47 protein-coding genes and 10 tRNA genes (1 of these 57 cut by a window edge) are annotated in these 57,671 nt (G+C 44.7%); 22 read left to right on the forward strand and 35 right to left on the reverse strand.

Going from position 1 to position 57,671, the window contains the following annotated elements:
* From ACFOEE_RS00750 to ACFOEE_RS00760, 3 genes are all read left to right on the forward strand, one after another.
* On the forward strand, positions 1-263 hold the end of the coding sequence (locus tag ACFOEE_RS00750; RefSeq protein ID WP_377119917.1) for an Lcl C-terminal domain-containing protein. 604 nt of this gene lie to the left of the window's left edge; 263 of the gene's 867 nt are visible here — the last part of the coding sequence; its start codon lies beyond the left edge, outside the window; its stop codon occupies positions 261-263.
* 114 nt (positions 264-377) lie between these two features.
* The gene (locus ACFOEE_RS00755; RefSeq protein ID WP_377119919.1) at positions 378-1,346 is read left to right on the forward strand and encodes a hypothetical protein; all 969 of its coding nucleotides are present in this window, start codon (positions 378-380) and stop codon (positions 1,344-1,346) included.
* A gap of 36 nt (positions 1,347-1,382) precedes the next feature.
* On the forward strand, positions 1,383-2,135 hold the full coding sequence (locus ACFOEE_RS00760) for a hypothetical protein (RefSeq protein WP_377119921.1): 753 nt from the start codon (positions 1,383-1,385) through the stop codon (positions 2,133-2,135).
* 1 nt (position 2,136) lies between these two features.
* On the opposite strand, the gene ACFOEE_RS00765 is transcribed toward ACFOEE_RS00760, so the two are convergent.
* From ACFOEE_RS00765 to ACFOEE_RS00775, 3 genes are read right to left on the reverse strand one after another with little or no spacing between them, the layout of a single operon-like run.
* The gene (locus ACFOEE_RS00765) at positions 2,137-2,655 is read right to left on the reverse strand and encodes a hypothetical protein (RefSeq protein ID WP_377119923.1); all 519 of its coding nucleotides are present in this window, start codon (positions 2,653-2,655) and stop codon (positions 2,137-2,139) included.
* Positions 2,652-5,072: a protein kinase domain-containing protein gene (locus tag ACFOEE_RS00770; protein WP_377119925.1), complete on the reverse strand. Its 2,421-nt coding sequence runs from the start codon at positions 5,070-5,072 to the stop codon at positions 2,652-2,654. The genes ACFOEE_RS00765 and ACFOEE_RS00770 overlap by 4 nt, the downstream gene beginning before the upstream one ends.
* Positions 5,073-5,099: 27 nt before the next feature.
* Complete coding sequence (locus tag ACFOEE_RS00775) at positions 5,100-5,651, reverse strand: ECF-type sigma factor (RefSeq protein ID WP_377119927.1); 552 nt, start codon at positions 5,649-5,651, stop codon at positions 5,100-5,102.
* 235 nt (positions 5,652-5,886) lie between these two features.
* Between ACFOEE_RS00775 and ACFOEE_RS00780 the strand changes: the two genes are divergently transcribed.
* Together ACFOEE_RS00780 and ACFOEE_RS00785 are read left to right on the forward strand one after the other, a co-directional pair.
* Positions 5,887-7,470, forward strand: a complete 1,584-nt coding sequence (locus ACFOEE_RS00780; protein ID WP_377119929.1) for a UbiA family prenyltransferase — start codon at positions 5,887-5,889, stop codon at positions 7,468-7,470.
* 14 nt (positions 7,471-7,484) lie between these two features.
* On the forward strand, positions 7,485-10,544 hold the full coding sequence (locus tag ACFOEE_RS00785; protein WP_377119931.1) for an Lcl C-terminal domain-containing protein: 3,060 nt from the start codon (positions 7,485-7,487) through the stop codon (positions 10,542-10,544).
* A gap of 249 nt (positions 10,545-10,793) precedes the next feature.
* On the opposite strand, the gene ACFOEE_RS00790 is transcribed toward ACFOEE_RS00785, so the two are convergent.
* The 7 genes from ACFOEE_RS00790 to ACFOEE_RS00820 all read right to left on the reverse strand — a co-directional run bounded on the left by ACFOEE_RS00790 (position 10,794) and on the right by ACFOEE_RS00820 (position 13,089).
* The gene (locus tag ACFOEE_RS00790) at positions 10,794-11,027 is read right to left on the reverse strand and encodes a hypothetical protein (RefSeq protein ID WP_377119933.1); all 234 of its coding nucleotides are present in this window, start codon (positions 11,025-11,027) and stop codon (positions 10,794-10,796) included.
* Between the two features lie 365 nt (positions 11,028-11,392).
* Positions 11,393-12,136, reverse strand: coding sequence for a hypothetical protein (locus tag ACFOEE_RS00795; RefSeq protein ID WP_377119935.1), 744 nt, complete (start codon positions 12,134-12,136; stop codon positions 11,393-11,395).
* Positions 12,137-12,456: 320 nt separating this feature from the next.
* Positions 12,457-12,532 (reverse strand) — tRNA-Phe (locus ACFOEE_RS00800).
* 37 nt (positions 12,533-12,569) lie between these two features.
* A tRNA-Thr gene (locus tag ACFOEE_RS00805) sits at positions 12,570-12,645 on the reverse strand.
* 29 nt (positions 12,646-12,674) lie between these two features.
* Positions 12,675-12,750: transfer RNA gene (locus ACFOEE_RS00810), tRNA-Phe, on the reverse strand.
* A 159-nt stretch (positions 12,751-12,909) separates the two neighbouring features.
* Positions 12,910-12,985 (reverse strand) — tRNA-Thr (locus tag ACFOEE_RS00815).
* Positions 12,986-13,013: 28 nt separating this feature from the next.
* A tRNA-Phe gene (locus ACFOEE_RS00820) sits at positions 13,014-13,089 on the reverse strand.
* Positions 13,090-13,558: 469 nt separating this feature from the next.
* Here ACFOEE_RS00820 and ACFOEE_RS00825 point away from each other — a divergent pair.
* Complete coding sequence (locus tag ACFOEE_RS00825; protein WP_377119937.1) at positions 13,559-16,363, forward strand: hybrid sensor histidine kinase/response regulator; 2,805 nt, start codon at positions 13,559-13,561, stop codon at positions 16,361-16,363.
* A gap of 89 nt (positions 16,364-16,452) precedes the next feature.
* On the opposite strand, the gene ACFOEE_RS00830 is transcribed toward ACFOEE_RS00825, so the two are convergent.
* Together ACFOEE_RS00830 and mutY are read right to left on the reverse strand one after the other, a co-directional pair.
* A complete protein-coding gene (locus tag ACFOEE_RS00830) occupies positions 16,453-16,722 on the reverse strand; it encodes an oxidative damage protection protein (protein ID WP_377119939.1) in 270 nt (89 codons plus the stop codon).
* A 33-nt stretch (positions 16,723-16,755) separates the two neighbouring features.
* Positions 16,756-17,814 carry an A/G-specific adenine glycosylase gene (gene mutY / locus ACFOEE_RS00835; RefSeq protein ID WP_377119941.1) on the reverse strand — a complete coding sequence of 353 codons (1,059 nt, stop codon included), beginning with the start codon at positions 17,812-17,814 and terminating at the stop codon, positions 16,756-16,758.
* Positions 17,815-17,938: 124 nt separating this feature from the next.
* Here mutY and trmB point away from each other — a divergent pair, with 124 nt between their 5' ends.
* The 5 genes from trmB (at position 17,939) to arcA (ending at position 22,812) form a co-directional block, all read left to right on the forward strand.
* Positions 17,939-18,664 carry a tRNA (guanosine(46)-N7)-methyltransferase TrmB gene (gene trmB / locus ACFOEE_RS00840; RefSeq protein WP_377119943.1) on the forward strand — a complete coding sequence of 242 codons (726 nt, stop codon included), beginning with the start codon at positions 17,939-17,941 and terminating at the stop codon, positions 18,662-18,664.
* 23 nt (positions 18,665-18,687) lie between these two features.
* Positions 18,688-19,722, forward strand: coding sequence for a methyltransferase (locus tag ACFOEE_RS00845; RefSeq protein ID WP_377119945.1), 1,035 nt, complete (start codon positions 18,688-18,690; stop codon positions 19,720-19,722).
* 122 nt (positions 19,723-19,844) lie between these two features.
* Positions 19,845-21,464, forward strand: coding sequence for a sensor histidine kinase (locus tag ACFOEE_RS00850; RefSeq protein ID WP_377119947.1), 1,620 nt, complete (start codon positions 19,845-19,847; stop codon positions 21,462-21,464).
* Positions 21,464-21,988, forward strand: a complete 525-nt coding sequence (locus ACFOEE_RS00855; protein ID WP_377119949.1) for a YfiR family protein — start codon at positions 21,464-21,466, stop codon at positions 21,986-21,988. The genes ACFOEE_RS00850 and ACFOEE_RS00855 overlap by 1 nt, the downstream gene beginning before the upstream one ends.
* A gap of 107 nt (positions 21,989-22,095) precedes the next feature.
* Positions 22,096-22,812: a two-component system response regulator ArcA gene (gene arcA / locus ACFOEE_RS00860; protein ID WP_377119951.1), complete on the forward strand. Its 717-nt coding sequence runs from the start codon at positions 22,096-22,098 to the stop codon at positions 22,810-22,812.
* A gap of 4 nt (positions 22,813-22,816) precedes the next feature.
* Here arcA and ACFOEE_RS00865 read toward each other — a convergent pair whose 3' ends face one another.
* Positions 22,817-24,769, reverse strand: coding sequence for an ATP-binding protein (locus ACFOEE_RS00865; RefSeq protein WP_377119953.1), 1,953 nt, complete (start codon positions 24,767-24,769; stop codon positions 22,817-22,819).
* A gap of 367 nt (positions 24,770-25,136) precedes the next feature.
* On the opposite strand from ACFOEE_RS00865, the gene folE2 reads away from it, so the two are divergent.
* The 4 genes from folE2 (at position 25,137) to ACFOEE_RS00885 (ending at position 28,584) form a co-directional block, all read left to right on the forward strand.
* Positions 25,137-26,060, forward strand: a complete 924-nt coding sequence (gene folE2 / locus ACFOEE_RS00870) for a GTP cyclohydrolase FolE2 (protein ID WP_377119955.1) — start codon at positions 25,137-25,139, stop codon at positions 26,058-26,060.
* 139 nt (positions 26,061-26,199) lie between these two features.
* Positions 26,200-26,793 (forward strand): DUF2726 domain-containing protein, encoded by a 594-nt coding sequence (locus ACFOEE_RS00875; protein WP_377119957.1) that lies wholly within the window; start codon positions 26,200-26,202, stop codon positions 26,791-26,793.
* A 113-nt stretch (positions 26,794-26,906) separates the two neighbouring features.
* Entirely contained in the window at positions 26,907-27,614 is a 708-nt protein-coding gene (gene mtnN / locus ACFOEE_RS00880; protein ID WP_377119959.1) for a 5'-methylthioadenosine/S-adenosylhomocysteine nucleosidase, read from the forward strand.
* A gap of 1 nt (position 27,615) precedes the next feature.
* Entirely contained in the window at positions 27,616-28,584 is a 969-nt protein-coding gene (locus ACFOEE_RS00885; RefSeq protein ID WP_377119961.1) for a cobalamin biosynthesis protein CobD/CbiB, read from the forward strand.
* Between the two features lie 69 nt (positions 28,585-28,653).
* On the opposite strand, the gene tyrS is transcribed toward ACFOEE_RS00885, so the two are convergent.
* Entirely contained in the window at positions 28,654-29,853 is a 1,200-nt protein-coding gene (gene tyrS / locus ACFOEE_RS00890; protein ID WP_377120122.1) for a tyrosine--tRNA ligase, read from the reverse strand.
* Positions 29,854-30,005: 152 nt separating this feature from the next.
* Between tyrS and ACFOEE_RS00895 the strand changes: the two genes are divergently transcribed.
* Positions 30,006-31,364 carry a peptidoglycan DD-metalloendopeptidase family protein gene (locus tag ACFOEE_RS00895; protein ID WP_377119963.1) on the forward strand — a complete coding sequence of 453 codons (1,359 nt, stop codon included), beginning with the start codon at positions 30,006-30,008 and terminating at the stop codon, positions 31,362-31,364.
* A gap of 13 nt (positions 31,365-31,377) precedes the next feature.
* Here ACFOEE_RS00895 and ACFOEE_RS00900 read toward each other — a convergent pair whose 3' ends face one another.
* The 4 genes from ACFOEE_RS00900 to ACFOEE_RS00915 form a co-directional block, all read right to left on the reverse strand.
* Entirely contained in the window at positions 31,378-31,560 is a 183-nt protein-coding gene (locus tag ACFOEE_RS00900; RefSeq protein WP_377119965.1) for a hypothetical protein, read from the reverse strand.
* 234 nt (positions 31,561-31,794) lie between these two features.
* Complete coding sequence (locus ACFOEE_RS00905; RefSeq protein WP_377119967.1) at positions 31,795-32,925, reverse strand: sodium ion-translocating decarboxylase subunit beta; 1,131 nt, start codon at positions 32,923-32,925, stop codon at positions 31,795-31,797.
* An 8-nt stretch (positions 32,926-32,933) separates the two neighbouring features.
* Entirely contained in the window at positions 32,934-34,709 is a 1,776-nt protein-coding gene (gene oadA / locus ACFOEE_RS00910) for a sodium-extruding oxaloacetate decarboxylase subunit alpha (RefSeq protein ID WP_377119969.1), read from the reverse strand.
* Between the two features lie 3 nt (positions 34,710-34,712).
* A complete protein-coding gene (locus ACFOEE_RS00915) occupies positions 34,713-34,961 on the reverse strand; it encodes an OadG family protein (protein WP_377119971.1) in 249 nt (82 codons plus the stop codon).
* Positions 34,962-35,461: 500 nt separating this feature from the next.
* Between ACFOEE_RS00915 and ACFOEE_RS00920 the strand changes: the two genes are divergently transcribed.
* On the forward strand, positions 35,462-35,929 hold the full coding sequence (locus ACFOEE_RS00920; RefSeq protein ID WP_377119972.1) for a YcxB family protein: 468 nt from the start codon (positions 35,462-35,464) through the stop codon (positions 35,927-35,929).
* Positions 35,930-36,105: 176 nt separating this feature from the next.
* On the opposite strand, the gene csrA is transcribed toward ACFOEE_RS00920, so the two are convergent.
* The 5 genes from csrA to ACFOEE_RS00945 form a co-directional block, all read right to left on the reverse strand.
* The gene (gene csrA, locus ACFOEE_RS00925) at positions 36,106-36,297 is read right to left on the reverse strand and encodes a carbon storage regulator CsrA (protein WP_377119974.1); all 192 of its coding nucleotides are present in this window, start codon (positions 36,295-36,297) and stop codon (positions 36,106-36,108) included.
* 562 nt (positions 36,298-36,859) lie between these two features.
* Positions 36,860-39,463 carry an alanine--tRNA ligase gene (alaS, locus tag ACFOEE_RS00930; protein WP_377119976.1) on the reverse strand — a complete coding sequence of 868 codons (2,604 nt, stop codon included), beginning with the start codon at positions 39,461-39,463 and terminating at the stop codon, positions 36,860-36,862.
* Positions 39,464-39,467: 4 nt separating this feature from the next.
* Positions 39,468-39,932, reverse strand: a complete 465-nt coding sequence (locus ACFOEE_RS00935) for a regulatory protein RecX (protein ID WP_377119978.1) — start codon at positions 39,930-39,932, stop codon at positions 39,468-39,470.
* A complete protein-coding gene (locus ACFOEE_RS00940) occupies positions 39,932-40,714 on the reverse strand; it encodes a BPSS1780 family membrane protein (protein WP_377119980.1) in 783 nt (260 codons plus the stop codon). Before ACFOEE_RS00940 ends, ACFOEE_RS00935 begins: the two co-directional genes overlap by 1 nt.
* A 44-nt stretch (positions 40,715-40,758) precedes the next feature.
* Complete coding sequence (locus tag ACFOEE_RS00945) at positions 40,759-41,382, reverse strand: GTP cyclohydrolase II (RefSeq protein ID WP_377119982.1); 624 nt, start codon at positions 41,380-41,382, stop codon at positions 40,759-40,761.
* Between the two features lie 194 nt (positions 41,383-41,576).
* Here ACFOEE_RS00945 and ACFOEE_RS00950 point away from each other — a divergent pair, with 194 nt between their 5' ends.
* Genes ACFOEE_RS00950 through ACFOEE_RS00960 form a run of 3 tightly spaced genes read left to right on the forward strand, consistent with a single transcriptional unit; the run spans position 41,577 to position 44,723 of the window.
* The gene (locus ACFOEE_RS00950) at positions 41,577-42,755 is read left to right on the forward strand and encodes a hypothetical protein (protein WP_377119984.1); all 1,179 of its coding nucleotides are present in this window, start codon (positions 41,577-41,579) and stop codon (positions 42,753-42,755) included.
* Positions 42,752-43,177 (forward strand): hypothetical protein, encoded by a 426-nt coding sequence (locus ACFOEE_RS00955; RefSeq protein WP_377119986.1) that lies wholly within the window; start codon positions 42,752-42,754, stop codon positions 43,175-43,177. The genes ACFOEE_RS00950 and ACFOEE_RS00955 overlap by 4 nt, the downstream gene beginning before the upstream one ends.
* Positions 43,167-44,723, forward strand: coding sequence for a sensor domain-containing diguanylate cyclase (locus tag ACFOEE_RS00960; protein WP_377119988.1), 1,557 nt, complete (start codon positions 43,167-43,169; stop codon positions 44,721-44,723). Before ACFOEE_RS00955 ends, ACFOEE_RS00960 begins: the two co-directional genes overlap by 11 nt.
* Before the next feature lie 11 nt (positions 44,724-44,734).
* Here the strand turns inward: ACFOEE_RS00960 and ACFOEE_RS00965 are convergent, their stop codons facing one another.
* Together ACFOEE_RS00965 and ACFOEE_RS00970 are read right to left on the reverse strand one after the other, a co-directional pair.
* Positions 44,735-45,241 (reverse strand): DUF3087 domain-containing protein, encoded by a 507-nt coding sequence (locus ACFOEE_RS00965; protein ID WP_377119990.1) that lies wholly within the window; start codon positions 45,239-45,241, stop codon positions 44,735-44,737.
* Positions 45,242-45,813: 572 nt separating this feature from the next.
* Positions 45,814-47,190 (reverse strand): Na+/H+ antiporter NhaC family protein, encoded by a 1,377-nt coding sequence (locus ACFOEE_RS00970; protein ID WP_377119992.1) that lies wholly within the window; start codon positions 47,188-47,190, stop codon positions 45,814-45,816.
* A gap of 218 nt (positions 47,191-47,408) precedes the next feature.
* On the opposite strand from ACFOEE_RS00970, the gene ACFOEE_RS00975 reads away from it, so the two are divergent.
* Complete coding sequence (locus ACFOEE_RS00975; RefSeq protein WP_377119994.1) at positions 47,409-48,254, forward strand: MurR/RpiR family transcriptional regulator; 846 nt, start codon at positions 47,409-47,411, stop codon at positions 48,252-48,254.
* Here the strand turns inward: ACFOEE_RS00975 and ACFOEE_RS00980 are convergent.
* From ACFOEE_RS00980 to ACFOEE_RS01005, 6 genes are all read right to left on the reverse strand, one after another.
* The gene (locus ACFOEE_RS00980) at positions 48,239-49,423 is read right to left on the reverse strand and encodes an exo-beta-N-acetylmuramidase NamZ family protein (protein ID WP_377119996.1); all 1,185 of its coding nucleotides are present in this window, start codon (positions 49,421-49,423) and stop codon (positions 48,239-48,241) included. The two genes, ACFOEE_RS00975 and ACFOEE_RS00980, sit on opposite strands and share 16 nt — an antisense overlap.
* Before the next feature lie 183 nt (positions 49,424-49,606).
* Positions 49,607-49,683, reverse strand: a tRNA-Arg gene (locus ACFOEE_RS00985).
* Between the two features lie 37 nt (positions 49,684-49,720).
* A tRNA-Arg gene (locus tag ACFOEE_RS00990) sits at positions 49,721-49,797 on the reverse strand.
* 163 nt (positions 49,798-49,960) lie between these two features.
* Positions 49,961-50,037: transfer RNA gene (locus tag ACFOEE_RS00995), tRNA-Arg, on the reverse strand.
* A 161-nt stretch (positions 50,038-50,198) separates the two neighbouring features.
* A tRNA-Arg gene (locus ACFOEE_RS01000) sits at positions 50,199-50,275 on the reverse strand.
* 12 nt (positions 50,276-50,287) lie between these two features.
* Positions 50,288-50,380: transfer RNA gene (locus ACFOEE_RS01005), tRNA-Ser, on the reverse strand.
* A gap of 705 nt (positions 50,381-51,085) precedes the next feature.
* On the opposite strand from ACFOEE_RS01005, the gene ACFOEE_RS01010 reads away from it, so the two are divergent.
* A complete protein-coding gene (locus ACFOEE_RS01010; protein WP_377119998.1) occupies positions 51,086-52,171 on the forward strand; it encodes a hypothetical protein in 1,086 nt (361 codons plus the stop codon).
* A 146-nt stretch (positions 52,172-52,317) separates the two neighbouring features.
* Here ACFOEE_RS01010 and lysS read toward each other — a convergent pair whose 3' ends face one another.
* The 4 genes from lysS to dsbC all read right to left on the reverse strand — a co-directional run bounded on the left by lysS (position 52,318) and on the right by dsbC (position 57,663).
* Entirely contained in the window at positions 52,318-53,853 is a 1,536-nt protein-coding gene (gene lysS / locus ACFOEE_RS01015) for a lysine--tRNA ligase (protein WP_377120000.1), read from the reverse strand.
* Between the two features lie 26 nt (positions 53,854-53,879).
* Positions 53,880-54,978 (reverse strand): peptide chain release factor 2 gene (gene prfB, locus ACFOEE_RS01020; protein ID WP_377120002.1). Its coding sequence is split into 2 segments (ribosomal slippage): positions 53,880-54,902 and positions 54,904-54,978, totalling 1,098 coding nucleotides; the frame shifts between segments, so codons are not numbered across the junction.
* A 132-nt stretch (positions 54,979-55,110) separates the two neighbouring features.
* Positions 55,111-56,829 (reverse strand): single-stranded-DNA-specific exonuclease RecJ, encoded by a 1,719-nt coding sequence (gene recJ / locus ACFOEE_RS01025; RefSeq protein ID WP_377120004.1) that lies wholly within the window; start codon positions 56,827-56,829, stop codon positions 55,111-55,113.
* A 96-nt stretch (positions 56,830-56,925) separates the two neighbouring features.
* The gene (gene dsbC, locus ACFOEE_RS01030) at positions 56,926-57,663 is read right to left on the reverse strand and encodes a bifunctional protein-disulfide isomerase/oxidoreductase DsbC (protein WP_377120006.1); all 738 of its coding nucleotides are present in this window, start codon (positions 57,661-57,663) and stop codon (positions 56,926-56,928) included.
* Positions 57,664-57,671 lie beyond the last annotated feature (8 nt).

The raw sequence follows: 57,671 nt of genomic DNA on the forward strand, positions 1-57,671 counted from the left end.
GCCCGGCAGGGCGCAAGCCGTCAGCGCGGCCAGGTGGGCGTTATGTTGGGGATACAACTGGAGAGTGCCTTGGTAGCGAATATTACAATCCCAAAATCAATATCAATGCATTCCCTGATTCTCCTGCTAGTTTTGTCTGGTCATCAACACCTTATATTGACCGACCCAATCGAGCTTGGGGTACTGGTTTTCAATTAGGAAGTGTCTACTTTGAACACGAAGATAATCCTGGGATGATTCGTTTAGTACGTAATGGGCAATAGCGCCCATAGATGCTATTGTGGCGTCAGCATCCAGCTAAAAACTGTGGGGACTTGACCAGTGATTTGAGCCGCGTAGCGGCATTTGTGCGAGGTTGGGGTTAACCAAGGTGCGTGATGATTAAAGCAAAACCGGCTGCAGCCTTTAAAGCATTCGCCTTAACGCCACTGCTTATTAGCGCAGTTTGGTGTTTACCAAAAGCCCATGCTGCAGAAGCTCAGCCAGCAAACACCACACCCACAGCAGTTGCCTTGCCTGCGGTGGGGAGCTGTACCAAGGTAGCGTTTAACAGCGTAAGCTCACTGAAATGGCCGCTGCCCTTGTATTTATGCCATTACAGTGCCGCAGAATTTAACACCCTCAAAGCCCAGCCTGCGCTGGACAAAAGCTGGCTACCGAACAAACAAAGTTATCAGGGTTTAGCATGTAACGTATTGGATTCTCGCTTGCCGTCTATCGCCTTAGCGCACGGGCAGCACTGGTATCGCCAGTTTGCAAATAACAGCGAAGCAACAAGTGCAGTGGTGCAGTTAACCGAGTTAATCTCACCCTATTTTGGTTGTGAGCTGCAGCTAACCGATACAGGCTTTACCGACCCTTGTGTTAGTGCCCGCTGGGATAAATTGGGCCGGTTATTAGCGCCTGTGTCTGACTTGCCCAACCAATCGCTACGCCAGTTCCCTTTTAGGCTAGATAACGGCAAGGTGGTGTTGGGCGAAGCCGATGCCAAGCTAAGCTGGCAGTTGCACGACTTTGAACCCAATTTACAAGATGTCACCGTGCCGCTTTTAGATCGCATCGGTAAAGGCTTGTTTTGGGGTAAGGTAAACGAGGTTGCCGCACTTTGGCCGCAGCTCAGCGCGCAGGGCGAGTTAACCCAAAGCGAGCAAGCGCGGCTGTTTATTATGGCGGTGTCGAAACAGCAAGCCGCAGCGGTGCGCTTTTTAGTAGCGCAAGGGCTAAACCCGCAAGCGAGGACCGAGTTTGGCGATACTGCACTGAGTGTGGCTAAAATGATTGAAAGCGAGGCGATGCTGCAATTACTTAGCGAGCTGGGTGCCAACTCTGATAGCCAGGAACAATAACAGGTGCTGTAACAAGTGAGGCAATACGGCGGCTAATTGAAAATTACCAAAGAAGCTATTTATGCTGAGCTGGGGCTGCTGATTATTCTAGCAATGAGCCTTACGGCACTGCTGATGATTTACCATCACTACCGCCATGACTTTCAATGGGCGCAGCCCCTAAATAATAGTGAGCTTAACGCCGGTCAGGTAAGGTATTGGCACTACGATACACTGCATAGCGTAAAGCAACTGCACAAAACCTCTCGTCGCCCGTCACGACGCTTAAGTGAATTCGAACATGGCCGCTATATTACCTCTAGCCGGATAAACGAAACCTGGGCATTGGTGCAAAAAGACGATACGCTCTATGTGGTTCAGCGCTTTCCATCAACCAATATTCCTTATGGCACCCCCTTACAACGGTTTTTAGACGCCTTTATTGAGCCTGAACACGCCAAATACTTGGCCAAACCCATAACGCCAGCGCAGCGAAGTTGGCTTAAGCAGCAGCTTGCCGAATATCGAGAGTTAAGTGTGCAGCAGAATTTGGTTCTGCAGGTGATAGAATATCCGCGCACCACGGTGCTACTGAGTTTGCCGTTTATCGTAATGGCCTGTTTTGGCTTGGCGCTAACATGCGCGTATTACGCCTGCCGGTTAGTGCACCTTGCAAAGTGGTTAACAGACCGGCACAACCATGCAGATAATTCAGCAAGCACAGCAAGTTGCCAACAACACCTTAAGCCCATCGCGATGGTTGCCATCCTATTACAGCTGGCGTATTTGCTATTGCTGCAAGTGGGCTAGTTTAAACTTTTGCTTTGGTTACCCATCTGATAGCAGCCTGCTCTAGCTGTTGCAAGAGCGGTTGCACGTTTTGGCCGTCATCGGGCTGCACGCTTTTAGCTACCGCTAACTTGTGCCAAATGGCCTGATAAGGCCGCACAATAATGCGCTTGGCAAAAGCGTCAGGTTGCTCCGCCGTTAGGGCTAGCACTGCTTGCTCGATAGCCTGCAGCAACCGGACGCTCTCTGCTGGCACCGCGATATCCAGTTGCCCTGTAGCTGGGCTATTGGTTAAGTGCAGGCCATCGGCGGCCAAGCGTTCAATATCGACTTGCGTTTGGTTGGTAAGCCGTACCCATACCGGCAGCTGGTGTTTGCTAAAAGTGAGTAGGGTGCTGTAGCTGTTTAGCGTTTCGCTGTGCACCAGGCTAAAGTCTTCTGCAACTAAGCACGTGGTAATGCTTCCGGCATCAAATAACTGCCAAACACGGATCAGGTGAATGGCATTGGTTTGGGTTTCATCAAACAGTTGGGTTGTCATGTGCCTTTTTTCGTATCCTCACCTGCTAACTCCTGTAAGCGGCGCTGGACATTTTGATAACGAATATGACTTTCGCCCAGCGTTTGCCCTAAAACTAACAACGCTTTCTCAAGCAATTCCGTTGCAGTCTGTATTTGATCGAGATCTATCAGTACTCCAGCATAAACAATATTTAATAATGCCATGCGTAAACTATCGGCATCATAAAGCTGTGATGCGTCGGATAGCGCTTTTTCAATAAGAGGAAGCGCTAATAAAGCCTGCTTGCTTTCCTGATAAGCCCCTGCCAAGTTTGTTCGTGCATTTATTGTCACTAGGTTAGTATCACCATAAAGTTGTTCGCTTGCTGCAAGCGAACGGCGATAAGCGGCGATAGCAAGCTCATAGTTGTTTAGATAAGCGTATGCATTCCCTAAATACGCATTCCCGTAAATGTAATCAATATGCCGTTGACCAAAACGCTTTTCAATAAGAGCTAGCGCTTTACTATGATAATCAATAGCTTTGTCGTATTGCTGCATGCTACTGTAATTATGACCTAAGTCATTAAATGTTAATGCGATGTCTGGGTGCTCTTCTGGTAAAAGCTGTAGTTGTAAATTAAGAATCTGCTCCAAGATATTTTTACCTTGTTGGTAATCCTCCACAGCACCGTAGGCGTTTTGTAAGGTCCTAAGTGCCATCACCCGATCGTTGCTAAGATACTGGCTAAACTTCTCAGCTTTCGCCAGGCCTTTTAGAGCAATTTCCAGTTGTGCCGCTGTATTACCTTGCAGCTGCATATTATACGATTGTACGTTATAAATATTTTGTAATAATGAGTGTTTGCTAAGCTTAAGCGCAATAAATTCAGCCTGTTGAAGTGCGTCAGTTGCTTTTTGATGTTGTGATAATTGCACCAAAGCACGACCCGTATAGTAAAAGAGTAACAGTTGTTGCCCTTCACTGAGTTCATCTGCAGCTAAGTTGGTAAGCAAATCTAAACCTGCCTGATCCTGACCATCATTTAGCAGTGATATACTTTTTTCTAGTATAAAATCGGCATTTAATTTGGCTAAGGGCCTAAATTGCAGGATCTCTAAGGCTTTATCCGGCGCGCCAATGCCTCTTAAACTTGCTGCTAATTGCAGCTTTAAACGCTGTGTTACTTCAGCTTCAGCTGGTAAGGCATTAAGTTTGGTGGTGGCATCTTGCAATAATTCGCCGGCGCTTATTGGGTTACCGTCATACAGCATAGGATCTGCAGCGTTAAATACCTCGACCATGAATTGGCTAACCTGCTCGGCAATGGCGCGCTCAGTGATTAGTGCCTGGTTCTTTTGTTGCAAACTAATACTAAAACCTGCCATTGTTATAAATAACACCGTAATAGAACCCAGTAATAGCGGTTGGCGTTGCATCAGCTTTTTAAGCGAGTATAACGGGCCACCCTTAAAGGCTTGCACTGGCCTGTTGCTCATGTAAGCAAGCAGATCTTGTTGCAAGGCTAGGATTGCAGAGTAGCGTTGTGCGGTATCAGGTTCACTAGCTTTGTTGCTAACCGCAATTAACTCCCTTGTTGGTTTTTTCGTGGTGTGCTTGAACAGCTGTTGCAGTACCTTTCCTAAACTAAACACATCCGACAGTGTTGTCAGTGGCTCGCCGCTTAATTGCTCTGGGCTCGCGTACTGGCGCGACAAGGCCTTAACGTAATGCTGCACAAAGGCAGGCGCTTGTTCGCTTTGCTGTTGTAGCCGGGCAATGCCAAAATCAATTAGTTTTGGCTTACCGTGTTCATCCACCAGAATATTCTCTGGCTTTAGATCGGCATGAATAATCTGGTGGGTGTGGGCATAGTGCAGGGCATCACATAATTCGATAAACAGCTGCACCAAGGTTGAGAGGTTAGGGTTGTGCCTTTTTAGCCAGCAGTCCAGGTTTTGGCCTTCTATATACTCCATCACAATATAATGCGCTTGCTGGCCATTGTGTCCAGTAATACCCGCATCAAACACTTTGGTAATACCGGGGTGGTTAAGTTTGGCGGCGACATTGGCTTCGGCAAAAGCTTGGCTGTTGGGCGTAACAGGGTAAATCAGCGGGTTTAATACTTTAATGGCCACTTGCTGCTCAAACTGGCCATCTTGCCGACTGGCCAAATACACGGTACTCATACCGCCATGCGCAATAATGCTATCGAGCTGCCAATAGCCCAGCCGTTTGCCGGTTAACTCGCCACTGATATCAAGTTGTTGCAACCGGCTGGCGGCATGACGAATATCGTCGGCTAAATGCAGGGTGTGGTTAGTGTCAGCCAATAAGGCTTTTAACTTTTCGGCCAACTGGGCGGATTTTTCTGCCAGAGTATCAATAAAACGCTTCTGGGCATCAGCACTTGGAAGGGCTGCGGCATCTAAATAAAGTTGAAATAAATTCATAGTAGAATTCTTTTTATTATTGTCGTATTAAGCACTTAACAGCTCGGCTTTTACCGCAGCGCGGATAAAGTTTAAGTAGTTATCCACCGTGCGCGGAGAGATTTGCTGTACCTTGGCAATATCGTCGCGATTCAGCTTGCCAAAATAATACAGTAAAGCCGCCTGGGTTTGCTCCGGGTAGCTTTGCTCTAACTCGGTAAGCACTTTGTCTAATTGCAGTAGTTTCATATCAAGTAGCGCAGCGGGCTCGACATCATCTTGCTGCTGGCGTTTCTCTGCCTGTTGTTTGCGCACTAAGTCCACTATTACACAGCGGCATACCTGACTTAGCTGCCTTAGCAGCGCCCGCTCGTCGTCGGTTATTAACGCAACCCTATTTTGCTGCAGTTTTAAATACACCTCATGCACTAAGGCGGTGGTGCTGTGCCAGTCGAGCTCTGCATCGCACACTACTGCTTTATGGCTTTGTGCCAGTTGTTTTACCAAAAAGTAAATGTCGGGCGAGTTAAATAAGTGAGCTGCATTAGCAGCCGAAAAAGCAGCACTTGTTACAACGGGCATACCAGCAATCCATAACATTAACCTTGCCTTAATCTATTGCTTTTATGCGATAGGTCAACAATTTTTTGCTTCAAAATTCATATGAAAAATTATTTTTCTTCAAATTTTGCGAAAAACTTACGGAAATACGTGGCTGTGAAACATAGAGAATCCCTGATAAGTTAATTAAGTTAATAGTTAATCTTTGAACGCTTCAAATTTTGATTAAAGACCATGCGGATGTTCTTGTAGCTAAAATGGATAACAACCTTAGATGATAGAAAAAACTACTAAGTCGTTGGTTGAGACTTTAAAAGTCACATTAACAAAAATACACCTTGAACCGTTATCACCGGGCAGTTTTTTTGCAGCTTTGCTGGCGGTTATAGTGGTACGTACCTGGCTTGAGCTGTTATTAGAGCCCTCTGCTGCCATCAGTTACTTTCCAGAGTTTTATCTATCACTGGTCGATTATTTGCACGTTATTTTTTCTTGGTTGACGCTATTTGTGGCAATTGCCTTGTGGTTGAGCATTAGCCTAAAAATTGATTTTAATTTTGTTAGCCGGGCGACTTTGATAGTTTTTCCGGTTATTTGTATTGTGCCATGGATAGATTATGTTTTTCCAAGTGGCATTAGCATTAGTTACAGCCATACCTTTGACAGTTTTTGGCATACCTGGCGCGCCTTATTTAATCCCTGGGAATCAATAGCGCAAATTAGCCCCGGTGTTAGGGTTGAAGTTGCACTGGTGCTGTTGTTTATTGCCAGCTATGGGCTACTAATGCAGCGACCGCTTTGGCGTTTGTTACTGGCGGTGTTTGGGGTTTACCAGATTATCTTTTTGTTTGGTTATTTGCCTGCGGTATACAGCCAACTGACGGGCGTGGCCTTTTCTGAGCTGGTGGGTGCCGCCATGCTGCCGGTTCGCAGCAACACACATTTATATGCATTAATGTATTTGCCGCTGGCGGCGGTACTAGTGGTAATGGCAGTATTTTTTTTGAAGGCGCAATGGCGCTATAGCTGCTGGCAGTTAATACGGTTGGAGCGGTTAAGTATTTATGTAGGTTTGATGGCGTTTGCAATACTGTTGGCTGCCATTAACGCACTGGCGGGGGCTGAGTTAATTAACTTATATGACCTGTTACGTATGCTGGCAGCTTGTTTAAGTATTAGTTTGTTGTTTGTCTTTTCTACCGCGGTTAACGATCTGGCCGATTTAACGGGTGACCGCATATCAAACCCTCAGCGCCCGCTGGTAACAGGCGCAATAACAGTCAATGCAATGACACAACTGGCGATCATAGCGTTATTGTTTAGCTTGGCCTTAGCACTTCTGGTGAATGAGCACTTCTTTTTTGTTGCTATTGCACTTGCTGCCTTTAGCTATCTCTATTCGGCTCCCCCTTTCAGGTTAAAGCGCTTTTTGGGCTTAGCACATGCTGTGCTTATGCTAATCGCGGGCAGCGTGGTGGTCGCCGGTTATGTGGTGGTAGAAGCCAACCTTGCGTTCCAAAAGATGGATTTACCGTTGTTATATAGCATTTTGCTGTTCTTTTTTATTGCCTCGCATTTGAAAGATATTAAGGATGTCAGTGCCGACCGTCGTGTCGGCGTAGTAACGCTTGCAGGCCTTATTGGGGCTAAATCAGCCTATCTGCTTATTTGCGTAGCAGTAATTTTTTCGTTGTTATTAAGTAGTTATTGGCTAGGGCTGGGGTTATTGGTTGGTGTAAGTCTTGCGACAGTCTTCGGTGTACTGGCGTATTGGTTACGCAATGCTGAGTATTGCCTTTTGCTAACGCAAGGTGTGGGTTTTGTATTGTTGGCTGGTTATTGCTGGCAGGTTATTTAAACAAGGGTGTAAGTATGAGAAGACAAAATAAAACGGTAGTAGCGGTTAAGCACTGGCTACTTACGTTGACGCTGGCAGTCAGTTTTGCCAGTGGCTCGGTCTATGCCGACAACTGGGAGCAGTTAAAGGCCAGCGGCGATCTGCAAAAGTTGCAAGAGTATATTCGGCAGAATCCGGCGAGTGATCATCTGGTTGACGCTGCTGCACTGGCGTATAGCAAGCTGTTGCAACAAGACAATGTATCAGCATTGCTTTTATTCAATGAGGAGTTTAAAGACCTTGTTGCTTTACCTGCGTTTAAAGCAAAATCTGCCGCGCAATCTGGTCTGGATACCCGCTTTACCTTTCGCGAAGGTAAAATTGGTGAGCGTTATGTCCCGGTTCTTAACCATAGTTCATCCTCTACAAATACTCGTTATATCAATGGCAGGGCGATAACCGAAACTACCTACAACGATTACACCACAGGTGGTTACAGCCAGGACCGCTACGGTTTTACAGCCGTTTATCAATTGTTTAATGAATCAAACAATAATTACATTGTCGATTTAACCTTGTCTGGTACGGTAACCATGACAGAGCTAAACAGGCAAGTAGCTGGCGTGTGGAGTGATGAGCACCATACCACCAATGTAAAACAGACAAAACTGGAACAGCAAAGCAGTTACTTGTTGAAAAAGGGTGAGAATGTTCGTGACCAATTAGTTGTTGGTGAGAAACAACCGGCTGATTTTAAGATCACTATTTCAGGCATTACTCCGGTATCAGACAACTGGATAGAAGAATTACAGCAGATTTTAGAAGCGGATGAAGATATAGCAAGCACAACTGAAACCGAGGAAGAAACGGGTGTGCTGCAAACCATTAAAGGCTTTTGGAAATCGGCTACTGAACTACCAAGTATGCTTTCATCAAAACCTGAACCGCTAATGCAGATAGAACAGTATCTTGCTGATCCCCGCGCCGTAAAATGGTCAGATATTTTAAAGCAGCGCTATACCGAAACCGCCCTTAAACAGCTTGATATTAGGCTAGATCCAGAAGCGAGATATGACCGTGATTTTGATTCACTAGTAAAAGTATTAGTGACCAACAATGCCTCTGTAGATCTAAGCATTGAATACACCACAAACTTTGGGGCAAAAGGCCGAACAACGTTAAAGCAGGGCCAGCGTAACGAGTTAAACCTGCGTGGTAAGGGCGTAGATAAAGAGTCGCTTAGTTTTAGCGTGATATCCGCTACCAATGCTAATCCGAATAAAACTACTGCTGTCACGGCCAATATAACACCGGCGCAGCTAGAAGCATTTAAGCAACGCATTGCCGAGCGTGACGAAGAAGCAACTTACAAACTGGCTAAAAATATTCAAACATTAAATGCGTATTTGAAGAAATATCCTAAAGGTAAGTATTCAAAACTAGCGCCTGAGCGGCTTGAAAGTATTTATTTTGCAAGTAATGATTTGTCTGTCATGTATCGTTATTTATCAGATTATCCAAAATCAAGTCGTTATAGCGAAATGCAAAAAAAGATCAATGCAACATTGGAACAGCAAGGATTTAGAGATAACTTCGATGGGACGATCACTCAGTTATCAGCCAAATTGCAATGGATGAGATGTTTTATTGGTGAAATATGGGATGGTCAGAAATGTTCGGGTAGCCCAAAATCGTTTAACTTTGAAAATGCGTCAAAGTTAAAACATGATTTTGCAGGCTATAGTGATTGGAGGTTGCCTGAAATAGGAGAGATATTCTCGCTAGTAAATTGCAGCTCTGGCAGTATTGGAAAAAACACCAGAACAATAAAGGAGGGCGCAGCAGCGATTAAAACTGGTTGTTTAGGCAACTTTACCAAACCAGCCAGCTACAGCGGGTTTCCTTTATACGGGGATACTTGGTCGTCAACAATCGCAAGGCATGCATCATATTCTTTCTATATTTGGTATGTCGATTTTAATGATGGAGATGTATATACCATTCGTAATGTAAGCCTTTCCGGTTCTATGATGAAAGTTTTGATGGTCCGCCCCACAGAGGAAAAAAGAAAGGCAGATGAAAAAGCCGCCAAAATAGCCGCTGAAAAAAAGAAAATTGCAGCTGAGGAAGCTGCTAAGAAAAAGAAAATTCAAGATGAAAAAGCTAGGCTTGCTGCTGAAGAGAAAGGAAGAAAAGAGTTGTTAGAAGCCGGATATATTGACAACGGCGACGGAACGGTTACTGCTTTAGCTACAAAATTAGTATGGCGACGTTGCAGTGAAGGGCAGAGCTGGACTGGCATGAGCTGTTCTGGCGAAGCGACACGTTTTAGTTGGAATGATGCTATGAAGCTGACTAAAGAAGGTTGGCGGCTACCCACTCTTGAAGAGCTGGATTCTTTGGTATTTTGCAGCAGTGGTCAGCGAAAACCTACGCCTAGGCCTAATGGGAAGTATGATAGAGCTAAAGACGGTGAGTGCACTGGCAAATTTTCAGAGCCTGCAATTAACCAATTACCTTTTCCAATTACATTTGATATTTACTCTATGTTTTGGTCTTCGTCAAAATACTACTATGGGTTTAGAGGACGTGAACAGTCATGGGCCATTCTTTTTGCTAAAGGCTATTGGAATTACGAACATCTCAATGAAAACCATCACGTTCGCTTAGTCAGAACCGCGGCTTCAAAAGATCTTGATAGCAGCAAAACGAGTCAGTCTACCTCCAACCACACAAACCCCATAGCTACAGTAACCGAAACAGCACTCCCCTTTTCGGCCGGGCAAACCTGGGTGGGTAACTATAGGTGTGCACAAGGTTCTACCCCTCTGCGCCTAATTATTGATTCTGTGAATGGCTCAGAAGTTAACGCCAAGTTTGATTTCACCAGCCGCGGGGTGAATGGCATCTATCAGCTGAATGGGATTTACAACAATAACTCAAGAAAAATCACATTTGCCACTGGTAACTGGGTAAAACGAGCCAGCGGTTTCTCTGCCGTTGGCATGGATGGAACAGTATCTAAAGATGGCAAAACGTTCTCTGGGGATATTACTGATAGAGGCTGCAGTACTTTTCAAGTTAGTTTGCAGTAGCAGAAGCAATAAAATTGGCTAGCTGGTATACATGGGGGGCCGTGACAGCAGTTACATCTGCAAATGTAACTGCTGTTTAAATCACAATGTCAGCCGCTACGTTGTAAACGATTTCATAGGAGTACTAAGCTACTTGTCGACCCGCGTATCGCTACAAAGACCGCTTTAAGCATAAAGCGGTCATAAAAATTATAGTATTGAGAGTTTTCGAATTTCTGCTTTTCGCTCATAGCAGCTATCTAAAAGCTATTAATGAATTAGACTAGTAAGTTTCTCGTCATCCACACTCAAAATAACTTGTATCATATAGTCTTGAATTGCTTCAGTTTCATCATCAGAAACGCCTTTTAAGACTGTCTGTTTTGAGGCACACTCAACGCCAAATCGTTCAAAGTCAGTAAGCCCGACACAGAAAAACACCTGCTCACCATCAAGTTCATACTGAAAAGTGACTGGCTCAACGCCTAACTCGATCGTTTCCATTGCGCACCCTTTTTAGAAAAAAACACAAATTGGTTTTGGCCAAACTGCGTTTGGATAAAATCTATCTCTTTATATTTAAACACTATATTTAAAGGTATCGCCAAATGAAAGCTATAAGTCACTGAATTGAGTATAGGCTGCACTAACTTAGATGACACACGGAAAAACTATCACTAATTTATCAGTTGGGCGATTTAGCGGTGAATGGGAAGGATTTTATCGTTCGCATTCTAGCCGTATGAGAAAATCGACCTATTTTCATTACGATAAAAACTTGAAATAAATGGTAATTGCGCCAACTATCAAATTTCAGACGTGCAAAAGCACTGCATCGAGGCAGTTCTAGAATATAGAGGGTAAAGGCGCTAAGTAACTACTGGCCTATCTCTATAGCGCTCAATAGGGATGTCATTAGGTAGCACACTTTGCCGCCCTTGAGAAGCAGATTGTAATTTTGCAATGGTTGAAAAAACGATTCGCATAACATGATCTGAGTAATCTTTTTCTACAGATAGAAGCCCCATTGATAGCATGGTGTCTAGCAAGGACTTTACCGTCATGTAAACCCAACCTAGTTTTTTACTAAGTTGAGAAATGCTTTGCCGATAACTCTTCTGTTTGTTGCGTGTAGCAATTTTGTTCGCTTTGATTTTGCTATTAATAAGTCCGTACAGCATAAGCATTTTGTGTTGATGGCGCGAGTCATACCGACTTTTGGGATCAACTAAATCAAGTCGCACGGAATAAAGTGGTAATGTATGAGGTGATTGCTGCCTATTTAGCATGTGCGTATAGCTTTGCAGCAATCTAAAGCCTAATGGATGCTGTAGATTTATTTTAAGGCATCGATTATAGCCTTGCGACTGCTCTTCAATAAGAAGTGGAGTTTTCCCCTCTCTGCTATCGAGCAACTCGCTTAATGCATTTTTGACTGCATTGACCGAATAACGTAAGTGTTTAGCTATGGCCGATGTACTTGAGTTAAATTTACCAAATCGGGCATGAAGAAAGGCGATGTGGCCGAACACCAAAGTCTGTGTTTCAGACTTTGTCTCTGACAACACCTCAAGTGCAAAGAACACTTGTCTTCCACCTTGAGAAGCTTTCAAGTCTGCTCTTTTTGTAAAATCTGAGTTTGTTTCCGTATTCAAATAAGCTTCGACAGGAACGTAGTCTGCAAATTTTTTACTACCCACTAGACATAGGATTACCCTACAGCTAAGATAGCCATATAAACATCGCTTATGTTTATGAAAGCCGCGTTGGAAACTTAAGTCGCCAAACTTAATTAGGTTTCTGTATCGCGGTTTTTTGCTTTCTGGCGTTCGCTAAATCGCCTCCGTCATGCGCGACGAAAACAGTTTTTTGTAGGAAAAGGGTGTTTTTGTAGGAAACGGTATTTTAAAAACGCGCTGTAAGCTAGATGGGATGGTGCCCAGAGGCGGAATCGAACCACCGACACGGGGATTTTCAATCCCCTGCTCTACCGACTGAGCTATCTGGGCATAACAAGGTTGCTATGTTTTATTTCTTAGCGAGAAATGGTGCCGACTATCCGAGTCGAACGGATGACCTACTGATTACAAGTCAGTTGCTCTACCAACTGAGCTAAGTCGGCACACCAAGTGCCTTTCTAAATTAGAAAGGTGGTGCCCAGAGGCGGAATCGAACCACCGACACGGGGATTTTCAATCCCCTGCTCTACCGACTGAGCTATCTGGGCATAACATTTGCTCTGGTCTCCAAATTCATCCTGAAGCGGCTACCGGCTCGACGTCCTGTCTCGCGTTCACTTAGCTGCGAAGCTGCGCTTCGGTCTAAGTTCACCCGACTGAGCTATCTGGGCAAAAGGGTTTGCTATGTTTTGTTTCTTAGCGAGAAATGGTGCCGACTATCCGAGTCGAACGGATGACCTACTGATTACAAGTCAGTTGCTCTACCAACTGAGCTAAGTCGGCGCACCGGTTATCTTTCACATTAGAAAGATGGTGCCCAGAGGCGGAATCGAACCACCGACACGGGGATTTTCAATCCCCTGCTCTACCGACTGAGCTATCTGGGCAAACTTTTGCACTTTGGAACTAAGTAAACAGTGAACTGTAACTTCGCTTAACTCAGCCGTGCTTGCTGGGCGTGCGGCGTATTAAACGAGTTTTGCCTTTTCAAGTCAACCCTTTTTTTGTGATAAAAGTGCGTTTGCATGGTTTTTAGGCAAACCAGCTAAATTATCAACAAGCAAATGACAAAATGTGCTGTTTTCAATCAGTTTTCTCATCTATTCATTGATAAAGAACGGATAAACACCTAGTTATGCTAACGACTATGGTGTTAGCATAAAACTTCGATTAAGTAGTACAAAAGCGCAGCTGCTGTTCTATACTAGGGACAATTCGTCATCATAACAGCAAATTCTCTGGGTTTTTGAGTTTGCAGTGCTGCCTCGCGTTTTTTCAACAAGCGTAGCGGCCTCAAACATACAACTATGGTATGCAAACAGAGTAATAATTGAGATTCAATGACCGGAAGCTGTAATGCAAAATAATACTTCGTCTCCTTTTAAAGGATTTATGCCTCTATTTATTGCCATCGCTTTGGCAGCGGCTGCGCTGGCGGGTTACGCTGGTTACCAATGGCCAAAGCAGTCACAAAGTACCGTGGTGGAAAGCTTTACTGAGGCAACACCGGCTATTCGTGAGTTGGCAGATAGCCTTGCCAACAGCATGATGAAATTAGGCTTTAGCAATGCTAAGCAACTGATTCACGGCATGAAGGTCATCACACCACAGTACGATTATTACCTATTTAGCCACACAGGTATGAGCGAAGCGACGCTATTAACAGCAACGGGTGGCGAAAGCATCAAAGCCTTGAGCCAAGATAAAACTCTGGTCACTGCTCAAGCCACAATGACACACATTCTATTAAAACTTGATGATCAACTAGTTGGTGAGCTGGTGGTAGTACAGCCCGTAACTAGCAGTGCGTCTGGCAGTGAACTGGCATATTTGTTTGCATTGTTGTCCGCCATATTTGCTTGTTTTGGCGCTTGGTTGGTGTGTAATCGTGCATCTGGCGGTCTTTGTGCCAGCGTCAGTAATATAGAGACGGATTTACAGCACATTATTAAAGAACAAGACTATACAGCAATCGTAGATGAAGACAGCGCAGGCAATCTCAGCGGCGTTGCTAATGCGATTAACCAGCTACTGCGCCAAGTACAAACCAGTATCACGCAAAACAAAACCGCTGAACGTGAGTTAAAGCAACTGCAAACCGGTCTTGAAACTGAAGTACAAGCACGGACATTAGCGCTAGAAAAAGCAACACTAAACGCCGAACGTGCCAATGAAGCCAAAACCACCTTCCTTGCCACCATGAGCCATGAGATCCGCACGCCGATGAATGGCGTAATTGGTACTATTGATTTGCTCCGCCAAACTGAACTCAATGGCGCGCAACACCGTTTGACGACCATTATCCGTGACAGTGCATTTTCTTTGCTCGGGATCTTGGACGATATTCTCGATTTCTCAAAAATCGAAGCTGGCAAACTAACTATCGACAACAGTGTATTTTCAGTCACAGACACGATAGAGGAAGTAGCCCGAGTGCTATCATCCGTTGCAAAAAAACGCCGTTTGGATCTCCAGCTGAGTATTGCCCCTGATATTCCTGATAATTTGGTTGGTGACTCAGTTCGTGTGCGTCAGGTTTTATATAACCTCTGCAGCAATGCTATAAAGTTCACTACCACAGATGAAGACCGCCAAGGATTTGTGCGGATTAGCGTTGAAGTGGCGCAAAACACTTCTGATCATTACACTTTGCGCTTTACCGTTACTGATAATGGTAAAGGCATGACGCAAGCGCAGTTAAGAGAGATCTTTAACCCCTTTATTCAAGCTGAAAGCACGATAACCCGCGAATACGGGGGCACGGGTTTAGGTTTGTCGATTTGTAAAAGCCTCATTGAATTGATGCTTGGCTCTATTCATGTCACCAGTGATATTGGTATGGGAAGTGAGTTTGTGGTCGAGCTGCCCTTTAGTACTCGCGGTAAAATAGCCTATGCCAATAAAGCTACCCTAAAAGGGTATAATGTTGTTTTACTTACACAAAGTCAGTGGCGTAAGGCAATTTTAAGCCGTTACTTGTCCTTTATGGGCGCAAACCTCATCGTTGCAGAGTCTGAACTTGATATCGATGATTACCAACAGCAGGACAAGGTCATTTGGATCTTAGACGCGCTTGATGGTATGACGGCGATTAACAATACCTTGCGCTCACTCCTATATTCTATTGAACGTTTTGAGCAGCAAGCTATTGTACTAAGCAAGATGGATGAAGCGGCGTTAAATCATCAAAAGATTTTCTATCTCAATGCCGCCCCGCTTTGCAAGTCTAGCTTTATGACCTCTGTTTTAGTGGGTGCAGGTCTGCATACTCCGAAAACACTAAAACCAGCGACCAGTTTTAACAATTATCTCAATATTGATGAAGCGCGTGCGCAAAACAAGCTGGTGCTTTTGGTTGAAGACAATATTCTCAATCAGCAAGTATTGACCGATCAACTGCATTTACTGGGTTATGGTGTTGAAGTTGCAGAAAATGGCCAACAAGGTCTGGAATTGTGGCAATCAGGCCAATTTCCGCTAATTTTGACTGACTTACATATGCCCAAAATGTCGGGCTATGACATGGTGACTAAAATCCGCGATTTAGCTGAACAATCTAGCGAACCAAATGCACAGCCTTATATTATTGCGGTAACAGCGAATGCATTAAAAGGCGAGCGTGAGCGCTGCTTAGCTTCGGGTATGAACGACTACATTACCAAACCGATTGAGCTTAACGTGTTAGAAGCGACATTAAATAAATGGCGTGAAAAGCAACCTCGCTTGGCAATTACCGAAGCTTCGCCTGATGCTCAGAGTGATACTACTGTTACCACACCAATGCCAGATGTACCATCGCAACCAGCTGCGATAGATTTAGAAGCATTAAATAAGTACGTCAATAACGATGCCAAAAAGCGCCAGCGGTTCTTTAAAATGTACCTTGAACAGGCGGCTAACCTTATCAGTGATATTAATTCTGGGGTCATGGCGATGGATCAAGAAGTGATTATTGATGCTTGTCACCAGCTTAAATCTATCTCTAAAACCATTGGTGCATTAGTTGTGGCCGACAAGGCGATGGAGTTTGAAACAAGTTGTAAAGAGCGCAAACACTCAAGTGACGAACTTATCCGTGCGCGTGATAATTTAGAATTAGCTTACTCACAAGCTGTGGTGTTTATTGAGAAGATCCTCGCTGAAGGCATTGATCACGAGTAATGCAATATATGGGTTGCTATTTATCTCAAGCAACGTAAAGACAACAAAAAAGGCCTTATGGCCTTTTTTGTTGTTATAGATACTCGCACTTATTGCTGCGGGCGATAACCTTCTATTTCCACTTCTTTATTCTCAAACAAGAAACCCACCATTTGCTCTTCAAGCAAAGTACGGTGCTCAGGGTTCATCATGTTAAGCTTTTTCTCGTTGATCAGCATAGTTTGCTTGTGTTGCCACTGCTGCCAAGCTTCTTTAGAAATATTGTCGAAAATACGTTGACCAATTTCACCTGGATACAGTTGAAAATCCAGACCTGGCGCTTCTTTTTGAAGCTTTTGACAAAATACCGTACGTGCCATGTTCGTCTCCACCTAAACTTTACTTTGCCTAGTTTAACCTAATGTCGCCATTAACTTAACCAACTTTTTTGTTGGTGTTGCAAGCCCAACTGCTGGCGGCTGATGTAAATCAAACCACAACAATTGCTGCTCATGCACCACATCAGGCACTTCGCTAAGCTGTGCCACAATAGGCGTTATGGTCAGCTCAAAATGCGTGAAGATATGGGTAAAAGCGGGCAACTCCTCAAGCTTAGCCTTTATCCCTTGCTGCGCTAAAAAGGTCTCGAGTGCATTGTGTGAAGTAAACTCAAAAAAGCCAAACAAGCCGCCCCAAATGCCACTACTCGGTCTTTTTTCCATTAAGAGCTGATTATCGGCACGCAAGATCAAATGAAATGCGGCTTTTTTCGGCTTATCTTTTTTCGGTTTAGGATTAGGAAAACGCGCGGTTAAATTTTGTAAGTGCGCTGCACATTGGCTTTGTAATGGACACAACTGACAATTTGGCTTACTTCGCGAACAATGGCTCGCACCTAAATCCATCATAGCTTGATTAAACGCACCAACCTGCCCCTTTGGCGTCACCGCATCGCTCAGCGCCCACAATCTCCGCTCGACTTTTTTAACCCCATACCAGCCTTCAACCAAGAAGAACCGCGCTAGCACACGTTTGACATTGCCATCCAAAATCGGATGATGTTGCCCAAGCGCGAGCGATAACACCGCCCCTGCGGTTGAACGACCAATGCCAGGCAGAGCCATAACTTGCTCTAAAGTAGTTGGGAATATTCCGTTATAGTCATCACGAATTATTTTCGCCGTTTTATGCAAATTACGCGCTCTTGCGTAGTAACCAAGCCCTGTCCAGTGATGCAAAACATCGTCTTCATGGGCGTTTGCCAAGTCGATAACCGTTGGAAAACTCGCCATAAAACGCTCAAAGTACGGAATAACGGTCACTACCTGAGTTTGCTGGAGCATGACTTCCGACACCCAAACTTTATAAGGGGTTTTATCTAGTTGCCAAGGTAACGTCTTACGCCCGAACTCTTGATACCAATCTACCACTTGGTCGGAAAACCACTGTGCTTGTGCGCTTGCTACTGTCATGTGTTGTGCTTTTAGTTAATTCTCTGGCGCCAGTGTAGGGAGCAATTTAAAAACGTCAAGCACTTGTACTTGATGGGCCTTACAGGGATAATATGCGACCATTTTTTCAGCCAGTGCGGATATCATGACAGAATTAAGCAAAACCACGCTCGAACAAGCGGAAAACGAAGGTAAATTCATTCGTAAAGTACGTAGCTTCGTAAAGCGCGAAGGCCGTTTGACTAAGGGTCAAGCAGCTGCAATTGACAAATGTTGGGCTACAATGGGCCTAACGCACGACATGGGTCTGCTCAATCTGGCTGAGGTTTTTGGCAACAACAACGATGTGGTGCTGGAAATTGGCTTTGGTATGGGTAAGTCTTTGGTTGAAATGGCCAAAAACAATCCAGATCAAAACTTTATTGGTATTGAAGTGCACAAACCAGGCGTTGGTGCCTGTTTGATGGATGCCGACGCACAAGGTGTGACTAACCTGCGCGTATTTGAGCATGACGCCATTGAAATTCTTGCCGATTGTATCGCTGATGGCAGCATTAGTACGCTACAGCTATTCTTCCCAGATCCATGGCATAAAAAGCGCCACCACAAACGCCGTATTGTGCAATTAGAGTTTGCAGAAAGCCTACGCAAAAAATTGAAAATCGGCGGTGTATTCCACATGGCAACAGACTGGGAAAACTATGCAGAACATATGCTTGAAGTAATGAGCCAAGCACCAGGTTATGAAAACGTGTCAGCTGATAAAACTTATGTACCGCGCCCAGAACACCGCCCCTTGACCAAGTTTGAACAACGTGGGCATCGCTTAGGTCACGGCGTGTGGGACTTAATGTTTAAGCGCGTACAGTAATTTCATTTATTAAGGTAAGAAACATGTCAGGTCCGTTATCCAATCCGAGTCAATTATTGCTACGAAACGAGCATGAGTTGGAAGCGGATTCAATTTTAGTCATTAATTTTGAACGTGATGGTTTCTTACCAAAATTACGCAAGCTCAATCCGAATGCACGTATTTGTGCCTTTAGCTACAATTGCGCAGATACGGCCAGTGTCGACCCAAAACTCAATATCGAAGCGGTTGTCGCGGCGACGTTGCCAAGTGCAGAGTATGATTTAGTTATTTATTTTTACCCTAAATCTAAGCCTGAAGCCGAGATGATGTTTGATAACATCCGAGCTTTAGCCCTCTCGCACACTCGCGTTTTAATTGTGGGTGAAAATAAAGGTGGAGTTAAATCAGCACCAAAACAGTTTGCTGACTTTGCACAGGAACATTACAAGCTAGAAAGTGCGAAACACTGCATATTGTACGAGTTTATGGGTTTAAAGACTCTGAACCAATTTGCTCTACAAAACTATGAAAAAACCTTCCAAGTCAGTGTCAACGGCAAGCAATTTTCTGTCGTCAGTATCCCTGGGGTGTTTAATCATGGTGCGTTGGATGTCGGCACCGAATTGCTGTTAGCGGAACTTGCCGAAACTCGTATGCAAGGCGAAGTGTTGGACTTCGGCTGTGGTGCTGGGGTCATCAGTGCTTACTTAGCGCTCACTAATGACAAGTTAGTACCAACGGCGCTTGATGTCAGTGCACTGGCAATTTACGCCACTTCTCGTACCTTTGAGCTGAATAATATCAAAGGTATGGCACTATTAAGCGATGGTTTAAGTGAAATCAAAGGGCGTTATGCAGCTATTGTCAGTAACCCACCATTTCATACAGGATTGACGACCGACTATAGCATCTCTGAGCGTTTCTTTAGCGAAGCCAAAAACCATCTTACACAACACGGACAATTGCTGATTGTAGCCAACAGTTTTTTGAAGTATCAGCCGATTTTGGCTGCTAATTTTAAAACTGTGGCAATACCACGCCAGAATACCAAGTTTACTTTATATTTCTGCCAATAAGCCAAAACACTCAACTGCGCAATTTAATCCGAGTATTCTCGGTAAATTTTGGTTTTTTTATTCAAACTGTTTGCTACACTTGATTCAGATGTTTTGCTAGCACAAGTAAACTGCTGGAAATAATGGCAAAATCTGGATCAAAAACAAGTATAAGAAAAGCCCTGATAAGCGCGGTAATGTTAGTTACCGCGTTGTGTCTGTCTTTGTCTATTTCTATCTCAACTTACCTTGATGTTAAAGAGCAAAAGCAACTGTTGATTGAAAAGCTCAGCATCTTAGCTGAAATCGTCGCTTTCAACGCACAAATTACACTTATTTTCGATGATAGAAAAACCGAAGACAAACGCCTACAGTCTTTTAATAACATTGAGTTAGTAAAAAATATCCATATCTACGCGATAGATGATATCACTAACAAACCGGTGTTTTTTACCAGTTTCAATGCCAGCAAAACTCCACCTGTACCGCTTAAAGTTAACAGTATCGAAGAGTTGCTCACACCGAAAATCAGCGATGATTATATTGAGCTTATTAAACCTGTGGTTTACGAAGGTAAAACTGAAGGGTATGTTTATATTCGTGGTGGTTTAGAGCGGCTCAATCGTTATATCAATCGTAAAATCTTGGTCGACATTTTCCTGACCCTCTTTGTATTGCTGTTGGTGAGTTTGGTTGCCCGCGGCATTCAAAAGCGTATTGCCAGCCCTATAGAAGAGTTGAGTCTGCTACTGCAAGATGTGTCAAAAAACCACAATTACAGTGCCCGTGCGAATAAAAACAACATAGAAGAAATTAATATTCTAGCCAATAACCTCAACTTGATGTTAGCTCGTACCCAAAACCAAATTGAGCGCCACAAGGCTGACAAACTAGAGATCAAGCAACTTAACCAAAGCCTTGAAGAAAAAGTGAATCAACGCACTATCGCACTACGAGAAGCAAATCAGGAATTATTGAACACCTTAGAGCGCATGCACCAGTACCAAAACCAAATCGTTGAAAACGAAAAAATGGCGTCGCTTGGACAAATGGTGGCGGGTGTTGCCCATGAAGTAAACACCCCAATTGGACTCGGTGTGACTGGCTCAACGTTACTACGCGATAAACTGGCTGATATTAAAGTTGCTTTTGAAGGCAAATCACTTACCTCAAAGCAGTTAGAGCGCTTTATCAACGATGGTATTGAGAACTTAGACTTAATTTACCGTAACCTCAACCGTGCAGCTGAGCTCATCTCCGCATTCAAGAAAGTAGCTGTTAGTCAAGACCTTGAATTAAGCACAGAACTAAATCTAGAAGCCTTGCTGCGCGATGTGATAACCGCCATGCGTGCTGATTTAATTCTCAAGCATGCGGAAGTCAGTATCGACTGCCCAGCTAACTTTTTTGTCAACAGTAAGGCCGGTCCAATCCAGCAAATCATTGAGCAACTGGTCTCTAACTCTTTGATCCACGCATTTTCTGATAGCAACGACAATCACATTAATATCGAAATCGTCGATAACGAAAATGATATTCAGGTAATCTATTCGGATAACGGCAGTGGTGTACCAACGAGTATTCGCAAACGTATTTTCGACCCTTTCGTAACCACTCGGCGTGGCGAAGGTGGTAGCGGTCTTGGCATGCACTTAGTGTATAACTTAGTTACGCAAGCACTCAACGGCAATATCTATTTAGACGAAAATGTTGAGAAAGGTAGCCGCTTTGTTATCACCCTGCCAAAACCGGAGGTGGTGTGATGACAAAATCTTATTGGCTACTTTTAGTGCTTTCGCTATGCATCTGGAACGTTCAGGCCAAATCTCCCGATCAAGTTCGCTCGGCCTTTTTATATCAAATGGCTAAGTTTGTTGAGTTTCCAAAAAGCCGCACCGTAAACGGTTTAAGGTTTTGCTTTTTCACTCTGGATGATGGCCCTGGCGCTGTGCTACAAGCAACAAAAAATCTGAGCATCAATGATCTACCAATTCAGATTTTAAAAATTGAAAATAATACTAATTTACGGGAACTTTCTGAGCGCTGTGATATCTCATACGTTGATGAAAATCACGAAAATGATATACTATCCGCTTGGACCGATACAACTGCCTTGGACACAGTAACTGTTGGTGAAAGCCTTGCATTTCTTGAAGGCGGCGGTGTAGCGTCATTGGTCCAAGAAGGGAGCAAAATCCGTTTGTACATCAATAAACAAGCAATGAACAAGCACAATTTTAAGGTGCTTTCACGTTTGCTGGCTGTGGCCAAATTTCATCCAGACTGATTTTTCTTGTTAACATTTGGATAAGCTCCTATAATCATCATTATTCGGTTTTATTCTATTGTACCGAATATCATGTAAATAAAATGTTCCGAAAAGGTTAATAAATAATGCAAACGCCAGTCATTCTGATCGTAGAGGATGAAGACGTAACTCGGCTGAACCTAGTTAGTTTATTTGAAGCTGAAGGTTACAAAGTTCTTGAAGCCATTGATGGTGATGACATGCACGACAAACTTACCTCACATGATGATGTAAGCCTCGTGATCATGGATATCAATCTTCCGGGTAAAAACGGCCTGATTTTAGCCCGTGAGTTACGCCAGAAGAGAAATATTGGTCTAATCTTCTTGACCGGACGTGACAACGATGTCGATCGTATCCTTGGTCTAGAGATTGGCGCTGATGACTACATCACCAAGCCATTTAACCCACGTGAATTGACTATCAGAGCACGTAACTTAATTTCTCGTACTGGTTCTTCAGCTGAAGAGTCAAAGCTTGAAACAAATGGTGTTATCACCTTTAACGGTTGGGAACTTGACGAAAATAGTCGTTGCCTAACTTCACCAGCAGGGGTTGCTAAGCGTTTGCCTAAAGGCGAATACCGTGCACTACGCCTAATGCTAGATTCTCCAGGCCGCATTTTCAGCCGTGAGCAACTCATCAAGCATATGACTGGTCGTGAACTGCGTGCTAATGACCGTACGGTAGACGTTACTATCCGTCGTATTCGTAAGCATTTTGAAAGCGATAACAGCACACCTGAACTTATCAGTACGATTCACGGTGAAGGCTACCGCTTCATTGGTAAACTTGATAACTAATCAGTTACTCAGTTTCAGCGAGTTTTGCAATTAATGAATGAAGGGCTGATTGTCCTTCATTTATTTTTGCTTCCAATTCTACAATCCACTGCGTTAACGCTGTTGCATCAACACTCTGCGCCTGTAACTCCATGTCTTTTGCGTGTAACTGCACGAGTTGCAAGCCAACCGAACCCGCCGCACCCTTGAGCTTATGCGCTACAGAAGCGTATTCTTCAATATTTTGTGCATTTAATGCGCTGCGCAGTTCTTCACAATACTTTGGATTCAAACGCTCAAATAGTTCGATACTACGAGAGAAGGCTGACAAGCCCATAGAATTAACAAAATCACTGATGGTTTCTAAGTCTAGTTGTTCGCTTTGTTCTGTATCGAGCTGTGCGAAAACATCCACCTCACTGGTGCCGTGACTTTTTTGTGCATCAAGACCAAATAACTCACCGAGCATTTTATCCAGACGCGTGGTATTAATCGGTTTAGCCAAGGCGCCTTGTATACTAATTCCCTGTAACTCTTGCTCAGCGCTACGCACGTTGGCAGTTAACGCGACAATAGGTAGGTCATCAAACCGACTATCTTCACGTATCTGCCGTGCAACTTCATCGCCGTTGATATCCGGTAGCTGCATATCTAATAAGATAAGGTCGAGGTCGTCTTCAGTTTCGACCAAACACAAGGCATCTTCACCCGTTTCAGCCCAGATCACTTCATGCCCGCGTTGCTCAAGCAGATTGGTCGCGATTTCCGCGTTCAGTGGCACGTCTTCAACCAACAAAATATTCAAGCTGCGTCCCGCATAACTTTGCTCTTTTGGTGCTGCAGTTAACTTAAGTGGAATAGTCACATCAAACTGGCTGCCCTGCCCTTGTTTGCTAATAACACTAATGGTGCCTTTCATCGCTTCCACCAATGCTTTGGTAACCGCAAGTCCAATTCCTGAACCAATTGCGTTGGCTCCGGTGGCATCAGGCGCTTTGTAATACATTTCAAAGATTTTACCGAGCTGATCGGCGGGAATACCCATCCCCGTATCAATCACGCTGACACATAACCAAGGGCCATCTTCTTTGTTTTCACGTCGGCAAATTAGTGTCACACCTCCACGATGGGTAAATTTCACCGCGTTGTTGATTAGATTCCATAACACCTGGCGCAAACGTGTGGGGTCGAGTAACGCGTAAACATCCAAAATACCCTGACGTTGAATGTCAAAACTGAGCCCCTTTTGATCGGCAATAAGTCCCGCAAAGTTCACTACATCGTTAATAAAGTCTGAGACATTGATACTGTCGGCAGCGATATCTAACTGCTCACGATCTATTTTATCTAAGTCTATGATATCATTAAAAATATTACCTAGTGTTTCGGCGCTTGAGAACACCGTATTACACCAACTGCGCTGCTGCTTATTCAGCTCAGTATCAAGTAACATGCGGGTCAGACCAACAATACCATTGAGCGGGGTGCGTAATTCATGACTTAAAGTGGCAATAAATTTGCCCTTATCATTGTATGCAGTTTCTAATGCTTGCTGCGCTTTTTTCCGCTCGGTGATCTCTTTTCTCAATTCTTCAATAGCACGATGTTTGGCGTGTAGCGCGATTTTCCGCTCGTCAATTTCACTATTGAGGCGGTTAATGTTGTCCTTTAAGGTTTGGTTGAGTAGTTTTTCCTGTTGTGTCGCAGATTCGATATAAGCACGCGAGTGCTGAAGACGCCGTAACGCTTGGATGGTCATCATGATCAACACAGGAGAAGCGATAGCGGTAAAAAACATCACAGCTAAAATATCTAATAAATTAATTTCGCCAAGAGCAACATAATAGAACATACATGCAGCAATCAAAGACACTAACAGAATAATGGCGTACACCATTATCCCAGCTTTGAGCTCACCAAATTTTTCAAGTAAGTTGGACACCAAGCGCGTCCACGGATCTACAGATGAATCTATCATGTTATGTTCTTACTACCGCTGATAACGCCATTATACCCTGAGCGTAAAAAGTGTAACATCATCACGCCACCAAATTGTCTACTTAACAAACAAAAAATGATGATAATCAAAAAATTGACGCTCATTATCGTCACGTCTTGAGGCGCTAATAGCACTTGAAAGTTACGCCACTGACAAAATACCCGCACAATCGCGCGCAAAAAATACTCACAAGTTGTTTCTAAAAAAAACCAATCAGGCGGCGATTTGTATAGCGCTGTGAACACTCTGCGCATAAATCAAATTTGACTTTAACACGCATTTTTCCACTTTCTGATATTTTTCATGTACTATGCGCGTTTTTTAGTATTTGCTGAATGAGGAAATAATGCCAGCTAACATGCCAGATATCGCGCACAGTGCCAGTGCACTTGCTCACGGCCGCTTAGAATGGGTCGGCATGGGCAATATCGAAGTCCCATTAACGCTCGAAACCAAAGGCCTTGCCCCTTGTACTATCGCTGCCAAAGCCGATGCATATGTCAGCCTAGACGACGAACAAGCTAAAGGTATTCATATGTCACGCTTATTCTTAGCGTTGGACACTTTATCTTGTGAGCAGTCCCTGACACCTATTACCCTTCAGCAATTGCTTGACCAGTTTATTACTAGCCACGAAGGCTTAAGCCAAAGTGCCAAACTGCGTCTTGAATTCGAATTACTATTACGTCGCAAATCGCTGCTTAGTGGTAAGCAAGGCTGGAAAGGTTACCCAGTCGTGATCAACAGCGTATTGCTTAATGGTCAGTTTAAACTTGAACTAACTGTTGATGTTGCTTACTCATCAACTTGTCCTTGCTCTGCGGCACTTGCACGGCAATTAATTCAAAACGCCTTTGATGCCAAATTTAAGCAGCAAGAATTGTCATTTGAACAAGTTAAAAACTGGCTCGGTAGTACCGAAGGTATTGTTGCGACGCCTCATTCACAGCGCTCTATTGCTCAAGTGAAAGTGTTGTTATCACACAATAGTCAGGAATTTGACATTGTGACCTTAATTGATTTGATTGAGGCAACACTCAAAACGCCCGTCCAAGCAGCGGTAAAACGTGAAGATGAGCAAGAGTTTGCACGACTTAACGGGCAAAACTTGATATTCTGCGAAGATGCGGCAAGAAAATTGAAAGCATTGCTAGAGCCACTGGCATACTCTGACTTTAGCGTCCGGGTGAATCATTACGAATCACTCCACGCCCACGATGCGGTAGCCATGGCAGTAAAAGGTATAGCTGGCGGTTACACACCAGAGTAAATCGCTACGATGCGGGTCTGACCACGAAGCTCGTTTTCAGTCCCGCCTCTGTAAACAATACGAAATTCCGTCACTTAACTTGGCATATAGTTTGCTTTAACTCAGCAGAGTTATCAAAATTGTCGAAGTGGAGTGTTTTATGGAATTGGCATTGTTATCTATTCTCGCTTTGGTCGTGGTTGCCTCTGTGGTTGCAGCGAAATACACAGATCAGGGCGGAAACCCCTACCCATTCAGCAAAAAAGAAAATGTCTTTACTACTGTAGAAGCCAGCTTCCTACATTTGATTGAGCGTGCTATTGGCGATCGTTTTAAAGTCGTGAGCCGTGTTAAATTGGTTGATCTGATCGAGTGCAAACCAGGCCTTACGGCAAAAGCTCGCCGCGCGGCAATGGCCAAAGCGAAAAACAAACAACTAGACTATGTGTTAGTCGACAAAGAGACCTTAAACATAGTTGCGGCGGTTGATTTGGTGAATAACGCCAACAAAAGCGGCCATAAGGCGCAAAAAGACTGGTTTGTTACCGGCGCGCTAGAAGCTGCTGGTATTCCACACATCCGTATGAAAGTCAGAGCAGGCTATAAACCTGCTGAAGTACGCGCTGCGATTCTGTTCAAACTAGGCAAGCCAGAGAAACCTGAATCTCGCGAAACACGTAACAGAACTTATAAACCAGCAGTATTGTCGCCATCACAAGCAAAAGCCATGTCGACGCAACTGGCCGAAATTTAAGCGGCTAGATAAAGTGACAAATTGATTACGAGAATGCGAGTTTAGCCAGCTAAACTCGCATTTTTATTGTCCTTCAGTATAATGAGCTGCACAGTTTATGAGGAATAATTAGCATGAAAGTAGGTATTATCGGCGCCATGGAGCCGGAAGTTGCTATCCTTCGCGAAGCAATGCAAAACGTAAGTACAGTAAGCAAAGGCGGCTTTACGTTTTTTTCTGGTGATTTAGCTGGTCAACAAGTCACTTTAGTACAATCAGGCATTGGTAAAGTTGCATCAGCCATCGCAACGACTTTGCTAATTGATAATTTTACTCCTGACTGTGTGATCAATACTGGCTCAGCGGGCGGTTTCGAGCCGTCTCTTAATGTTGGCGATGTGGTGATTTCAAGCGAAGTGCGTCACCACGATGTTGACGTAACTGCGTTTGGCTACGAAATTGGTCAAGTACCACAAATGCCTGCGGGTTTTACCGCTCACCCAGCACTTATTGAAGCAGCTAAGCAAAGCGTTGCGGAAGTGGAAAACGTGCAAACTATGGTTGGCTTAATTTGTACTGGTGATATTTTCATGTGCGACCCAGTACGTATCGACAAGGCCCGCCAAGACTTCCCTGCGATGTTAGCGGTAGAAATGGAAGGCGCTGCAATTGCGCAGGTATGCCATTCATTACACACGCCGTTTGTGGTGATCCGCTCATTGTCTGACATTGCGGGTAAAGAGTCGCCACAGTCGTTTGAAGAATATTTAGAAGTCGCTTCGGTTAATTCTTCAAAAATGGTTGTGGCACTATTACAAAAGCTTACTCAGGTTACGCTATAAGGTGTCTTTAACGCTGTTGCAAACTCACGAAAGTTTGCTGGTGTTTATCCTCGCAGTCGCGTTATCGCGACTGCTGCCGCTACACAGCTGGTATCATCCCAACGCGTTTTATTCTCACTTATTTGCCATGATAGGCAAACGCGTGTATCAACCCAACACCAACAAGCAGCAATGGTATATTGCTGGCAGTCTGGCTTTTTTATTACCCATTGCAACGATTGTGGTGCTTATCTTTGGCATCAGTAGTTTTGCACTTTATCCAGTGTGGGTTGATGGCTTATTACTCTATCTTTGCCTTTATAATCCAATTTTTGAGCGTAAAGCGCAAAAAATAGCCAAACTATTGGATCTCGGTCAAAAAGCCACAGCACGCCAGCTCAGCACGCAATTGGTCGTACGTGACACCCGCAATCTGTCTGAAGTAGGTATCATCAAAGCCTGTATTGAATCTTTGTGTCTGAATCAGGTGAGGCAGTTTTGGGTCATCGTACTGTTATACCTTGGCACTGGCCCTTGGTTAATGCTGGCCTACAAATTAATGTTGCTCTGCAATCATGCGTGGCGCAAAACTTTACCGCCCAACAGTTACTTTATGAAACCGTTAGAGCGCACGCTATTTGTTGTCGAGTGGCCGTTTATTCGTATGTTTGTAGCACTATTATCGCTATTACAAAATTATAAAAAGACTTGGCATTATATTCGTCTATACGGTCGACATTGTTATCAAACCAATAGTGGCTGGATCTTGTCGCTGTTTGCCGCAAGCTTGAATGTACAACTTGGCGGCCCAGCGTTATATCAAGGCGAACGGTTTCAAAAAATGCGTTTTGGCACTGAACGCCATCCGCTTAGCGCCGATATCCGCGAAACAATTCGCTTGCTGAATTATCTACGCTGGTTTCTGCTGGCTTTGATCTGTTTGTTATGGGCTGCGCTGAATCTGTTTTTACAAACTCAGCTGCGCAATTAGCCACCTTGTAGGCAGAAAAAAACCGACGCTAGCGTCGGTTTAAAGTATCTTAATCGTGACTACGCGCCATTACGCAAGTGTGACATTAGCAAATTTACGCTTACCAACTTGATAAATCGCGGTTGAGCCTTTAGCTACCATCATTTTGCTGTCAGTGATTTTATCTTCACCATTTAGCTTCACCGCGCCTTGCTTGATCATACGCAGCGCTTCTGAGGTGCTATCTACTAAACCAGCTTCTTTTAGTAACACACTGATAGCCATTTCTGTGCCTTCAGTCGTCACAGTTACATCTGGAATATCATCAGGCAACGCGTTTTTCGAGAAACGTTGAATAAAGTCCTGATGCGCGGCCTCAGCAGCTTCTGCACTATGGAAACGCGCAATCATTTCTTTTGCAAAGTCGATTTTGATATCGCGCGGATTTTTACCATTTGCCACTTCTGCTTTTAAAGCTGCGATTTGCTCTAGGCTCAAAGCACTTAGTAATTCGTAGTAACGCCACATCAAGTCATCAGTGATCGACATGATTTTACCAAACATATCGTTTGGCTCATCTGTGATACCAATATAGTTACCCAATGACTTAGACATCTTCTGCACGCCATCCGTACCTTCAAGTAGCGGCATCATCAGTACTGTTTGTGGTGCTTGGCCTTCGTCTTTTTGTAACTCACGGCCCATTAACAGGTTAAAGCGTTGATCTGTACCACCTAGTTCTACGTCTGCTTTCAATGCTACCGAATCCCAGCCTTGCACTAGCGGATACAAGAATTCGTGAATCGCAATTGATTGGCCATTCGCATAACGCTTTTTAAAGTCGTCACGCTCTAGCATACGAGCAACCGTTTGACTTGCAGCAAGTTTGATCATACCAGCCGCACCTAGCTTTTCCATCCACTCAGAGTTAAAAGCTACTGTGGTTTTAGCTGGGTCTAAAATCTTAAACACTTGCTCTTTGTAGGTTTCAGCATTAGCAAGGACCTGCTCACGAGTCAAAGGTTTACGTGTTACGTTTTTACCCGTTGGGTCGCCGATAAGGCCAGTAAAGTCACCAATCAGGAAGATAACCTCATGGCCTAAATCCTGAAACGTTCTCATTTTGTTGATAAGTACGGTGTGACCTAAGTGTAGATCTGGCGCTGTTGGATCAAATCCCGCTTTAATACGAAGTTTTTTGCCAGACTTGAGTTTTTCCTTCAATTCGTCTTCTAATAAAATCTCTTCGGCGCCGCGCTTGATCTCAGCAAACGCAGTTTCTAAATCCACCATCTCTCACTCCAACAAATTTTTCTACTTAGCGCCCGATTCTAGCTCATATTAAGTCGAGTTTAAATGTACAAAATACTGGTATTAACGCTTTATTGCGTATATCCTGCAATATTATTCACAATACATCTTGACAGCAGAAAAGGCGCGTTATGGTTCACGTGGTGCATAAGCTTCCTAAAAAACACAAAATGCTGATCCTAGGTATTCTGGCCGCTATGGCCGGGGTTGCACTTATTCCTTCTGAAAAGGCAACGGCATCAAGAGATAACGATGTATCGCTATTAGAAGTGGGCAAACGTTATGAGTTGCCGCTTGATGTTATTGAGCCAAATATTGCAACCGCCGTCCCAGACAGCAAAGTGTCACAAACCGCAGGGGATGAGCAGGAAAGCCAAATTTCCCAACTCGCGGCCGACCAAGAATTTAGTTTTGATGATTTCAAAGTCAAATCCGGTGATAGCCTCGCTATTATCTTCAAACAAGCCGGTCTCTCTCCTCAAACTTTGCATCAAATCGTCAATCTCAGCAACGACACTAAACAACTTACCAGTATTCACCCAGGCGAAACCCTAAGCTTTGCTAAAGACAATAACGGTGAGTTATTACAGTTAAAGTATGTGATCTCAAAAACCGATACTTTACTGGTCACCAGAGAGGCCAACGGTAATTACCGCAGCCATATCGACAGTAAAGAAGTGGATACCGTTGCCCAGTCTGTCAGTGGGCAGATCAGTTCTAGTTTTTGGACTGCGGGTATCACAGCTGGCTTGAGCGAGCGGCAGATCATGAATTTTGCCGATATTTTTGGCTGGGACGTCGACTTTGCCAACGATATTCGTGAAGGCGATCAGTTCTCACTGCTTTTTGAAACGCACTATGTCGATGGTGAACTGATTGGTACTGGTGAGATCCTCGCCGCTGAGTTTATCAATCAGGGTGAACGCTTTGCCGCAGTAAAACACAGCGATGGAGAGTTTTACACCCCAGAAGGTCGCAGCATGAAAAAAGCCTTCTTGCGCGCACCAGTCAACTTTAAGTACATCAGCTCGAATTTCAATCCACGTCGTTTGCACCCTGTGACAGGTAAAGTTAGTGCTCACCGCGGTATTGATTACGCCGCACGCGTGGGCACGCCGGTGGTGGCTTCTGGTAATGGCAAGGTATTGAAATCTGGCTATAACGACTTAAACGGCAACTATGTGTTTATTCAGCATGGTTCACAATACGTGACTAAGTATCTGCATTTAGATAAACGCTATGCCAAAACTGGCGATAAAATCCGCCAAGGTGAAAAGATTGGTACAGTAGGTGCAACTGGTCGCGTAACCGGTGCGCACTTACATTATGAGTTTTTAGTGAATGGTGTACACCGCAATCCAAAAACTGTACCGCTGCCAAAATCAGAGCCTTTACCAGCCGCTGAACTGGCAAACTTTAAACCTCTCGCTGACCAACGTTTAGCGCTACTTGAGCGCAACCGTAGCCTGCAATTGGCGTTAAACAACTAAGTTTATCGCTGACTCACTCGCCGTGCAGCAATGCGTACAGTAACTGCACGACGAGCGACATCATCACCAAAGGCAAAATCCAACGGCCGATTTTATGATAGGCGTCTTTACTCCAATTCCCCTGAAAGCGCTCTAACAAGGGGATTAAAATGACTAAACTAATCACCAATAATCCCAGTACCACTATTACTTTCATATTTACTCCCACACAGCTGAGCAAGTAAAAACTCTCTCGTCCCTACTTCAATTAGCCTATGGTATAAAAATGCGCAGAGCTTAGTCTACACATGCGTACTTAAACGCGTTAGTTACCCTTTGATTGCGCTTTAGAGCATATCTGACCTCAGCTTGATTAGCTTGGCAATCACTAACAGCTGCGCAAAAAAAAGCGCAGCTTACGCCGCGCCAGTCGGTTGGAGAGTTTACAAATCTATCCTACTAAAGCGAGCAAAATACCCGCAGCCACGGCACTGCCTAATACCCCAGCGACATTAGGCCCCATCGCGTGCATTAATAAAAAGTTATGCGGGTTACTCGCTAACCCCACCTTGTTCACTACTCGCGCAGCCATAGGCACGGCCGAAACTCCTGCGGCACCAATTAATGGATTAATCGGATCTTTCGATAAGCGATTCATGATTTTCGCCATGTACACGCCAGAGGCAGTTCCTATACCAAAAGCAACGGCACCCAACACCAAAATACCGATTGTTTCTACCGTTAAGAACTTATCGGCAGCCAACTTAGAACCCACAGCTAAACCAAGAAATATTGTGGTGATATTAATCAATTCATTTTGTGCGGTACTGCTTAAGCGCTCTACTACACCGGATTCGCGCATTAAATTACCTAAGCAGAACATCCCGACCAAAGGTGCAGCGGCAGGTAAGAACAAGATAGTCATCCCTAGCACTAAAAGCGGAAACAGTAATTTTTCACGCTTTGACACATGACGTAATTGCGGCATTGCAATTTGTCGCTCTTCTTCTGTAGTCAGCGCCTTCATAATGGGCGGCTGAATAATTGGCACTAATGCCATATACGAATAAGCCGCTACTGCAATCGCACCAAGTAATTCAGGTGCTAACTTAGAGGCCAGAAATATCGCCGTTGGTCCGTCAGCCCCGCCAATAATGGCAATCGCAGAGGCATCTTTTAAGGTAAATTCAAACCCAGGCACTAAATTCAGCATAATGGCGCCAAACAGTGTGGCAAAAATACCAAACTGCGCCGCAGCACCGAGCAATAGCATCTTAGGATTTGCGATAAGCGCGCTAAAATCCGTTAGTGCACCTACTCCCATAAAGATAAGGAGTGGAAACACCCCGCTGTCGATACCTATGTAATAAACGTAATACAGCAGGCCACCCGGCTCTGATAGCCCAGCCACAGGGATGTTAGTTAAGATGGCACCAAAACCAATTGGTACCAGTAGCAAAGGCTCAAACCCTTTGGCTATCGCTAAATACAGTAATAAGCCACCCACCCCCATCATAATAAGTGCAGGCAAGGTGAAGTTGGCAAGCCCTGTGGCCTGCCAAAGGTTAAGTAATCCGTCCATGTCAGCTCCTAAGCAAGCGCAATAATGGCGTCGCCAGCAGCAACGGCATCGCCTTCTGCTACGAGTACTTCGACAACTTGACCGGCATGCTGAGCGCGGATCTCAGTTTCCATTTTCATGGCTTCCATGAGGATCACTACATCGCCCTTGCTCACTGTATCACCCGCTTTGACTTTTATTTTGACGATATTACCTGCCAGCGGAGCATTGAGGGTTTCTTCTGATACCAGCGAGGCCGATTGCGGCAGCAATTCACTGTCACTTACTTTTACGCTTTGCAACGCGCCACCTGGTGCTACCACCACATCGTAAACTTTACCATCAACTTGCACACTATAGCGCTCGCTACTACCTTGGCGGGCTGCGGGCGCCGCGGTTGGTGTAGCAGCTGTAGTCACTAAACCCGGTTTGGGCTCGAAAGCCTCTGGATTGTGGCGGTTTTTCAGGAATTTCAAACCTACTTGCGGGAATAAGGCATAGGTCAATACATCGTCAATAACTTCATCAGCAAGAGCTATTTGCTCAGTTTTGGCTTTGGCTAACAGCTCACTTTCAAGCACAGCCAGTTCTGGCTGTAATAAATCTGCAGGGCGGCATGTGATGGCTTGCGCGCCCTCCAATACGCGTTGCTGTAGTGCCGTATCAACTGGCGCAGGCGTCAAACCATATTCGCCTTTTAACACCCCAGCGGTTTCTTTAGTGATAGATTTGTAGCGCTCACCACTTAACACATTTAACACCGCCTGAGTGCCAACAATTTGGGAGGTAGGCGTCACTAATGGGATGTAGCCAAGATCTTGACGTACCTTAGGAATTTCCAATAACACTTCATCAAGACGCTGCTCAGCCCCCTGTTCACGCAGCTGACTTTCCATATTAGTTAGCATCCCGCCTGGCACTTGCGCCAGCAGAATACGACCATCCACGCCTTTTAAACTACCTTCAAACGCGGCATATTTTTTCCGCACGTCGCGGAAATAGCTGGCTATTTCCTCCAGCAAGGCAAGATCTAATCCGGTATCACGCGCCATACCTTCTGTGATAGCAACTATGGTTTCTGTGGCACTGTGACCGTAAGTCATACTCATTGACGAAATCGCGGTATCAAGCATATCAATCCCAGCGTCAATGGCTTTTTGGTAAGTTGCAGTACTTAAGCCAGTCGTAGCATGACATTGCATTGCAATTGGCAGAGAAACTGTACTTTTCAAGCCTAAGATCAGCTGCTCAGCATCGTAGGGTTTCAACAGCCCCGCCATATCTTTAATACAAATCGATTGGCAACCCATCTCTTCCAGCTGTTTTGCTTGTTTTAGCCACATATCTAGCGTATGTACTGGGCTGACCGTATACGAGATGGTACCTTGCGCATGGGCGCCAACTTTGACCGCCGCACGTATTGCCGTTTGCAAATTACGCATGTCGTTCATTGCGTCGAAGATGCGAAACACATCTACACCACTTTGATGCGCACGTTCAACAAACTTTTCAACCACGTCATCGGCATAATGGCGATACCCAAGTAAATTTTGACCACGCAGCAACATTTGTTGCGGCGTGTTAGGCATAGCTTCTTTCAATGCGCGAATGCGATACCAAGGATCTTCACCAAGATAGCGAATACAGGCATCAAATGTTGCCCCTCCCCAAGATTCCATCGACCAATAACCAACCTTATCCAACTTTTCTGCGATAGGTAGCATGTCTTCAAGTCGCATTCTGGTCGCAAGTAACGACTGGTGTGCATCGCGAAGCACCAGTTCAGTAAGTTTAAGCTGCGTCATAAGTTACTCCTGTTGATGTTGTTTTTTGTATTGCGCAATAGCAGCGCTGATAACCGCCACATGCGTTGCAGGAACTTGTCCAGGTAAAGTTTGCTTTGTTGCAGGTTTTTTCGTAATCACTGGCGCTTCTTCAACACACCAACGTGCTACTAGTTTGACAATGAAAATCAGCAAGGAGAGGAACAAAAATACCCCTACCATGCCTGTTACCATGATATTTGCTGCTGTCAGTAACGTTGCTGAAACATCCATGCGGCCCCCAGATAGAATAGTTAATCTTTTTTTATGAATATTTATTCCATGATAATATCAAACACACCCACACTGTCCAGCTAAATGTCAATTGGTATTACCAATGATGTTTTTCTTTTTTTTCATTGAGTTAGCTTAAAAAGGCGACAAAAGTGGTATCAACATGAAAAATACTCAAAATATTCACAATCAATACTTGGCACTAACACCCGCTTATCAATATAGAAGAGTGTTATTATTTAGCCAGAAAATGGTAATACCAATTAATGACTAATTTACCCACAGGAACATGGCTGTTCAAAGCGAAGTGGCTCAAGCTTAGGAACCAAATTTGGAGTGTGCGATCCCCTAATAACTTGAAGTTACAGATAGACGGCTAGTAAGCGAGTCGCAATGAGCATAGACACCCTATGTGAATGGCGCGAGGAACGCCACCAACGCCGCTGCAACTTCAAGTAGGAAAGGTATATAATAGCGAAAACTGTAGCTGTGGTGACAACATGCGTTATTCCTTTAGTTATACCTTAGACAAACCTTTTTACCGTGAGTGCTTTCAAAGTTGTGCACCGTTAACACCGAAAAAAATGCCACGATATGCATTACTGCTGTTATTGGTCGGGCTAGGTATGTTTTCTATTTATGGCCTTAAAGATCATTATCTCGGTACTTTTTTGATCATGCTGGCTATATTGGAATGTGTGGCTAATTACTTTCAGGAACCTTGGTGGGTTACGCGACAAATGTGGTCGCGAGCTGCTGGTACAGACGTACAAGTGATAATTGATGAGCAAGGGATCAAAACAGAGAATCGCGGCAATAAAATGCAGTGGCTATGGGCTGATATTACTGCTGTTGTGCGGACTAACAGTGGTGTGGTTTTTTCCTCCGCTAGAGGAAATCACTATTTAAGCGCTTCGCATATGGAAGAGCAGGTTATTGATTACATTATTAATAAAGCAAAAAAGTAGCCATTTGGCTACTTTTTCATATGCATCTAAACTTGCCTATGGCCGTCACATCAAAGGGTCGATTTTGCGAGTATCCATGCTCTTAAAACCTCAGCAAGCTGCCTTGTAATAATTTAACTCAATAACTCTGAGGTTATTAATACAGTGCACTGCAATGACCTATGATTTAAAGACAGTTACATATTGTCTGAAGAAGGGCCTGTTTTTTCAGCTTGAATTCGCATGTAGATTTCTTCACGGTGTACCGAAACATCTTTTGGCGCGTTAACACCGATACGGACTTGGTTTCCTTTAACACCTAAAACCGTTACTGTCACTTCATCACCAATCATAAGTGTTTCACCGACTCGACGAGTTAGTATTAGCATTCTCTTGCTCCTGTTATTCCAAAATTTAAAAAGATTCCGCTGCAGCTACATTTTAAAGAAAAGTTCTTGTAAAAGTAAGTAAAACTCAACAACTAAATACTTTCCAGAAAATTTCGCTGTAAAGAGCAATTTTTCGTCCTGACTTTTTTACCGCGTCATTATCAAGGTATGCCCAAGGGCTCGCTCCAGTATCAGAGTGCCACTTGTTATAGTTATAACCAAGCTTTTTTCGATTAACCAGCTGAGATTAAGGCAATCTTCTTGCGGCTTTAGATATTAGAAGTAAATATCGAGTGCTACAACAATCATGATGGACAAATAATGGGGGTTAATATTCTCTCTAAAACAGAATTTTGTCGCACCACCACAAAAATCACAAATTGTAAATTCGACTAGCCACACGAGAGAATCTAAGCATTTTCGAAAAATGCCAAAAGAGCGATACTTCAAACCGTATTGAATTGGAATTAATAGCAAGATATATAAATTGAGATGACGCAGAAAATAAAAACGGTGTGAAGCAGACACCTCACACCGTTATCTTACGTAATTTTTATGCTATTTAGGCGGAAACAGCTGCCAACCAAGCTGGTACAGAGGCAAGTGCTGCCGCTAGATTCTCTGGCTGAGAACCACCTGCTTGTGCCATATCTGGACGTCCACCACCTTTACCACCGACTTGTGACGCCATGTGGTTAACTAAATCACCAGCTTTCACTTTCCCAGTCAAATCTTTAGTGACACCAGCAATTAGGCTTACTTTATCGCCTTCGGCTACACCTAAAGCAATAACGCCAGAGCCAATCTTGCTCTTAAGGTCATCCACCATACCGCGCAGTGCTTTGCTTTCAGTACCCGCCACGTTTGCAACCAGTAGTTTGATACCGTTCACTTCAGTGACTGAATCAAGCAAAGAGGCACCCGCCGCAGACGCTAGTTTGTCGTTCAGTTGCGCAACTTGCTTTTCTAAGCCCTTGGCTTTTTCAATTAACGCCGCCACTTTCTCAAGTGCAGAGTTGCTGTCGCCTTTCAAGAGCGCTGCAATTTCCGCTAACTGCTTTTCTTGTTCAGCGACATAAGCAATCGCATCAGCCCCTGTCACCGCTTCGATACGACGCACACCAGCTGCAATACCGCTTTCAGATATGATCTTGAATAAGCCGATATCACCTGCACGATTAACATGCGTACCACCACACAATTCGATGGAGTAGTCGCCAAGGCTGACTACGCGTACTTCGTCGTCGTACTTTTCACCAAATAGTGCCATGGCACCTTTGGCTTTGGCTTCGTCAATAGCCATTAATTCAGTGTGCAGTGCAAAGTTACGGCGGATCTCCGCGTTCACCGCATCTTCAATCTCACGCAATTGCGCTTTACTCACGCCTTCAAAATGAGAGAAGTCAAAACGCAGGCGATCAGGCATCACCAATGAGCCTTTTTGCGCCACGTGTTCGCCTAATGCTTGGCGCAGTGCTTCGTGTAGGATATGCGTCGCGGTGTGGTTTTTCTTAATACGGTCTCGGCGCTCAGCGTCGATATGCGCATCAACTTTGTCGTTCACACCAATACGGCCAATGATTTTGCCTTTGTGCGCAAACGCATTACCAAGTTTAGTGGTATCCAAAACTTGGAATTCACCACCCGCCACTTTCAACACGCCCGTGTCACCAACCTGACCACCCGACTCAGCGTAGAATGGTGTACGGTCTAATACCACAATGCCATCTTGACCATCTTCAAGCACACTCACTTTCTGGCCTTGATGGAAAAGTTCAATCACGGTACCGCTATGGTGTACCGCTTCGTAGCCTTTAAAGTCCGTGTGTTTATCTGATTTCAACAATTCGTTGTAATCAGCGCCAAACTTTCCTGCTTGTTGAGCTTTACGACGCTGCGCTTCCATATGTTCTTGGAAACCACGCTCATCAATCGTCATAAAACGCTCACGCGCAACGTCTGCGGTTAAATCAGCTGGGAAACCATAGGTATCATACAATTTGAATACCAGCTCACCTGGGATCACATCACCTTGGATATCGGCTAAACTTTCTTCCAAAATCGCCAGACCACGGTCTAAGGTTTTGCCAAATTGCTCTTCTTCGATACGTAAGACTTTCTCAATAATCGCCTGTTGTTTAGCAAGCTCAGGGTAAGCTACCCCCATTTGCTCTACTAACGCGACCACAAGTTTGTGGAAGAATGGTTCCGTTGCACCTAGCTTGTTACCATGACGCACGGCACGGCGGATAATACGGCGTAACACATAACCACGACCTTCGTTAGAAGGCATCACGCCATCAGCAATCAAGAATGCACATGAACGAATGTGGTCAGCTACTACGCGTAACGATTTGTCTTCTAAATCTTGTGCATTGGTTGCCACCGCGGCGGCTTTAATCAAACCTTGGAACAGGTCAATTTCATAGTTTGAATGCACACCCTGCATAATAGCAGAAATACGCTCAAGACCCATCCCCGTGTCAACTGACTGCTGTGGTAATGGCTCCATAGTACCGTCAGCATGACGGTTAAACTGCATGAAAACTAAGTTCCAAATCTCGATAAAGCGGTCGCCATCTTCTTCTGGAGAACCCGGTGGGCCACCCCAAATATGGTCGCCGTGGTCAAAGAAAATTTCTGAACACGGGCCGCAAGGACCTGTATCACCCATTGACCAAAAGTTATCTGCGGTGGCAATACGGATGATCTTTTCTGCTGGTACGCCAACAGTTTTATTCCAAATATCAAACGCTTCATCATCTTCATGATAAACCGTGACAAGCAGCTTTTCTGCTGGGAGCTGTAAAACTGTGGTCAGGAAATTCCACGCTAAAGTGATGGCATCACGCTTGAAGTAATCGCCAAAACTAAAGTTACCGAGCATTTCAAAGAAAGTATGGTGACGCGCAGTATAACCGACGTTTTCCAAGTCGTTGTGCTTACCACCGGCACGCACGCAACGTTGTGAACTGGCGGCACGGGTGTATGGACGCTTTTCTGCGCCTAAAAATACGTCTTTAAATTGCACCATCCCAGCATTGGTAAATAGCAAAGTGGCATCATTACCTGGGATCAATGAACTAGAAGGCACCACTTGGTGCTGATTTTTCGCAAAAAAATCTAAAAAACTCTGCCTGATTTCAGCGGTAGTCATGTGCTGCATGTGATTATTCACCTATTTGTGCTGCTTGCATTGCATATGCGATTTCATCAAAGCCAAATCCTCGACCTGCCATATAACGCTGGCGCTTGGCTTTTTCTTGATAATCTTTGTTATTAAACGGTTTAAGAAACTTCTTATTATAGGCATTGCAGGCCTGCTCATACCAGTCTATTTGCAGGTCATTGAGGTAATTTTCTACTGCCTGTCTTGCAACACCTTTTGCGTAGGCTTCTGCCATGATCCGCTGGCGTCCTACCCCTTTTTCCAACTGGCGTCTTACGTATTGTTCACAAAAACGCGCATCGTCAATATATCCGAGCTTTTCACACCAAGCCAGCAAGGCCTGAACAAAAGCTTCACCCTGACATTTTTGCCGAAGTTTTTGAGTCAGTTGGGTCTTACTGTAATCCCGCCGCGACAGCAGCCACACCGCATAGCGGCGCAGCTTTTGCTGTTCTTTGTCATCCATTAGGCGTCAAATCTGTCCGCAGCAACTACACTCGTAGTTTGCTCGGCAGAATCCTTTGCTGTTGCCATATCACTAAAGATTGTCTGATATGCAACAAAAAAACCTATATACGATATGGGTAACACGGCTAACAACGGGATCAATTGTAATGGTAGCGAAATCACCACCGCAAACGCAACCAGCAAACCAAACACGGTCAGCGGCGCGACATTGCGTGTGAACACTTGAAATGACAGCTGGATTGCCGACCACAAAGGTACATTTTTGAAATAAACTAGCGGTAAAGCAAAGGCAAAAGCCATGTAATTGAGCGTTAATGCCATCACAAACAACAGGATATTGCCAACATCAAAGGCACCAGCTAGTTGCTCAAGCAGTTGTTCTGGCGTGGTCGTTTCTGAAGTTTGTTGCATCACCGCGACAACATCAGCAAAGAGAAACCCTGCTAATTGTGCCACCAGCAAAGCCACTAACACTTGGCACAGCGCCAAACGAAACACTCCCAGCCGACGACCTTTGCTCAGCAGCGGCTGTAAAATACTCGACAGCTGAATAGTTTGCCCTTGTTGCTTGCTAACCACAGCTTGGTAGAGGCCCAAGGTCAGAAAAGGCGCGATAAGTGCTGCGGCAATATTCAAAATAGGCGCAAGTAAGGGCACCACACTCACTATGATGATAAATAAATGCATCATGACAAACGTGAATGGCTGAGTTTTAAACACTCGCCATCCTGCTTTTAACCACACCATGCCTTGTGAGGCACGAAAAACCTTAAAATTCAACACGACCTCTTATTAATACCGAGACGAAACTAGGCACTATCTTATCAAGGTTTACTGATCTTTTTAATATCAAGCATATGAGAACCATGCTGGATTTTAGTTTCAAGGTAGGCGCGGTTACCAACATGACCCGATTTAATGTGCGCATGTGTGCCAACCACACTTTCGACTTCAATACCTGCATCGCGCAGCGCATTAAGTTTTTTCGGGTTATTGGTCATCAATCGGACTTGTTTGATGTTCAACGCCTGAAGCATTAAAACGGCATCACTAAACTCTCGCAAATCATCTGCAAAACCCAAATGATTATTGGCCTCGTAGGTGTTCATGCCCTGAGATTGTAAAACATAAGCATCAATTTTATTGTAAAGCCCAATACCGCGGCCTTCTTGGCGCAGATACAAGAGAATACCGCCTTGTTGGTGCATTAACTCAATACTTTCGTTAAGCTGCTCACCACAATCACAGCGAGAGGAGTGAAACACATCACCAGTTAAACATTCCGAATGCATTCTTATAAGCGGCGTATGTTGATTTTGGTCGGCTTGATTAAAAATCACCGCAACATGTTCAACACCATCTTTAAGGCCACTAAAAGAAACGATTTCAGCAGGGATATGACTGCGCTGCCCCACATTCAGCTCAACTCTTGCTCTTACTTGTGCCACGACGTCTAACCTTTCTCAATTATCGTGATATTATCACATAAACTCATTACTATTGCTAATATATGGGAGCGAATAGTGTTAAACACAAGCACAACTGTAAGTGAAAATGTGCTACGCTTGTATTGCAACTCTTAAAATAAATTTAAAATTCTATGCGCTCATTAATTGCCGTTACCTTGCTTTGCAGCTCGACTATGGCTGCTGCAGAAGTAAAACTCGATGCTTTTGTGAATATCGGAGCTTTTGCCAGCAACTCTGAGTATGTTGGTGTGCGTTCTCAAGTGAGTCAGCACGATGCTGTTTTTGCAGGCCAACTCGATTGGAAACAGCTCAGCTCAGCGGGCCTTCAAGCAGAATGGCAACTCTCTCAAGAATGGCAAATAATAGGTCAGGCGATTATTAAAGATGACGCCTCACATGATGCTGAAGATAGAATAAAACTCGCATTTGTGCGCTATTCACCAACCCCAAATATTACCCTAAGAGCTGGCCGGACAGCCTTTGATCTCTACATGATGACTGATTTTAGAGATATAGGTTACGCTTACAGCACAACCCATTTACCAACCGAGTTTTACGGTATTATCCCCAATGAAAGCGTAGATGGATTAGATATCAGCTATAAAAGTAATACCGATTTAGGTTTGCTCACCACCAAAGCTTACTTTGGCAAAAGTACTGCGCCGATTATCAGTGATGGGGATTTTCGCTGGGACTTTACTGCGGACAATATCATGGGTTTGGTGCTGCAATTAGAGCAAGATAACTGGCTGTTTCGCGCCAATCACACACTCACTGAAGCTGATGACGGTTATCCAGGGCAACAAGAATTAGTTGGTGGTTTAGCTCAAGTTCCACCCAATATCTGGCCTATGGCCATGGAATTGAAAGATTCTTTACAATTTACCAATACCAAACTGCGCTACAGCGCCCTAGGTTTACGCTTTGACAATATCGATTATGTGGTGCAGTCAGAAGTTTCGTTTGTCGACTCACGCAGTATTTTATTGAATAATTTGTTGAGTGCCTATATCAGTGTCAGTAAACGCGTGGCTGAGCACACATTTACCTTTACCCACGCCCATATTCAAGCGGATGCACCCGAGATAGCTGAACCTCTGGTAGCGCTACCACCGCTGATGGTATTGTACGATGCTGTGAAAACCGCAACCGACTTCTACCGTTTACGTCAAGACAGTTATTCTTTGAGTTGGCGCTATGATCTCTCTGATACTTGGGCAGTAAAGTGTCAGTACGACTTTAACAAAGTCGCGCATCAGCCATCAGGCTTATATTTACATGATTTCACTCAGCCTGAAGATAAGACATTTTCTTCATTTAGTATCACCAGTAACTGGATTTTCGAACTATGAAGGCGCTGCTGTTTTGTATCCTACTGCTCGCTAACAGCGTCATCGCAAAAGCTTCAGAGAGCATCGTCGTGATAACGAACATCAACAACCCTGTCTTACATGTATCACAGCGCACCCTGATTGATTTATACATGGGTAAATTACAAGCTTTTGATAATGGCAGCCCAGCCTTGCCTATTGATATCAGCTCCGAAGATCCGCTTAAACAACATTTTTATGAGCGTCTTACTGGTCGTAGCTTAAGTCAGATAAACGCTTATCGTTCAAGAATAAAATTCAGCGGCAAAGCTTCAACACCAGTTGCTATGCCAAATTCTGATGCCATAATCAAAGCAGTGTCCAGAGATCCGCTTGCCATAGGCTATATTTGGGCCAAAGATGTCACGGATCAAGTGAAGGTGGTGTTCACGCTTGATAAATAAGTCTAGCTTAATCATAAGGTTAACCTTAGCGCTAGCTCTTGCCAGTGTTCTCTTTGGTGCGCTCTACTCTCAGCTCTACTACCGCAGTGTTTATTCTGATGCTTTGACTCGTTCCAATGAAGTGATCAAACAAATAGGACAAACGGTTTCTGCCACGGCCTCAATTGCCGCGTACCTTGAAGACAAAGATCTCGCCATCGAAGTGCTCAATGGCCTTATCAGTAACGATGTGATACTTGCTGCGCAAATCAATGTCGATAAACAAACATTAGCAAGAAGTAGTCTTTACAAAGGCCAAGCGGGTAATATGTTTACTTTAGCGCATCCCTTTATACCCAATGCACAGGTGGGGGAAATAGTATTAGTGCCAAATGAAGTATTTATCCGTGCTCAGGCTGATACCATCGCCAGTGAAAGCCTGCAAACTTTGCTACTAGTCACATCACCAATGCTACTCTTCTTTGTGCTCTTGGCATACATTTTAGTAACTCGACCAATGAGTGCGATTTCTCGGCAACTCTTATTATTGCCCCCAGGAGAAGAACAACGGCTTGCGATTCCGAAAAACCACCATCATAGCGAAATTGGGCAAATTGCCCACAGTGTTAATCTACTATTAGATAAGACTCAGGATTTGTTCTCGCAAGAACGAGAATTACGGGATGCTATTGCCACGCTTGAACAACGTTTTCGGATGATGTTTGAACGCGCATCTACCCCCACACTATTGGTGCATAACAGTGGTGAAGTCGACTTAGCTAATGACGCTGCGCAAGACTTGCTAGTTGGCCTAAACGTTGACTATGAAGGAACCTTCCCCGATATGTTATTGCCTCTGTGCAAATCTCCAGAGCTGCTGCAAAATCTCTTCAATGATTGCCTTGCACACCGCACTGTTAAACAGTTGGAGATTGAGTTTGAAAGCGGACTGACGCATTTTCCTGTGTGGTTAAATATTATTTTGATCCCCACTGTGAGTGATGAAGGGTTGTATTTACAAGCGTTTATTAACGATGTCAGCTATAAACGCAATATGATCAAGGAGCTTAAACAAAAAGCACAGTTTGATCCGCTCACCGGTCTTAACAATCGCTATGGCGCTGAGCTAAAACTACGGTTTTGGCTTGATAATCAAATTCCTTTTGCATTGCTTTTGGTTGATCTAGATAAGTTTAAGCCGATAAACGATATTTATGGTCATAATGCTGGGGACGCAATGCTTAAGCACATCGCAGTTAAGCTCAAAGAATGCGTACGTAATGACGACTTAGTCGCCCGTTGGGGCGGCGACGAGTTTATTGTTGCAGTGCCGCACATCAGTAAAGAAGGTTTAACGAAAATCGCGGCACATTTGGTTAGTAATGCCGCCGCCGCCATGTCCTATAACAAAGAAGGTCAGGTCTTGTCTCTGCGTATTAGCGCCTCGGTTGGGGTTGCAAGCTTCCCCAACCATGCCGACTCATTACATGAGTTAATTGAAAAAGCCGATAGCGCTATGTATCGAGTTAAGCAATCCAGCCGCAATAACTTCGCATTTTATGAGTAAAGCTTGAGTACTTAATATTGCTTGAGACTAGCAGGGTCGTAGCGTGAGACATCCAACGTCACTTGATATTTCTCAGCCAAAGCATTCAGTTCGGTTTGCCAACGCGCCAAATCGTCCATCGTTATGGTGTTATCGTCCAGCTGCCACAATTGCCGAGATCCGCTGTAGCTAAAATGAATAGCTTGGAGTGCCGTCACATCGCCCTGCTCTGCCGCCTTTTTTAACTTAGCCATTTTTCGAGTAAGCTGATTTAGGGCCTGTTTTAATTCCCACACATAAACCACTTCTGTCATAAATGGGTGACGGCGATAATGATTTAGCACGCTCCCTATCACTGCACAAGTCACGACCACCCCAAGCAAGTTCCAATGGAAATGACTGCCGCTTTGGTCTGGAAACAATAGAATAAATAGCTGTGCAATCGCTAAGCTCCCGATGGTAAGTGCCGCAATACAAGCCCAAATGACATAATTTAAATGTTTGCGGTAGCGCGGTTTATCTATTTCACGTAATTGCATGTCAAAATACCTCTGAGAAACGCCGCAACTTTCCGGCTATTTGGTTATCGCATTTTACCCGAAGGGGGAAAAAACTAAAAAAATTTCATCCCTTTTTCTGCTGGCAAGTGTTAGCAGTAATATTCAATTCAACGCAACGCGACACAGAAATAAACATTGACTGATCTTTTGCGCAAATGCCATCAAACACTCCGGTGAACAAGCGAAAGCTGCTGCCACGACCAACAGAGGCCACACCATAACCACCGCGCATAGCATCAGAAACAATCAATCCTGACTCTAATATCACTGATACTATTTTGGGTATAGCAGGACCTACTAGCAGCGCACCTATCTTACCAACGTTTGCAGACCCACAGGAAAATCAAGCATCGCCTATCGTACCGATCAATCCAAGTTACCCACCCGAAGCCACTATCAGGACCGCAGAGCCGAAACGAATTTTTGACAGAGCAGCAATAAGTTCCAGAAAACATAAAGCCAGCACAATGGCTGGCCTTACAAAGAAGCGCAAACGGCGAAATTTCTACCATTAGCATGTTAGGGAGTAAGCCTACTAGTTATAGCAGCCCTTAGAGCATTATCACGCTGGCAATAAAGAATGCGATTAAAGACAACACACCACCCACTAACGCATACGGCAGCTGGGTTTTAACGTGGGTCAATAAATCGCAACCTGACGCCAGCGCAGATACCGCAGTGGTATCAGAAATAGGCGAACAATGGTCGCCAAAAATCCCGCCACTTAAAATAGCGCCTACAACTAAAGCGGGCGGTAAACCGAGTGCTTGAATAAGTGGCACGCCAATGGGGATCAAAATCGCAAAGGTACCCCACGATGTCCCCGTAGTAAACGACATCACGGCGCCAGTTAAAAATAGCGCTGGCACTATCAAATACAGCGGTAAATAATCACCGACCAAAGACGCGACGAACACACCTGTGCCCAAGGATTTTAAACTGGCACCTAAAGTCAGCGATAACAGTACTATGCTCACCAGCGGCAATAGTTCGCCCATGCCTTTAAAGCCAATCTCCATCAGCTCGCCATGATTGAAGCGTTTAGCCTGTAACAACAGTATATAAGCCACACTACACGCCAGAATAGTTGCGTACAGTACCGACTTAGAGCCGCTACCACTCGCAAGCACGCCATCACCGGTCCAGAACATAAAACCAATCATACTAATAATCAGCGTCGCAAGCGGCACTAACATAAAGCGCGATTTGCTTGCTTGTGGTCCACTGGCAAGCGGCGTATCAAGCTGTTGCAACTGCTGCTCGGCTTCTTTCATCGGCCCGTGCACTTTATCAAACGCAATGGTATAGGCGACAATTAACAAGGCGAAAATGGCATAAAAGTTAAACGCCACACTCCCCCACAGCACGCTGACCGCGGATTGCTCTAATTCATAATTGCTGAGCAAACCAAGTACATAAGCGCCCCAGCCATTAAGTAAAATCAAGATACACACTGGCGCGCTAGTGCTGTCAATAATATAAGCGAGACGCGCACGACTCATTTTAAATTTATCGAATAAACCACGCGCAACTATCCCTGAAGTCAGCACACTCATATTAGATTCAATAAACACCGCCATCCCAGTAAACATAGTGAGGAAGCCTACCTGACGTTTACTTTTCGCCACACCACGGCGCAGCAGCATATTCACCGTCGCCGCGACGCCACCTGATTCGCGGATAAATGCCAATAACGCACCAATGATGATACTGAAAATTAGAATGCGGCTGTTGCCGGGTGATGTTGCCACACTCACCATACGTTCAATGCTACCGACAAAAGTGCCCGACAACAGATTACTTTGGTCGTGGATGGCAAGTAGCAATTCTGATGACATCAGCGCCAACACCAGCGCTAAAATGACTTCCTTACGCCAAAACACCACCACGATCGCGATAAGCGGTGGCAAAATCGAGTACCAGGTCATAAATCCTCATTTGCCTCTCAACACAGGCATGTTCAGCTTACTAAAAGTCAACTAGCTTAATCAGTTATTACCAACTTGCCAAGCTAAACTCAGTGCTACAGCGCAAGATAAGACACCCAAACACCCAGACGGCTTGCCATAAAAATTTCCAAAAACACTATCGTACCGTTCCGAATGAACCTATAATGGATACAAAAATAACAAGTTACTAGGTTGGCATGTCATTATTTGTAAAAATCAACGCGCTGTTGCCCAGTTTGTCAAACAGTGAAAGTAAACTCGCGCACTATACTCTCAACCACTCCGCAGAGATCCGTGCATTGTCATCGATTGAGTTAGCCAAAATGGCCAACGTCAGTCAATCAAGCGTAGTCAAGTTTGCCCAGAAACTCGGTTATCGCGGCTTTCCCGACTTTAAGCTCGGTGTGGTCGATGCTTTAAACCAGCAGAATCAGCAGGTATCCCCTGTTGATAATAAAATTACCAACAACGACACGCTCAATACCATTGCAGAAAAGCTTATCCAGCTCAAACATCAAGCCCTACTTGATACAGTCCAGCTCAATGATACACAAAAAACCGATGCCGTGATCGGCCGTTTAAAAGCGGCAAAGCGCGTGCTCTTTGTTGCTGAAGGCAGCTCCGCCTTAGTCGCCAAAGATGCGGTATTTAAACTCCAAAAGCTTGGTGTCAATGCCCAGTGTGAGCCGGATTTAATCAGTACAGTGAATAGCTTAAGTGGCCTTGCTAAAGATGATGTATTGTTTATTATTAGCGATACTGGTGAGCGTAAAAATCTGCAAAAGCTTGCCAGGCAAGCCAAACAACAAGACTGCCAAGTGATCTTACTAACCCGCTACAATATCGGCGCGCTCAGTGACCATGCCGACATCACCTTACACACCATCAGTGGTCAAGATCCTATTGAGCACAGTGCGATAATCACACGTGCATCACAAAGCTTTGTGTTAGATGTGCTATTTATCGCATTGTCACAGTCTAATTTACATTGGCAAAAGCGCGTCCAAAAAGCCAATGAGAATATCCGTCAATTCTTAGATTGAACAGCCTCTACCGTTGCTTTATGCACCTCGCGTGCATAAAGCAAATAAGGTTGCCGTTTGAGCTTAAACCGCGCCAGATCTGCTTGCCAACTCGCGACCACACTCTCCAAACTCTCACCTTTATTGAGCGCAAGCCGCACCTTGTCAGTACCTGCTAGTTTGTCAAAAAAGCGCTCGCTGGTGATAAGCTCAGTCTTCGCATCACGAAATAACTTTGCCGTCTGCCACAATAAGGACAGATCCAAGCCTTGGCTGGTTAGCGTCCGCAGATCTAAACCATATAAATGCTGACCTTCGAGTTTCGGCTTAGCCGCACCAAAGTTAGGTTTAGGGGTAAAACTAAAATTGCCGAGTTTTACCTTGTCGTGGCCGATAACTTGAAATGGCCAATCACTACCTCTGCCTATTGAGACTTGGGTAGGTTCAAACAAACACAGCGATGGATACCAAGCAATCGCCTGTGCATTCGGTAAATTCGGACTAGGTGAAACTGGCAACGCGTAGCTCATACTGGCATCATAATCTGCAACAGGAATAACCTTAAGCTGCAACTTCTCGCTGCCGGCAAACCAATTTTCGCCCTTAATCATCTGCGCCAATTCACCAACCGTCATGCCGTGTAGCAGAGGAATAGGATGCATGCCAACAAAAGAGCGAAAAGGCGCCTCTAGCACTGGGCCATCGACATAGGCGATATTGGGGTTTGGTCGGTCTAATACAATAAACTCAAGACCCTGCTCGGCTGCACTTTCCATCATATAGTGCATGGACGAGATATAAGTGTAAAAACGCGCGCCAACATCCTGAATGTCAAACACCAATACATCGAGATCTTGCAGCCAATGCGGTGCTGGCTTTTTGCTCGCGCCGTAAATCGACACTATCGGTAAACCCGATTTCAGATCAATACCATCAGCTATGCTAGCCCCGGCGTCAGCGTCACCACGAAAACCATGCTCAGGTGCAAAAATACGTTTTACCTCAATACCTTTAGCTTGCAACACATCAACCAGATGGGCATCTTTAACTAAAGATGTGTGATTCACTATCAGGCCCACTTTTTTACCTTGTAATAATGGTAAATAAGCGCCCAATTGCTCTGCAGCAACTGTCAATGCGTAACTTGGGAGAGTAAAGAGTAAACAACTAATAATCAGTAAATAGCGCATACTGGACAACAACCACGTTCAACTTGGGAGTGTAGTTTAGCGTGATCAGTCGAAGAAGCGCGATGGTTTTTGCGTTTTTGTCTAATCGAGCTGTGAGCCTAGCGGCAACGCGGAGGAAAGTTGATTTTACGCAGGCCAAAAACAAAAAAACCAACTTTCGTTGGCTTTTGCTTCAAGTGAAGATGGCGGACGCGAGAGGATTCGAACCTCTGACCGCCTGGTTCGTAGCCAGGTACTCTATCCAGCTGAGCTACGCGTCCGCATCGGTGTTCTTCATCTTTAACCACTTGAAGTAAGTGGCGGACGCGAGAGGATTCGAACCTCTGACCGCCTGGTTCGTAGCCAGGTACTCTATCCAGCTGAGCTACGCGTCCGCATATTGTTTTCGGAGCCTAAATACATCCTGTAGCATGGTTCCGGCTCGTCGTCCTGACTCGCTTTCATCGAACTGCAAAGCTTCGCTTTGGTTTCTCTGAAACCAGCTGAGCTACGCGTCCGCATTAGGTTGCTCTTCATTTTTAACCACTTGAAGAAAAGTGGCGGACGCGAGAGGATTCGAACCTCTGACCGCCTGGTTCGTAGCCAGGTACTCTATCCAGCTGAGCTACGCGTCCGTATATTGTTTTCGGAGCCTAAATACATCCTGTAGCATGGTTCCGGCTCGTCGTCCTGACTCGCTTTCATCGAACTGCAAAGCTGCGCTTTGGTTTCTCTGAAACCAGCTGAGCTACGCGTCCGTATTGGTGTTCTTCATCTTTATCCACTTGAAGAAAAGTGGCGGACGCGAGAGGATTCGAACCTCTGACCGCCTGGTTCGTAGCCAGGTACTCTATCCAGCTGAGCTACGCGTCCGGAGTACAAGAATGGCGGAGAAGGGGGGATTCGAACCCCCGATAGGGCTACAAACCCTATACTCCCTTAGCAGGGGAGCGCCTTCAGCCTCTCGGCCACCTCTCCGTCTTGTGGGGCGTATAATAATGGGTTGAGAAAATAAGTCAAACACTTTTCTTGTAAAAACAGTCTATATGGTGATAGATTGCACAGCTCGGCCTAAAAAAGTGAATCTTCTTGGCTATAAACTCGGCTTAGGGCTAAGTTTTTCTGAATTATCTGTGAACTGTCCTGCGTCAGATTTACGCGGAGTGGAAAACTGCTCCATGTTATCGAGATATCCTAAAGCATGAAACTGACTCATGCATGCGCGATAGTAAGTAAGTCGTTCGGCATCAACATCCTGAGATTTTTTTTGTTTTTCTGACATGGCTGAAGGTCGTGTTGCTCCTGAAAGATATCCAGAGAGTATAAATAATCAACAACAGCTTTGCTATTTAACAACTTGAAGCTTGCCCATCGGTTAAGATTTACTTTCGCAGCAACTTAAAAACAATTATTTTAAATCAATAACATAACTATATAATTACTCTTAATGTAAGATAAATCGCACATAAAATTACGATAAAATTACCCCTCCAATTATACATAACAATATGAGTTATCGCTTAAAAGCATTTATCCCCCTCAATTTAGCACTTGCAAAAGCCCTCCCCAATTCACTGCACACAGAAAAAGGAACAAATCACATTTACAAAAAAGACAAGCAAAGATAACATCACCTCATTATTCACAGGTTGGATAATGTGTTTTAGAATAAGGATATTAACTATGAAAATCAGTAATATAAGTCACTTTTTTATAGGCTTTTCAGTACTTAGCGCTGTATATTTATCACCCGCAACAGCAGCCGATCAAAAAGTTTATGAAGGGGAGCTGTGCTATGGCTGTGATGCAAGCAATGCAGCAATATTTGCGAAAAAGTATGCACCTAAACTCACTTGCTATGATGGCGGTGGGCAGTTTGACCAGAATGATGGGCAACAGTGTTACTCCACAGCTCAAGCGGTGGTGATTTTTAATGGTACAACGAAGCAAAAATGGTTGTTTAACGTCTCCCACTCCATACAAGGGCAAGCAGCGTCAATTGCTTCTGACAGTATAAGCGTTAGCCCTTTACCATTACCACAGGACTTAAACACCCTCACTGGTGATATCATTGACTATTATGATGCTTGGGATAGAGCAACTAAAGCGGTCTCTGACTATTATAGTTCACCTACCGTGCAGGCAACATTGAATCATAGTCAAACTCATGTAGAAATGGCTTCCGGAAACTTTTGCGAAAACGAAGCGGTGACTCACGCACTGAATGCAGCTTTTGATCCTAGAATCCGTACCGCAATTCAAGAACAAACTGAAAGTCAGCTGATTAAAGAGTTCGGTAGTCTTAATAACGCTTATACCGCAAGAAGATTAACTTCACTCAAATTTACGGTTGGAATAACAAGTATTGATGAAAATGGAACTGTTGAGTATCTACCCGATACCAGAACGGTCAACATGGATTTTTATGACCCTGCCAATGGGCACCATCGTGTTGTCTATAACGTCGATTTAAGCCAAGGTATTGATATACGATTAAACGAGGATATGACTAAGTTTGCAGGGATAAAACTAGGTAATATGAAACGTGCCACAGCACCAATCGAAGGCGTCCCTGCTTGCCTTATCGAAAAAATGAACTCGTATTATCCAGCGACAGTGACTGGTAGCAATTCTTCTGGGATGACAATTAGTTTACCCGCCGATTACAACCGTTCACCAGGGGTTAGCTTAGGTGGTGGTAGATGTAAATGGACATTTTACAACCGAGCTGGTGAAGCTATGTTTTCTTACATGGGTAGTTGCCCTTAGCCAAATCAACGATCAGGCTTTAGTAAAAGCATAATTTGGACGTTAGACAAATTGATTGTGGCGCTTTTACCCTTTAAGTTTTCGCAAAACCAACTTTGTGACAAATAAAAAGGCGCCGAGGCGCCTTTTAAATCTCAATGTTTAACTTAATCCACTTGCGGACGCATATGTGGGAATAAGATAACATCTTTAATGCTTTGCGAATCAGTAAACAGCATCACCAGACGGTCAATACCGATACCTTCACCCGCTGTTGGTGGTAAACCGTACTCTAATGCATTGATATAATCCGCATCATAGTGCATCGCTTCATCATCACCCGCGTCTTTTTCTTCCACTTGGCGCATAAAACGTGCTGCTTGATCAGCGGCATCGTTTAACTCAGAGAAACCATTCGCTAATTCACGGCCACCAACGAAGAACTCAAAACGGTCAGTGATAAATTCATTTTCGTCATTACGGCGCGCCAGTGGCGATACTTCCCACGGGTACTCAGTGATAAACGTCGGTTGAATTAACATGTGCTCAGCGGTTTCTTCAAAGATTTCACATAAGAACTTGCCTGGGCCCCATACGCAGTTGGCTGGGATCTTAACGTGAATTTTCTTCGCGTAAGCTTTTAGCTCTTCAAAATGGTTGGCTGGATCTTTGAAGATCGCCGGATCAACATCTGGGTTGTACTGAATACAAGCATCAGACATTGAAAGACGCGTAAACGCTTTACCAAAATCGTATTCGATGGTCTCTAACACTTCCCCATCCGCATTACGCTTGGTATTGATGATAGTCGTGGTACCTAACACGTCTTGCGCTACAGTACGCAGCATGTCTTCGGTTAAGTCCATCATGTCATTGTAATCAGCATACGCTTGGTAGAATTCAATCATTGTGAATTCTGGGTTGTGACGGGTTGATAAACCTTCGTTACGGAAGTTACGGTTAATTTCGAACACTCGCTCAAAACCACCCACCACTAAACGCTTTAAGTAAAGCTCAGGGGCGATACGTAGGTACATATCAATGTCCAACGCATTGTGGTGAGTGACGAATGGACGCGCTGATGCACCACCTGGGATCACCTGTAGCATTGGTGTTTCTACTTCCATGAAATCACGGTCAGTTAAGAAACGACGAATACCGTCGATGATTTTTGAACGGATACGGAAGGTTTCACGGGTATCCATGTTAGTGATCAAATCAACATAACGTTGACGGTATTTCATTTCTTGGTCAGTTAAACCATGGAATTTTTCTGGTAGAGGACGCAGTGATTTAGTCACTAGTTCGAACTCAACCATATCAACGTACAAGTCGCCTTTGCCTGATTTTTGTAGCGGGCCTTTCACACCAATGATGTCGCCGATATCCAGCACACCATATTGGTCTTTTAACGTCACTTGCGCTTCTTTTGAGGCGTAAGCTTGGATACGGCCTTTCATATCTTGTAATACATAGAATGGACCGCGCTTGGCTAAAATACGACCTGCAACCGCAACTTGGTGATTAAGGGCTTCTAACTCTTCCTTCGTCTTATCACCAAACTTAGCTTGTAGATCACCTGTGTAGTCTTCACGGCGGAAAGTATTCGGGTGGCCATTGGCCGGACACTTTTCGCGAATAGCGTCCAATTTGGCGCGGCGCTCGGCGATAAGTTTATTTTCGTCTTGAATATGATCTGTCATTTTCTAGCTCTTGTTTAGCTTGTGGATTACAGGCCAGATTTCAGGCTGGCTTCGATAAATTTGTCTAGGTCGCCGTCTAGTACGGCTTGGGTATTGCGGTTTTCAACCCCTGTACGCAAGTCTTTGATACGTGAGTCATCAAGCACGTATGAACGAATTTGACTGCCCCAACCGATATCCGATTTGGCGTCTTCTTGCGCTTGCTTTTCAGCATTTTGTTTTTGAATTTCCAGCTCATAAAGCTTTGCTTTCAGCTGCTTCATCGCTTGATCTTTGTTTTTGTGCTGTGAACGGTCGTTCTGGCACTGCACTACCGTATTGGTTGGCAAGTGCGTAATACGCACCGCAGATTCCGTCCGGTTAACGTGCTGACCACCTGCACCAGAGGCGCGGTATACGTCAATACGTAAATCAGCAGGATTAATATCGATTTCGATATTATCGTCGATTTCAGGGTAAATAAAGATTGACGCAAACGAAGTATGGCGACGACCGCCCGAATCAAATGGGCTCTTACGCACTAAGCGGTGTACGCCAGTTTCTGTGCGTAACCAGCCATAAGCATATTCACCACTCACTCGCACGGTTGCACCTTTAATGCCTGCGACGTCACCATCGGTTGCTTCGATGATCTCAGTTTTAAAGCCTTTTGCTTCTGCCCAACGTAAGTACATACGTAGCAGCATGTTGCACCAGTCTTGCGCTTCGGTGCCGCCAGAACCCGCTTGTAAGTCGATATAAGCTTCTGCACTGTCGTGGTCACCCGAGAACATCCGACGGAACTCTAACAGCTCTAACTGTTCAAGTAATACATTGGCTTCGGCTTGAGCTTCGTTAAAGGTGTCTTCATCTTCGGCTTCAACCGCCAACTCGACTAAGCCTTCCACATCGTCGGCGCCGGCAACCAATTTGTCGATAGTTTCAACCACCAGTTCTAGGCTTGATTTTTCACGGCCCAAGGCTTGTGCGCGCTCTGGTTCATTCCAAACTGCTGGGTCTTCCAGCTCTGCATTCACTTCTTCTAGGCGCTCTTGCTTTAGCGCATAGTCAAAGATACCCCCGTAGCAGCTCGGTACGTTCGCGAATGTCCTTGATTTGGTTAATCACAGGATTCACTTCAAACATCTACATCACTCCAAATGCTTTTATAGCGCCTCGTTTGGGCGCAAAATCGGATATTTATAAAACGGGATATGCTAGCAAATTTCCGCCTGTTTGCAGAGCACAAATTCACGCTTTTTGGGCTTTTTTTATGCATTATTGCGCTTGGATTTCCCGTACCAATAATTGCAAACTGGTTTTGCCACGAAATTCATTACTGTCTAACTGGTATACAACCCGAGCATAGCGCGCGGCGCTGTTTGGCCAAGCGCGCAAATCAACGTTAAAAGCAATGGCATCCACCAGTTTACCTGCTGGGTGTTTTAACACTAATTTCAAATGCTTATCGCCAACAATGCGCTGCTGCACTAGCTCAAATACGTCATCAAATAGTGGCTCTGGGAATTTCTGCCCCCACGGGCCTGCTTGTTGCAGTAAAAAAGCAAAGTCTAAGCTGAAACACTCTGTTGGTAAGCTACCGTCCGTTAACACCACACTTTGTTTATCTTCTTCACTGAGGTTGCGACTAACTTCAGCGACAAATACTTGTTTGAAGTGCGCGAAATGCTCAGCTCGAATAGTAAGACCCGCCGCCATCGCATGGCCGCCAAATTTCACAATAAGTCCAGGATGTTGACTATTGAGCAGCTCAAGGGTATCGCGCATATGTAAACCATCGATAGAACGGCATGAGCCTTTGATCTCCCCCTCGTCACCATCAGCAAAAATAATGGTTGGGCGATGATACAGCTCTTTTAAGCGTCCCGCTAAAATGCCAATCACACCTTGGTGCCAATCATCTTGGTATAAACACACAGCATCAGGGACAGCCGAACCTGAGTTAAGCACTTTTTCCAGTGCTGCAAGGGCTTCTTGCTGCATCCCCTGCTCTATTTCACGTCGTTCATGGTTAAGACTATCTAACTCAGCGGCAATGCGGCGCGCTTGATAATCGTCAACTGACAATAAACAGGCTATGCCTAAACTCATATCATCTAGACGGCCCGCCGCGTTCAAACGAGGTGCTAAGGCAAAGGCAAAATCGCTGGCAGACAAAGTAGCAGCGTTGCGATTAGCCACTTCTATTAATGCTTTGATCCCAGGGCGCGTTTGACCACTGCGAATACGCGCAAGCCCTTGGTACACTAAGGTACGATTGTTGGCATCCAATGCAACAACATCAGCAACGGTACCGAGCGCCACTAAATCCAACAACTCTGCTAAATTTGGTCCACCTTGGGCTGGGAAGTAGCCGATTTGGCGTAAGTGATTGCGTAGCGCGACTAAAAGATAAAACGCCACCCCTACACCCGCTATGGATTTAGACGGAAACTGACAGTCGCGTTGGTTAGGGTTCACTATCGCATCAGCATCAGGTAATTCAACCCCCTGTAAATGGTGGTCGGTAACCAATACACGAATGCCTGCCGCTTTGACTTTAGCAATCCCCGCAATACACGAAATACCATTATCAACTGTGATCACCAACTCAGGTTGCAACGCAATAATGTGCTCAGCTAAAGCCGGACTTAAGCCATAGCCCAAGCTAAATCTATCTGGCACTAAGTAATCCACTTGCGCAAAACCAAATGCAGGTAAACCACTCATGAGCAGTGCCGTACTAGTCGCGCCGTCGGCATCAAAGTCCCCTACCACCAGCACTCGTGCTTGCGCTTGTAGAGCCTCGCTCAACAAGGCACAAGCTTTATCGATATCTTTGAATAAGCGAAAATCTAATAAGCCTTTGGCAGAGTTATCTAGCTCTTCCACTGACGCGACACCACGCGTAGCATAGAGCTGGCGGATCACCGGATGTAGTGAGGTGGGCAAATGGTCATCAGCGACCCTAGGGCGGGCTTGGATTAGTTTATTCATAGTGTTTTATTCCGGCACACAGCTATCTCAGCAGGATACTGAAGATATTAAAAAAGGCCCCTCAGGGCCTCTTTCATTCTACTCTTATCGCACAGTTTACGATTTTTTGCTGTGTTCTTCGAGTATCTGCGCCAAACTTGCTGCAGGTTGATAACCTGGGATCATAGTACCATCTTCAAGAATAATGGCTGGCGTGCCTGAAATACCAAAGCTTTGGCCTAATTGATAATGCTCTGCAACTGGCGCTTGGCAGTTTTCAACTTTTGCTACCGCATTACCTGCTTTTGCTTCAGTCAAGGCTTTAGCGGCGTCTTTTGCACACCATACATTACGTAAATCTTCGTAACCATCACCGCGTAATCCGCCACGTGGGAATGCTAAATAACGCACTGTGATACCTGCGTCTAAATAGTCTTGTAATTCGCGGTGTAGTTTACGGCAGTAACCACAAGTGATATCTGTAAAGATAGTGATCTGATGTTTTTCGTTGGCCGCTTTGTAAACAATCATAGAATCGGTAAATTCGGCTACGCCGTCTTTACGTACATCACTTAACGCATCTTCAGTGAGGTTTACGCGCTTATCAATGTCCAGCAATGTGCCTTGCATTAAATACTGACCATCTGGGCTGCCATAAAGCACGCCTTTATCGGTAATAAGCGTTAATAATCCTGCAATTGGACTTGGGCGTATGTCTTTTACCACCACACCCAACTCAGCAAATTTTGCCACTACTGGTGAAGGTGCAACTACAGGTACAGCACTGACTGCTTCCTGCTCAGCAACAACACTTAGACTGCATAACATAGCCGCCGCTAAAACTAATCTTTTCATTTCTCTAT

The sequence above is a fragment of the Pseudoalteromonas fenneropenaei genome (genome assembly GCF_042643375.1).
Lineage (GTDB): Bacteria > Pseudomonadota > Gammaproteobacteria > Enterobacterales > Alteromonadaceae > Pseudoalteromonas > Pseudoalteromonas fenneropenaei.

Bases quoted from the DNA above. Each gene is read 5' to 3' on its own strand.
- ACFOEE_RS00755 (WP_377119919.1), top strand. From the start codon at position 378: ATGATTAAAGCAAAACCGGCTGCAGCCTTTAAAGCATTCGCCTTAACG.
- ACFOEE_RS00765 (WP_377119923.1), bottom strand. From the start codon at position 2,655: ATGACAACCCAACTGTTTGATGAAACCCAAACCAATGCCATTCACCTG.
- ACFOEE_RS00770 (WP_377119925.1), bottom strand. From the start codon at position 5,072: ATGAATTTATTTCAACTTTATTTAGATGCCGCAGCCCTTCCAAGTGCT.
- ACFOEE_RS00775 (WP_377119927.1), bottom strand. From the start codon at position 5,651: ATGTTATGGATTGCTGGTATGCCCGTTGTAACAAGTGCTGCTTTTTCG.
- ACFOEE_RS00780 (WP_377119929.1), top strand. From the start codon at position 5,887: ATGATAGAAAAAACTACTAAGTCGTTGGTTGAGACTTTAAAAGTCACA.
- ACFOEE_RS00785 (WP_377119931.1), top strand. From the start codon at position 7,485: ATGAGAAGACAAAATAAAACGGTAGTAGCGGTTAAGCACTGGCTACTT.
- ACFOEE_RS00790 (WP_377119933.1), bottom strand. From the start codon at position 11,027: ATGGAAACGATCGAGTTAGGCGTTGAGCCAGTCACTTTTCAGTATGAA.
- ACFOEE_RS00825 (WP_377119937.1), top strand. From the start codon at position 13,559: ATGCAAAATAATACTTCGTCTCCTTTTAAAGGATTTATGCCTCTATTT.
- ACFOEE_RS00830 (WP_377119939.1), bottom strand. From the start codon at position 16,722: ATGGCACGTACGGTATTTTGTCAAAAGCTTCAAAAAGAAGCGCCAGGT.
- mutY (WP_377119941.1), bottom strand. From the start codon at position 17,814: ATGACAGTAGCAAGCGCACAAGCACAGTGGTTTTCCGACCAAGTGGTA.
- trmB (WP_377119943.1), top strand. From the start codon at position 17,939: ATGACAGAATTAAGCAAAACCACGCTCGAACAAGCGGAAAACGAAGGT.
- ACFOEE_RS00845 (WP_377119945.1), top strand. From the start codon at position 18,688: ATGTCAGGTCCGTTATCCAATCCGAGTCAATTATTGCTACGAAACGAG.
- ACFOEE_RS00850 (WP_377119947.1), top strand. From the start codon at position 19,845: ATGGCAAAATCTGGATCAAAAACAAGTATAAGAAAAGCCCTGATAAGC.
- ACFOEE_RS00855 (WP_377119949.1), top strand. From the start codon at position 21,464: ATGACAAAATCTTATTGGCTACTTTTAGTGCTTTCGCTATGCATCTGG.
- arcA (WP_377119951.1), top strand. From the start codon at position 22,096: ATGCAAACGCCAGTCATTCTGATCGTAGAGGATGAAGACGTAACTCGG.
- ACFOEE_RS00865 (WP_377119953.1), bottom strand. From the start codon at position 24,769: ATGATAGATTCATCTGTAGATCCGTGGACGCGCTTGGTGTCCAACTTA.
- folE2 (WP_377119955.1), top strand. From the start codon at position 25,137: ATGCCAGCTAACATGCCAGATATCGCGCACAGTGCCAGTGCACTTGCT.
- ACFOEE_RS00875 (WP_377119957.1), top strand. From the start codon at position 26,200: ATGGAATTGGCATTGTTATCTATTCTCGCTTTGGTCGTGGTTGCCTCT.
- mtnN (WP_377119959.1), top strand. From the start codon at position 26,907: ATGAAAGTAGGTATTATCGGCGCCATGGAGCCGGAAGTTGCTATCCTT.
- ACFOEE_RS00895 (WP_377119963.1), top strand. From the start codon at position 30,006: ATGGTTCACGTGGTGCATAAGCTTCCTAAAAAACACAAAATGCTGATC.
- ACFOEE_RS00900 (WP_377119965.1), bottom strand. From the start codon at position 31,560: ATGAAAGTAATAGTGGTACTGGGATTATTGGTGATTAGTTTAGTCATT.
- ACFOEE_RS00905 (WP_377119967.1), bottom strand. From the start codon at position 32,925: ATGGACGGATTACTTAACCTTTGGCAGGCCACAGGGCTTGCCAACTTC.
- oadA (WP_377119969.1), bottom strand. From the start codon at position 34,709: ATGACGCAGCTTAAACTTACTGAACTGGTGCTTCGCGATGCACACCAG.
- ACFOEE_RS00915 (WP_377119971.1), bottom strand. From the start codon at position 34,961: ATGGATGTTTCAGCAACGTTACTGACAGCAGCAAATATCATGGTAACA.
- ACFOEE_RS00920 (WP_377119972.1), top strand. From the start codon at position 35,462: ATGCGTTATTCCTTTAGTTATACCTTAGACAAACCTTTTTACCGTGAG.
- csrA (WP_377119974.1), bottom strand. From the start codon at position 36,297: ATGCTAATACTAACTCGTCGAGTCGGTGAAACACTTATGATTGGTGAT.
- alaS (WP_377119976.1), bottom strand. From the start codon at position 39,463: ATGCAGCACATGACTACCGCTGAAATCAGGCAGAGTTTTTTAGATTTT.
- ACFOEE_RS00935 (WP_377119978.1), bottom strand. From the start codon at position 39,932: ATGGATGACAAAGAACAGCAAAAGCTGCGCCGCTATGCGGTGTGGCTG.
- ACFOEE_RS00950 (WP_377119984.1), top strand. From the start codon at position 41,577: ATGGCTGCTGCAGAAGTAAAACTCGATGCTTTTGTGAATATCGGAGCT.
- ACFOEE_RS00955 (WP_377119986.1), top strand. From the start codon at position 42,752: ATGAAGGCGCTGCTGTTTTGTATCCTACTGCTCGCTAACAGCGTCATC.
- ACFOEE_RS00965 (WP_377119990.1), bottom strand. From the start codon at position 45,241: ATGCAATTACGTGAAATAGATAAACCGCGCTACCGCAAACATTTAAAT.
- ACFOEE_RS00970 (WP_377119992.1), bottom strand. From the start codon at position 47,190: ATGACCTGGTACTCGATTTTGCCACCGCTTATCGCGATCGTGGTGGTG.
- ACFOEE_RS00975 (WP_377119994.1), top strand. From the start codon at position 47,409: ATGTCATTATTTGTAAAAATCAACGCGCTGTTGCCCAGTTTGTCAAAC.
- ACFOEE_RS00980 (WP_377119996.1), bottom strand. From the start codon at position 49,423: ATGCGCTATTTACTGATTATTAGTTGTTTACTCTTTACTCTCCCAAGT.
- ACFOEE_RS01010 (WP_377119998.1), top strand. From the start codon at position 51,086: ATGAAAATCAGTAATATAAGTCACTTTTTTATAGGCTTTTCAGTACTT.
- lysS (WP_377120000.1), bottom strand. From the start codon at position 53,853: ATGACAGATCATATTCAAGACGAAAATAAACTTATCGCCGAGCGCCGC.
- recJ (WP_377120004.1), bottom strand. From the start codon at position 56,829: ATGAATAAACTAATCCAAGCCCGCCCTAGGGTCGCTGATGACCATTTG.
- dsbC (WP_377120006.1), bottom strand. From the start codon at position 57,663: ATGAAAAGATTAGTTTTAGCGGCGGCTATGTTATGCAGTCTAAGTGTT.